General features: G+C 34.8%; 44 protein-coding genes, 1 tRNA gene and 1 rRNA gene (1 of these 46 only partly in view). 23 read left to right on the plus strand and 23 right to left on the minus strand.

The window, feature by feature from the left end:
- From WMO18_RS01710 to WMO18_RS01730, 5 genes are all read left to right on the plus strand, one after another.
- Positions 1 to 635, plus strand: partial view of an alpha-amylase family glycosyl hydrolase gene (locus tag WMO18_RS01710; RefSeq protein WP_367286249.1) — the final stretch only. The gene continues 1,594 nt to the left of window position 1, outside the view; the window shows 635 of its 2,229 coding nt (coding positions 1,595–2,229); its start codon lies off the left edge, out of view; the stop codon is at positions 633 to 635.
- Between the two features lie 396 nt (positions 636 to 1,031).
- Positions 1,032 to 3,182: a glycosyltransferase-like membrane protein gene (locus tag WMO18_RS01715; RefSeq protein WP_496196866.1), complete on the plus strand. Its 2,151-nt coding sequence runs from the start codon at positions 1,032 to 1,034 to the stop codon at positions 3,180 to 3,182.
- Positions 3,183 to 3,227: 45 nt separating this feature from the next.
- Entirely contained in the window at positions 3,228 to 5,405 is a 2,178-nt protein-coding gene (locus WMO18_RS01720) for a hypothetical protein (protein ID WP_367286251.1), read from the plus strand.
- Positions 5,406 to 5,407: 2 nt separating this feature from the next.
- Positions 5,408 to 6,337, plus strand: a complete 930-nt coding sequence (locus WMO18_RS01725; RefSeq protein WP_367286252.1) for a DMT family transporter — start codon at positions 5,408 to 5,410, stop codon at positions 6,335 to 6,337.
- Entirely contained in the window at positions 6,327 to 6,971 is a 645-nt protein-coding gene (locus WMO18_RS01730) for an HAD family hydrolase (protein ID WP_211147354.1), read from the plus strand. Before WMO18_RS01725 ends, WMO18_RS01730 begins: the two co-directional genes overlap by 11 nt.
- 52 nt (positions 6,972 to 7,023) lie before the next feature.
- Here the strand turns inward: WMO18_RS01730 and WMO18_RS01735 are convergent, their stop codons facing one another.
- Together WMO18_RS01735 and WMO18_RS01740 are read right to left on the minus strand one after the other, a co-directional pair.
- Positions 7,024 to 8,301: a peptidoglycan-binding protein gene (locus WMO18_RS01735; protein ID WP_211147355.1), complete on the minus strand. Its 1,278-nt coding sequence runs from the start codon at positions 8,299 to 8,301 to the stop codon at positions 7,024 to 7,026.
- 11 nt (positions 8,302 to 8,312) lie between these two features.
- Entirely contained in the window at positions 8,313 to 9,539 is a 1,227-nt protein-coding gene (locus WMO18_RS01740) for an ATP-binding protein (protein ID WP_138156672.1), read from the minus strand.
- Between the two features lie 205 nt (positions 9,540 to 9,744).
- Between WMO18_RS01740 and rrf the strand changes: the two genes are divergently transcribed.
- Positions 9,745 to 9,861, plus strand: a 5S ribosomal RNA gene (gene rrf / locus WMO18_RS01745).
- 194 nt (positions 9,862 to 10,055) lie between these two features.
- Here rrf and WMO18_RS01750 read toward each other — a convergent pair.
- Together WMO18_RS01750 and WMO18_RS01755 are read right to left on the minus strand one after the other, a co-directional pair.
- Positions 10,056 to 12,095 carry an Ig-like domain-containing protein gene (locus WMO18_RS01750; RefSeq protein ID WP_367286253.1) on the minus strand — a complete coding sequence of 680 codons (2,040 nt, stop codon included), beginning with the start codon at positions 12,093 to 12,095 and terminating at the stop codon, positions 10,056 to 10,058.
- A gap of 257 nt (positions 12,096 to 12,352) precedes the next feature.
- On the minus strand, positions 12,353 to 13,591 hold the full coding sequence (locus WMO18_RS01755; protein ID WP_211148114.1) for a L,D-transpeptidase family protein: 1,239 nt from the start codon (positions 13,589 to 13,591) through the stop codon (positions 12,353 to 12,355).
- A 130-nt stretch (positions 13,592 to 13,721) separates the two neighbouring features.
- On the opposite strand from WMO18_RS01755, the gene WMO18_RS01760 reads away from it, so the two are divergent.
- Complete coding sequence (locus WMO18_RS01760) at positions 13,722 to 14,255, plus strand: DUF5662 family protein (RefSeq protein WP_211148113.1); 534 nt, start codon at positions 13,722 to 13,724, stop codon at positions 14,253 to 14,255.
- Positions 14,245 to 14,727 carry an HD domain-containing protein gene (locus WMO18_RS01765; protein WP_211148112.1) on the plus strand — a complete coding sequence of 161 codons (483 nt, stop codon included), beginning with the start codon at positions 14,245 to 14,247 and terminating at the stop codon, positions 14,725 to 14,727. Before WMO18_RS01760 ends, WMO18_RS01765 begins: the two co-directional genes overlap by 11 nt.
- A gap of 87 nt (positions 14,728 to 14,814) precedes the next feature.
- On the opposite strand, the gene WMO18_RS01770 is transcribed toward WMO18_RS01765, so the two are convergent.
- From WMO18_RS01770 to WMO18_RS01785, 4 genes are all read right to left on the minus strand, one after another.
- Positions 14,815 to 14,961 (minus strand): hypothetical protein, encoded by a 147-nt coding sequence (locus WMO18_RS01770; RefSeq protein ID WP_211148111.1) that lies wholly within the window; start codon positions 14,959 to 14,961, stop codon positions 14,815 to 14,817.
- 115 nt (positions 14,962 to 15,076) lie between these two features.
- Positions 15,077 to 16,081: a helix-turn-helix transcriptional regulator gene (locus tag WMO18_RS01775; protein WP_211148110.1), complete on the minus strand. Its 1,005-nt coding sequence runs from the start codon at positions 16,079 to 16,081 to the stop codon at positions 15,077 to 15,079.
- A 12-nt stretch (positions 16,082 to 16,093) separates the two neighbouring features.
- A complete protein-coding gene (locus WMO18_RS01780; RefSeq protein WP_211148109.1) occupies positions 16,094 to 17,023 on the minus strand; it encodes an AEC family transporter in 930 nt (309 codons plus the stop codon).
- Positions 17,020 to 17,298: a hypothetical protein gene (locus tag WMO18_RS01785; protein WP_022504752.1), complete on the minus strand. Its 279-nt coding sequence runs from the start codon at positions 17,296 to 17,298 to the stop codon at positions 17,020 to 17,022. The genes WMO18_RS01780 and WMO18_RS01785 overlap by 4 nt, the downstream gene beginning before the upstream one ends.
- Positions 17,299 to 17,650: 352 nt before the next feature.
- Between WMO18_RS01785 and WMO18_RS01790 the strand changes: the two genes are divergently transcribed.
- A complete protein-coding gene (locus WMO18_RS01790; RefSeq protein ID WP_211148108.1) occupies positions 17,651 to 18,262 on the plus strand; it encodes a DUF6465 family protein in 612 nt (203 codons plus the stop codon).
- 299 nt (positions 18,263 to 18,561) lie between these two features.
- Positions 18,562 to 19,944, plus strand: a complete 1,383-nt coding sequence (mgtE, locus tag WMO18_RS01795) for a magnesium transporter (RefSeq protein WP_211148107.1) — start codon at positions 18,562 to 18,564, stop codon at positions 19,942 to 19,944.
- Between the two features lie 125 nt (positions 19,945 to 20,069).
- On the opposite strand, the gene nth is transcribed toward mgtE, so the two are convergent.
- Positions 20,070 to 20,696 (minus strand): endonuclease III, encoded by a 627-nt coding sequence (gene nth, locus WMO18_RS01800; protein ID WP_022504755.1) that lies wholly within the window; start codon positions 20,694 to 20,696, stop codon positions 20,070 to 20,072.
- A gap of 98 nt (positions 20,697 to 20,794) precedes the next feature.
- On the opposite strand from nth, the gene WMO18_RS01805 reads away from it, so the two are divergent.
- Positions 20,795 to 21,526, plus strand: a complete 732-nt coding sequence (locus WMO18_RS01805; RefSeq protein ID WP_211148106.1) for an HAD family hydrolase — start codon at positions 20,795 to 20,797, stop codon at positions 21,524 to 21,526.
- 45 nt (positions 21,527 to 21,571) lie between these two features.
- Here WMO18_RS01805 and WMO18_RS01810 read toward each other — a convergent pair whose 3' ends face one another.
- Entirely contained in the window at positions 21,572 to 21,982 is a 411-nt protein-coding gene (locus WMO18_RS01810) for a hypothetical protein (protein WP_211148105.1), read from the minus strand.
- A gap of 123 nt (positions 21,983 to 22,105) precedes the next feature.
- On the opposite strand from WMO18_RS01810, the gene WMO18_RS01815 reads away from it, so the two are divergent.
- On the plus strand, positions 22,106 to 22,804 hold the full coding sequence (locus tag WMO18_RS01815; protein ID WP_329980217.1) for a transporter substrate-binding domain-containing protein: 699 nt from the start codon (positions 22,106 to 22,108) through the stop codon (positions 22,802 to 22,804).
- Between the two features lie 99 nt (positions 22,805 to 22,903).
- Here the strand turns inward: WMO18_RS01815 and WMO18_RS01820 are convergent, their stop codons facing one another.
- Together WMO18_RS01820 and WMO18_RS01825 are read right to left on the minus strand one after the other, a co-directional pair.
- Positions 22,904 to 23,632: a DUF6591 domain-containing protein gene (locus tag WMO18_RS01820; RefSeq protein WP_367286254.1), complete on the minus strand. Its 729-nt coding sequence runs from the start codon at positions 23,630 to 23,632 to the stop codon at positions 22,904 to 22,906.
- 125 nt (positions 23,633 to 23,757) lie between these two features.
- On the minus strand, positions 23,758 to 24,798 hold the full coding sequence (locus WMO18_RS01825) for a serine/threonine-protein kinase (RefSeq protein ID WP_211148317.1): 1,041 nt from the start codon (positions 24,796 to 24,798) through the stop codon (positions 23,758 to 23,760).
- 68 nt (positions 24,799 to 24,866) lie between these two features.
- Between WMO18_RS01825 and WMO18_RS01830 the strand changes: the two genes are divergently transcribed.
- The gene (locus tag WMO18_RS01830) at positions 24,867 to 25,289 is read left to right on the plus strand and encodes a hypothetical protein (protein WP_022504762.1); all 423 of its coding nucleotides are present in this window, start codon (positions 24,867 to 24,869) and stop codon (positions 25,287 to 25,289) included.
- 89 nt (positions 25,290 to 25,378) lie between these two features.
- On the opposite strand, the gene WMO18_RS01835 is transcribed toward WMO18_RS01830, so the two are convergent.
- The gene (locus WMO18_RS01835; RefSeq protein WP_211148318.1) at positions 25,379 to 26,143 is read right to left on the minus strand and encodes a TatD family hydrolase; all 765 of its coding nucleotides are present in this window, start codon (positions 26,141 to 26,143) and stop codon (positions 25,379 to 25,381) included.
- A 54-nt stretch (positions 26,144 to 26,197) separates the two neighbouring features.
- Positions 26,198 to 28,147 carry a methionine--tRNA ligase gene (gene metG / locus WMO18_RS01840; RefSeq protein ID WP_211148319.1) on the minus strand — a complete coding sequence of 650 codons (1,950 nt, stop codon included), beginning with the start codon at positions 28,145 to 28,147 and terminating at the stop codon, positions 26,198 to 26,200.
- A gap of 363 nt (positions 28,148 to 28,510) precedes the next feature.
- Here metG and WMO18_RS01845 point away from each other — a divergent pair.
- Positions 28,511 to 28,587 (plus strand) — tRNA-Met (locus tag WMO18_RS01845).
- A 91-nt stretch (positions 28,588 to 28,678) separates the two neighbouring features.
- Here the strand turns inward: WMO18_RS01845 and WMO18_RS01850 are convergent.
- Together WMO18_RS01850 and WMO18_RS01855 are read right to left on the minus strand one after the other, a co-directional pair.
- A complete protein-coding gene (locus WMO18_RS01850; protein WP_367286255.1) occupies positions 28,679 to 29,386 on the minus strand; it encodes an HIRAN domain-containing protein in 708 nt (235 codons plus the stop codon).
- Positions 29,379 to 30,284, minus strand: coding sequence for a HipA domain-containing protein (locus tag WMO18_RS01855; protein WP_367286256.1), 906 nt, complete (start codon positions 30,282 to 30,284; stop codon positions 29,379 to 29,381). The genes WMO18_RS01850 and WMO18_RS01855 overlap by 8 nt, the downstream gene beginning before the upstream one ends.
- 251 nt (positions 30,285 to 30,535) lie before the next feature.
- Between WMO18_RS01855 and fliB the strand changes: the two genes are divergently transcribed.
- The gene (gene fliB / locus WMO18_RS01860; RefSeq protein ID WP_294670944.1) at positions 30,536 to 31,534 is read left to right on the plus strand and encodes a flagellin lysine-N-methylase; all 999 of its coding nucleotides are present in this window, start codon (positions 30,536 to 30,538) and stop codon (positions 31,532 to 31,534) included.
- Positions 31,535 to 31,580: 46 nt separating this feature from the next.
- Positions 31,581 to 31,934 (plus strand): hypothetical protein, encoded by a 354-nt coding sequence (locus tag WMO18_RS01865; RefSeq protein ID WP_367286257.1) that lies wholly within the window; start codon positions 31,581 to 31,583, stop codon positions 31,932 to 31,934.
- Positions 31,935 to 31,992: 58 nt separating this feature from the next.
- On the opposite strand, the gene dnaJ is transcribed toward WMO18_RS01865, so the two are convergent.
- From dnaJ to hrcA, 4 genes are all read right to left on the minus strand, one after another.
- Positions 31,993 to 33,144, minus strand: a complete 1,152-nt coding sequence (dnaJ, locus tag WMO18_RS01870) for a molecular chaperone DnaJ (RefSeq protein WP_138156693.1) — start codon at positions 33,142 to 33,144, stop codon at positions 31,993 to 31,995.
- Positions 33,145 to 33,300: 156 nt separating this feature from the next.
- Complete coding sequence (gene dnaK, locus WMO18_RS01875) at positions 33,301 to 35,145, minus strand: molecular chaperone DnaK (RefSeq protein WP_022505144.1); 1,845 nt, start codon at positions 35,143 to 35,145, stop codon at positions 33,301 to 33,303.
- Positions 35,146 to 35,208: 63 nt separating this feature from the next.
- Positions 35,209 to 35,760 (minus strand): nucleotide exchange factor GrpE, encoded by a 552-nt coding sequence (locus WMO18_RS01880; RefSeq protein ID WP_211147623.1) that lies wholly within the window; start codon positions 35,758 to 35,760, stop codon positions 35,209 to 35,211.
- A gap of 11 nt (positions 35,761 to 35,771) precedes the next feature.
- Positions 35,772 to 36,800, minus strand: a complete 1,029-nt coding sequence (gene hrcA, locus WMO18_RS01885; protein WP_211147624.1) for a heat-inducible transcriptional repressor HrcA — start codon at positions 36,798 to 36,800, stop codon at positions 35,772 to 35,774.
- Between the two features lie 192 nt (positions 36,801 to 36,992).
- On the opposite strand from hrcA, the gene WMO18_RS01890 reads away from it, so the two are divergent.
- The 6 genes from WMO18_RS01890 to WMO18_RS01915 all read left to right on the plus strand — a co-directional run bounded on the left by WMO18_RS01890 (position 36,993) and on the right by WMO18_RS01915 (position 40,478).
- Positions 36,993 to 37,268, plus strand: a complete 276-nt coding sequence (locus WMO18_RS01890; protein ID WP_211147625.1) for a hypothetical protein — start codon at positions 36,993 to 36,995, stop codon at positions 37,266 to 37,268.
- Positions 37,269 to 37,439: 171 nt separating this feature from the next.
- Positions 37,440 to 37,694 (plus strand): 30S ribosomal protein S20, encoded by a 255-nt coding sequence (rpsT, locus tag WMO18_RS01895; protein WP_022505148.1) that lies wholly within the window; start codon positions 37,440 to 37,442, stop codon positions 37,692 to 37,694.
- Between the two features lie 149 nt (positions 37,695 to 37,843).
- Positions 37,844 to 38,002, plus strand: a complete 159-nt coding sequence (locus tag WMO18_RS01900; RefSeq protein ID WP_022505149.1) for a hypothetical protein — start codon at positions 37,844 to 37,846, stop codon at positions 38,000 to 38,002.
- A gap of 117 nt (positions 38,003 to 38,119) precedes the next feature.
- Positions 38,120 to 39,037 carry a 50S ribosomal protein L11 methyltransferase gene (gene prmA, locus WMO18_RS01905; protein ID WP_211147626.1) on the plus strand — a complete coding sequence of 306 codons (918 nt, stop codon included), beginning with the start codon at positions 38,120 to 38,122 and terminating at the stop codon, positions 39,035 to 39,037.
- A 71-nt stretch (positions 39,038 to 39,108) separates the two neighbouring features.
- On the plus strand, positions 39,109 to 39,633 hold the full coding sequence (locus WMO18_RS01910) for a hypothetical protein (RefSeq protein WP_211147627.1): 525 nt from the start codon (positions 39,109 to 39,111) through the stop codon (positions 39,631 to 39,633).
- A gap of 14 nt (positions 39,634 to 39,647) precedes the next feature.
- Positions 39,648 to 40,478, plus strand: coding sequence for an Mrp/NBP35 family ATP-binding protein (locus WMO18_RS01915; RefSeq protein WP_211147628.1), 831 nt, complete (start codon positions 39,648 to 39,650; stop codon positions 40,476 to 40,478).
- Positions 40,479 to 40,573: 95 nt separating this feature from the next.
- Here WMO18_RS01915 and WMO18_RS01920 read toward each other — a convergent pair whose 3' ends face one another.
- From WMO18_RS01920 to WMO18_RS01930, 3 genes are all read right to left on the minus strand, one after another.
- Positions 40,574 to 44,110, minus strand: coding sequence for a fibronectin type III domain-containing protein (locus WMO18_RS01920; RefSeq protein ID WP_211147629.1), 3,537 nt, complete (start codon positions 44,108 to 44,110; stop codon positions 40,574 to 40,576).
- A 203-nt stretch (positions 44,111 to 44,313) separates the two neighbouring features.
- A complete protein-coding gene (locus tag WMO18_RS01925) occupies positions 44,314 to 46,941 on the minus strand; it encodes a valine--tRNA ligase (protein WP_367286258.1) in 2,628 nt (875 codons plus the stop codon).
- Positions 46,942 to 47,052: 111 nt separating this feature from the next.
- On the minus strand, positions 47,053 to 47,748 hold the full coding sequence (locus WMO18_RS01930) for a CpXC domain-containing protein (protein WP_022505155.1): 696 nt from the start codon (positions 47,746 to 47,748) through the stop codon (positions 47,053 to 47,055).
- A gap of 373 nt (positions 47,749 to 48,121) precedes the next feature.
- Here WMO18_RS01930 and WMO18_RS01935 point away from each other — a divergent pair, with 373 nt between their 5' ends.
- Positions 48,122 to 51,166 (plus strand): SrtB-anchored collagen-binding adhesin, encoded by a 3,045-nt coding sequence (locus WMO18_RS01935; RefSeq protein ID WP_367286260.1) that lies wholly within the window; start codon positions 48,122 to 48,124, stop codon positions 51,164 to 51,166.
- The last annotated feature ends 142 nt before the right edge of the window (positions 51,167 to 51,308 follow it).

Raw genomic sequence — 51,308 nt, forward strand, 5'->3', positions numbered from 1 at the left:
GTCCTGACGGTCAGGAAAAGACTCGTTACCAAGGTGGTGCTTCTGCTTGGGCAGAAAATATGGACTTAATGTTCACATTCCGTGGTATCCCATGTATCTACTATGGTTCAGAAATTGAATTCAAGAAAGATGTTCCAATTGATGTTGGTCCTAACGAGCCACTAGACAAGACAGGTCGTGCTTACTTCGGTGACCACCTAGAAGGTTCAGTTACAGCAAGCGACTACGGTAAATATACAGCTTCCGGTACAGTAGCTTCTACATTAGATGCTCCTCTTTCAAAGCACCTAGAAAAGCTAAATCAGATTAGAAGAGCAGTTCCTGCCCTACAAAAAGGTCAGTACACAACTGATAGCAATTATGTAGATGGCAATATGGCTTACATCAGAAGATATACAAATTCTAGCGTTGATTCACTTGCTTGTGTAACAATCAGTGGCGACGCAACATTTAAGGGTCTACCAAATGGCACATATATTGATGCAGTTACAGGTGACAAGAAAGTTGTTACAGGTGGCACACTTTCAACAAGTGGTGCAAGTGGCCAGGGTAACATGAGAGTTTATGTTCTACAAAACTCAAGCAGTGAAGTTAACGGTGCAATTGGTGACACAGATCTAACTTACTTAAAATAATTTTACAATTACAATCTCCTAAGTTTTGAAAAAGCCTTCCCGAACGGGAAGGCTTTTTCTACTATATTTAGAAATCAAAAATTATTTTATTGCTTGAAAAATAAAATAATTTTTAATAAAATAATTTTTTGTGAAATGTATCCAACCTATGGACTAAACTTTTCGCTTCTCTTAGCTAATACTCTAAACTTCAAAATTAATGCAACTTTTAGCCTATCTAAATCGTGTTATATATGGGGATAGAGCAAAATTTTTATTTCCCTATAATTCACCTATTTACTTCAGTACAGTTGATTTTTCACTTAAAAAGGTGTATAGTAATGTTGTTTTTTGACAAAAAAGATAGGAAGTTAAAAAATGAAGAAATTTTAAAATTACTTAAGCAAAGTATTTGCTATTCTTATGGGAATACTTATTTGCATCACCATTTCAGGAATCATTATCTCTTATCCGGAATACGGAAACTACTTTTCATCAACAAGTCAAAACGGTAAAGAGTTGTTCTGGTTATTTACCTCAATTGCAGTAGGTGGTGTGATTATCACATGCACAATACTGGGATTGTTTAGACTTATTAACAAGCTATCAAAAAAGGGACTTCTGATTTTCACAATAGCATTGTTTGTAATTTACGGTATATCTACTGTAGCTATTACCTACCTTTTCCCTACAATTCCAATGACCGACAGCTTTTATGTACACGACCAAGCAGTGGGTATGGCTCATGGTACTAAGGATATAATCAATGGCAATTCAGCGTACTTTAGAAAATACAGTAACAACAATCCACTGATTATTCTGCTATATTTTATATATAAAATAGCTTGTTCACTTGGAATTACCGACCTACTTCAGGTTGGCAGATTGTTTAATGCATCTTGTATTACGGGTAGCTTGGTACTGTTCTACTTTGCAATACAGAAACTATCAAAAAGAGAAACCACCGGTGCAAAATTTGTTTTGCTAAACCTACTGTTTGTACCAATAATTTTTATGACTTCTTGGGTATATACTGCCACTATCTGCTTACCTTTTATAGGTGGTATAATGTTATGTGGTGCAAACCTTATTAAGAATCAATCAAAAAAATCAATTATCATTAATTCAGCAATAATCGGTGTTTTGAGTATTGTTGGTTACAACATCAGACCGGTTGTACTTATCCTATCTATTGCCGGTTTTATATGCTTAGTCCTATGGACAGTTAAAGACAAAAAGCGTTTTGTAAAGTCAGCTATAATGGTTGGTGTTTGTGCAGTTTTTGCTTTAGGTTCATTTGTAACTACTAAGGCACTTAACAACCACTACTATACAGGTAGTAACGGCAACTTTCCTCTTACTCACTGGGTAGCTATGGGTCTTACTAAAAACGGTATGTATGACCCACAGTTGGTAAAAGAGAATATGAGGCTTTCTAACACAGACGAAATGAAAGCTAATGTAAATAAACATATCAAAGAAAGACTAAGCAATTACAATGCCGGTTCATTTATCAGCCATCTATATATTAAGAATGGCAGTATATGGGCAGTAGGTTCACTGGAATATCAATCTCGATTAATCGGTTCTGCTGAAAAATACACACCACTAAGCAAATGGTTATATGGCTCAAAAAGTGACTTAATGTGTCTATATACTCAGATGTTGTGGCTATCTCTCCACATACTTACACTAATTTACATAATAAGATTTATCTTTAACAAAGAAAGTAAATACGGACTACTACAGATTCTTACTTTGCTAGGTGGTTATGGTTTCTATATGATATGGGAAGTAAAAATTGCCTATGCAGTACCATTTGTATTCTTTATTATAGGTATGGCTACTTTAGGTGGTGAAAGTGTTGAAAATGCTTTTGCTATGTCAAATGCTAAGGTTAAGAACATTGGTAGAATTTCTTATTCTGCTGTAGCAATTTTCTCAATTGTACTTATGTTTATCGGTGCACCTTTCTTTACTGACAATGTTATGAAAGTCAGTGACAAGAAACTAACGGTTAAGTCAACTCACAACTGTTTAATCAAAAAGATTGCAACAAGAAAGAGAACAGTTACTCAAGAGTTTTACACCAAAGAAAAATTCAACAGAGTTTACCTAAATGTAGCTTGTAGAAGTAACCTTTCTACCAGCAACAGTAAGTACAAGATAACTTTGAAGAATGGCAAAAACAAAACTATTGCCACAAAGCTGGTTGACAGTAAAGACTACACAAAGCGTATTTCCGATATAAAACTGAAATTACCTAAAAAGTACACACCATCAGGTGAAGAAAAGTTTAAGATAACAGTTAAGGGTATTTCCGGTACCAAAGAAGCATTTAACTTTGGTTATAGCCATGGTGATGACATTGACCCTATAAGGGGTAACCTAAGAACTAACGGTAAACTTGTAAAAGGTGACCTAAGGCTTACTGTTTCTGAAATTCATAAAGGTTCACTTCTTTCACCAAAAAGATACTGTGCTTTTTGTGTAGGAATTGTCTTGATAGAAGTTATAACGGCATTTCTTTATTTGGGCTTTTCTAAGAAAAAGCAGTATAATGATTAATAACCTTTTATATAAGGATTTATAGTTTTTATAGGAGGAATTTCAATGACGAAGTTTACAAACTTTTTTGCTAAACTAATTTCTATTGTTTTAGGCATTCTGATTTTACTTAACATTTCGTCTATTATAGCTAATGACAAAATAGCATTACTTTTAACTAAAAATCCTAACAATACAACTTCACAATTATTAGTTTACTCATTAATTGCTCTTGGTGGTATATTGATGGTAGTCGGCATTATGGCACTTTTCAAGTTAATCAATAAACTTTCCGATAAAGGGTTAACAATTCTTGCAATTGTGCTAATAGCAATTTACAGTATAACAACTATAGCAAATATATTTTTATTTCCGACCATTCCTAGCTCTGACTCATTCTATGTTCAGGATTATGCAATTAAAATGGCTAGAGGAGATATTAACATAATAGATGGAAATGATAGCTACTTCGGAAAATATAGCAACAACAATGCAGTTGTTCTTATTCTATATTATCTATTTAAAGCATTTTTCTTTGTAGGACAGGACAATCTCCTTTGGGTTGGCAGAATTTTTAATTCACTATGTATTGTAGGAGCAACTGTTCTTTTCTACTTTGCTATTGTTAAATTTACAGGCAAAAAAGTAACAGCTACTAAGTTCCTACTACTAAGTGTACTGCTACCATCTGTTCAATTCTCATCCTCATGGGTATATACTGCAACAATATGTATGCCTTTTATCGGTGGTATCTTCCTATGTGGAGCAAACCTAATCAAAGCTACAACACGGAAATCTATAATCATTAATTCAGCTATTATAGGTGTGCTAAGTGTTGTAGGTTACAAGGTTAGACCGGTTGTTATCTTTATTTCTTTAGCCGGTATTATCTGTATGTTCTTCTGGGCATTTAAAGACAAAAAGAAATTGCTAAAATCAGCCTTTTCACTTGCAATTTGTGCAGTAGTAGCCTGTACATCATTCCTTGTTTGTAAAGGAATTGACAACCACTATTACACAGGTAGCAACAAGCAATTCCCTATTACTCACTGGATTGCTATGAGTCTTAAGGGTAATGGTGCTTATGACTTACAGTACAAAAATAAGCATGAAGCAATGAACTCCACAGAAGAAATCAACAGGGACTCTATTAAGGATATTAAGAATACTCTTAATAGCTACACACCACTAACTTTGTTTAAACATCAATACGAGAAAAGCAGCCTTATGTGGAGTGAAGGTTCTGTAGGTTACTATACAAGACAGAAAGGCAGTAATACATATAGAAGTTTAAATGACTATATTTATGGTCCGAAGAAACATATGCTGATGATGTATTGTCAGATGTTATGGTTAGCCTTTAACATTCTTATTATAGTTTATTTATATAAGCTACTTAGAAACAAATCCTCAAAGAAAGATTTACTACTTGCAATTACTTTACTGGGTGCATTGGTTTTCTATATGATATGGGAAGTAAAGATTAATTACGCATTGCCTTTCGTATCGATTATTATTGCAATGGCTACTATGGGTGGAATTTCAATTGAAAACAAATTCACTGTACCTGAACTAACCACAAAAAAATGTTACAAGACAGCCTACATAACAGTTGCAACTTTGTTTATTGCTTTATTACTTTCAAACATTTATTATGTTTCATATAGTCAAATGATAAGAGGAACTCCAAAGATTGAGAACTTTGCTTCCGTAAGTAATGAAATTGATAATGTTTCCGAACACAACAAGGTGCTTAAACAAACATTCTATGCTGACAGTGACTTTAATAAATTATCATTTTTCAGTATTGCTCATCCTAACAATCCTTCTTCTAAATATAAAATTACACTAAAAAATAGTAAAAAGAAGGTTATTGCAGAAAAGACTTATTCCAGCTATTATACATTTGAAAAGACAAAGAATGTTATATTAAAGCTACCTAAAACATACTCACCTACTCATAACGAGAAATTCACCTTAACAATTAAAGGTTTAGGAGCTGACTCTGATTATCAAGAGTTCAACTACTCAGACAGTTCACAGATTGACTGCTTGCCGGGTGAATTAAAAATTAACGGTAAGCCTATTAACGGTGACCTAAAATTCGGTTTGTTTTATACCGAAAGAACATCATTAATGAGTTTACCTGCTTACCTAACACTAATTGCTATTATTGCATTAGCAGAAGTTTTAGTATATATTTCATTATTCAAAAAGAAAAATTACAACTTAGCAAAGAGATAATTATGAATTCAAAAAAATTTTTCAGTAACAAAATAATAGCACCTTTAATCGCCCTACTATGTGTAACATTGTGGGGCACTGCTTTTCCCGTAATTAAAAAGTGCTATGAAATATTTTCAATTCCAACAAGTGACTACCCATCCAAGGTACTTTTTGCCGGATATAGGTTCTTTATTGCCGGTGTAATGGTACTTTTTGTGGCAATTATATTGCAAAAGAGATTTGTAAAGCCCAGCAGAAAAGATATTCTTCCAATATCAATTATGGGTTTCCTACAGATATTCTTGCAATATCTATTTTCATACATAGGACTTTCCAACACCACCGGTACAAAAACCTCAGTAATCACTTCCCTAGGTTCATTTATCGGTGTGCTGATTTCACCAATCTTTTTCACATCGGACAAGCTAAATGTTAAAAAGATTTTAGGTTGCATTATCGGTTTTATAGGTGTTATTGTCATCAACCTTGATGGACTTACTACCGGTGGGTTTACTCTTTTAGGAGAAGGCTTTGTGGTATTCTCCACAATTGCAGCAACCGGTGGCAATATTTATTGCAAAAAAATCAGCAAAGGCAGAGACCCTATGACTGTTTCAGCCTATCACCTACTTATTGGTGGTGGTGGACTTATTATTGTAGGTGCATTGTTTGGTGGTTATCTTGACTTTTCAAACATTACAATATATCTGCTACTGATTTACTTAGGTATTGTTTCTGCTGCCTCATTTACCCTGTGGACAGCTTTATTAAAATACAACCCTGTATCCAAGATTCTTATTTTCAACCTGCTAATCCCAATTTTCGGCACAATATGGAGTGGTATTCTGTTAGGTGAAGATATTATTAACCTTTACAACATTGTGTCTGTTGTGTTAATATCAATAGGTATTATTCTTGTTAATTTAAGGAGTAAGAAAGATGAAAATTAAAGGTGCAATTTTTGATATGGATGGTGTACTGCTAAACTCAGAAATTCTTTATCAGCGTTTTTGGTTAGAGGCACTACACTACTTTAACTATCCGGCAACAGAAAGCCATGTACTTGCTTTACGCTCATTAACCGGTAAAAAGGCTGAAGCAAAGCTAAAGTCATTTTTTGGTGAAAGTTTTGATTATCCCACAGTTAAGGCAAAGAGAATTGAACTAATGGATAACTTTGTAAATGAAAATGGTGTTGAAATGAAGAAAGGTGCTGACATACTTTTACCTTATCTAAAGGAAAAGGGTATAAAAATAGCCCTTGCAACATCTTCACCTTTAGAAAGGGCAAAAGACCATTTATCAAGGGTTAATTTGTTTCAGTATTTTGATACTTGTGTATGTGGTCCAATGGTTAAAAATTCAAAACCTGCACCGGATATTTACCTATTAGCAAGTGAAAAGCTGGGGCTTAAACCGGACGAATGTATTGCAGTAGAGGACTCACCAAACGGTGCATTGTCTGCAATTAATGCAAATTGCAAAACTATTGTTGTACCTGACCTAACACCTTGTGATGAAAGTATAAAGCCAAAGTTATTTGCACTTTGTGATTCACTTTTAGATATTAAAAATTATGTATAAGAGAAATGCTCAAGTAGGATAAAACTTACTTGAGCATTTTTTATAAAACTTATTAAACTTTCTTAGCTGAAGAACTAAACATTACTTGTAATGTTTTGCTGTCAACAGTACCGGTAGCACTTAGGCCGTTATTCTTTTGGAATGTTTCAAGTGCTTTCTTTGTCATATCACCAAAGTAACCTGTAGCATTGCCACTTGCAAGATAACCTAAATCAGTAAGTCTTTCTTGCATAGCCTTGTTGTAGTTGTTCTGTGACTGTAATGTCATTGTTTTGATAGCACTATCGGTAAACTTAACCTTGTACTTTGACTGTAGTGGATACTTTTCTTTAGGCTTAGTTGTTGGTACAGTTGTAGTTGTTACTGTTGTGTTTGCTTTACTTACAGTTGTAGAGGTAGTACCCTTAGTAGTCTTTTCTACAGTAGTTGTAGGAGTAGACTTTATCTTTTCAAAGGTACTCTTATCAATAGTCTGCAAGATTTTTTCCACATTTTCTATGGCAGTTTTGCCTTGTAACTTTAGCTTGTCCTTTTCAATAATAATATGACCGTTAGACTTGTTAAAATCACACTTTTTAAGTGTACCTTTATTCTCTAAACTCTTATATGTATCATTATTACAAACCAGGTACTTAGGGTTTAGACTATCTATCATATTAACATCATAAGTTGAATTATTAACATCCTTAGTAACAACATCAGTACCGGTAAAGGCAAGTAGCTTACCGTACCAACTTTCCTTAATTACAGAAACATATGGACCTGTACCCTCAAGGAAAAGTAGCTTGTCCTTACTATGCTTTTTGCTAAACTCTGTTTTATAGTTCTTAAGAGTATTCATAAGCTTAGTATAAGCCTTGTTGCCCTGAGCTTTACCTGTTTCACCATTTAGAATTGCACCGACAGAAGTATATGTTGTCAGTATATCTTCACCGGTATTTCCGTAATGGAACTGTACAACCTTAACATCATTGTCTTCAAGTGTCTTTATAGCACCATCGGACATATTGTCATCAGCCAGTACAACCTCAATATCACTGTCAATAATCTTCTTTGTATCAGGTTCAATAGCAGTACCACAAGTTTTCTTATCCTTAATGCTATCTGTAATAACATCACTGCTAATTAAAGTAATATTCTTTTCCATACCAAGCTGACAAACAATATCAGCCACATTAGGGCTTAATACTGCAACTTTTTCAGGCTTAGAATTAAAGGTAGTATTTCCTATTGTAATGGGATAGGAGCTGTCACCACTGTTGCAACCAACAGTAAAAATCAATGTGCAAAGTAAAAGCAATGCACATATGGTTGTTTTCACTATTCTCATTATATTTTCCTTTATAGTAATGATTTAATAAACTGCTGAGCAGTTCTTGGAGAACGAGTTGCTCTCTGTGTAGCAAAAGACTCTGCCTGTAGGAATAACTGTTCCTGATCCATATCAATATGATGAGCCTTTGCAAGTTCTTCAACAATATGTAAAAATCTTCTCTTGTCAGGAACATAATAACCAACTGCAAGACCAAATCTATCTGATAGAGAAAGTGTTTCCTGCATATTATCTCTACGGTTAACATCGTTACAATCTCTGTCTTCAAAGTTCTCCTTAACAAGGTGTCTTCTGTTACTTGTTGCATAAATAAGAGCATTCTTTGGAAGTGCTGCAACACCACCCTCAAGAACAGCCTTTAAGCTTGTGTAACATTCATCCTGTCTTTGGAATGAAAGGTCATCAATAAAGATAATGAACTTCATTGGTACTTGAGCGATAGCATCAATAAGTAGTGGGAATTCCATTAGCTTTTCCTTAGGAATTTCAACAATTCTTAGTCCATAGCGTCTAAATTCGTTTACAGTAGCTTTTACTGTTGTACTCTTACCTGTACCCATATCACCATAAAGTAGGCAGTTATTGGCGTTTCTGCCCTCAATAAAGGCTCTTGTGTTCTCAACAACAAGGTCTCTCTGATATTCATAATCAACAAGGTCAGAAATTCTTACCTTGTCATCATTAATAATAGGTTCGATACCCTTATCTCTCCATACGAATGAACGGTATCTGGCAAACATACCACAACCCTTTTCTCTGTGGAACTTTGCAATCTTGTCTAGGTTATCGTTAAAGTCAACAAATTCTTCTGATGGAGTACCACAATGCCACTTAGGAAGGCAATCAATAATATCATCAATTTCTTCCTTATATTTATAGTCATTAATAACATCCTCAGGAGTAATCTGTGATGCAAAAAGAATTGCATCAATATCTCTGACTACTGCTTTCTTCTCATCTTCTGACATTTCACTAACCTTATCGGCAGTTGCTGTTCTTGTAAAATAGTTTTCATCAAACAAAGCAGCCTCTGTCATAGTATAGCTTAATGAGTTAGATGCGTTTCTGTCACATAGTAATCTGTAGAAGTCACCGTAAGCATTTAGGAATGTTTCAGGTTCTTCATCAACAGAAAGCAATAACTTATGAAAGGCACTTGGTACACTTCTTGTTAGCACACCTTTATAAATAGAAAGTGATGATAACATAAAAGCAGCTTTTTTTGTTTTTTTCATACAAATCCCTTACTTCCTTTTAATATGATTATATTTTACTCCAATTATACCTTGTAGTCAATCGTCTAAAAATGGCTATTTAATGGGGTTTTCAAAGTTTTTCAAAATTTTTTTAAATTTTTTTGAAAAAACACTTGCATTTTTCAGAAAAGGGTGATATAATTTATCTTGTCGTTGAGAGAGACGACAAAACAAAAAGAAAATAGTTGGTGTCGATGACGCTGAGGGTCCACCTGTTCCCATCCCGAACACAGAAGTTAAGCTCAGTAGTGCCGAAGATAGTTGGCTGGAAGCGGCCTGTGAAAATAGGAAGACGCCAACATCAACAAGTGTCTATCCAATAGGGTAGGCATTTTTCTTTTGTCAAATTTATTTATCCGATTATTATATCAATAATTCTACTATTTGTCCAATAGTTTTTATTTATTTATTTATAAATTCCACTTTATTCATTTTAATTATTTTCACCATACAAAAAGACATAACAAAACCCCACTTTTAAGTGGGGTTTATTTTTTACTTTACATTAACTTTTAATGTTAGTGTTTTCACATTATTTACTTTTACCTTTAGAGTAGTTTTGCCTTTCTTTACACCCTTAATATTAAGTACACTTGCACTAATCTTTTTTGCAATGCTAGTATTTACATTTTTATTACTAACAGTCCATTTAAGTGCAATATTCTTAGCCTTGCCTAAAGCCTTAACCTTAACTGTCTTACCTACCTTAACATTTACAGTAGATTTTGAAAGTTTAGGTGCAGTAGTAACATTCACCTTGCAGTTTAACTTATTACCGTCCTTAAGAGTTACAATCATTGTTGTTTTGCCTTTGTTTAGTGCAGTAACAACACCCTTACTGTTAACCTTAGCTACCTTATTATTAGTTACCTTATAGCTTTTAACCTTACCGTTAAGAACCTTAATAGTCTTTGTAGCACCTGACTTTAGGCTAACATTAGTTGCAGAAAGTTTTTCTTGTGCTATCTTAACGACAGTAAAGTTGTAATGTAGGTTAGTTTTATTAATTAATGAATATACTGCATCCATATTAATATTTAGCTTATCATAAGCGTCTTTTAATGTATAAGCCTTACCATTACCAACAACATACAGACCTAAATCATATGGTGTATGTTGCTGATAACAATTAAACATATAATTACCCATTCTTATATTCTTATTTGAGAAATTATAATAATCTGAAATTTTATAATACAAATCGTATTTACCAACCTTGCCTAAGTTAGCAACTGATAAAATCAAATTTGGATATAGTTTATCAATTTCTTTTGGTGTATCTATTTTAACACTTTTTGCTTCTGCCTTAATAACTAATGGACCTCCTTGTAAATACTCTACAAAGATTTCATATGTACCATTTTTCTTTGTAATCTTACCAACATCTTTACCATGAATTTTTGCACTGATATTTGTAATAACATAACCAGTCTTTGGAGTAATAACAGTTCTATAATTCATCCAAGCATCATCAGTTGTATTAGATGACTCAACATTGCTTAAATTATAATTTACATGCCAACCTACACGAGCAGTAGAAAATTCTGTAGCTTTTTCTCTTGTTGCACTGGCAAAAATATTAATGTCACCATCTACATTATCAAGGTCAACAGTATAAGAACCATCTGAGTTCTTAGCAACTTCTTTTTCCTTATTATTTACAGTAACTACAACATAGTCAATTTCATAAGGTGAGTTCGGTTTAATAACTGTATTATAATGGTTGCCTACTGTTGTTTCATTATTAGAAGAAGTTGCACCCTTTAAATAGTAATATACATTATGATTTTCTGATGGTTGTGTTGTAACATCCGGAATTGACTTTCCGACAGTAAAGTTGTAATGAATTTCATTACTCTTGATTAGTGAATACACAGTATCCATATCAATTTTTAATTCATTGTATGCATCAATTAAAGTATAAGCTTTGCCATTACCAACAACATATAGACCTAAATCATAGGGACTTTGTTGTGCAAAACAATCAAACACATAGTCACCCATTGTAACATTATAATCTAAGAATTGATAATACTGAGTTACATTATAATACAAATTGTAATTGCCAACCTTGCCTAAGTTAGCAACAGTAAAATTAGTTTTTGGAGAAAGGTTTTGTATTTCTTTTGGTGTGTCAACTATCACAGGTTCTGCCTCAGCAGTAATAGTTAGTTTGCCGGTTACTTGTTCAATATTTATTGTGTAGATACCATTTTCGCTTGTAATAGCACCAACATCTTTACCGTCTATTGTAGCAGTAACCTTAGTAATAGCATAACCTAACTTTGGAGTAATTGTTGTTCTGTAACTTAACCAAGCATCATTAGTTGTGTTTGAAGAATCAACATTCTTTAGATTATATACTACTTCCCAACCCATTCTAACAGTAGTTGGTTCTGTATTGTTTTTAGTTTCTGCAACATTTTGTGATTTATCACTGTTTGATGGTGTACTGTTATCCACTGCAAAAACAGTTGAAAAAGAAATCATCAAAAGTGCTAAACACAGTGAAGTAATTGATAATAATTTTTTCATAGTTCTACCTCCTATATTTTAGTCCCTAAAACAGGTAACATATTTATAAATATATTATACACTATCTCAATTCTAAAATATAGGGTAAAATTAACTAAAATTTGGTACTTTTTTTGTCAGCCCCTCTAATTTATCTGAACACTTTTATGCAATATGCTAAATTACCATAAACAAATTTGCACAATATAGCCTACAAAAAACACCTAGCAAAATTGCTAGGTGTTTAGTTCGGTATTAACTATCTTTTTAATATTAACTTACTTTACTGTTACTACTCTATACTGAGTTGTACTTCTGCCCATATCATCGGAAACAGTATAAATAATTAGGTAATCCCCTGCTTTATCGGTATTTACCTTACCATCAACCTTAATATTACTTTTATCAATACTGCTACCACTTGTATCCTTTGCAGAAACATTCTTCATTGAGTCAAAGTATTCACCTAGCTCAACTGTAACATTATCAGCACCTATAAATGTCGGTGCTTTACTGTAATAAGGATTGTCCTTATCATTATCTGTAGGGTCCCAATAAACTGTTTTGTTTTCGTTAATCTTCATTGAATTAGGTGTGCCTAACGGACCATCTTTGTCACTTTCATAAACTCTGACAGTTGTACCAAAGTCACAGTTCTCATAAATCCACTTAGCATCGGCTACTGCAAGACGAACACAACCCATAGAAATACTTGTGCCAAGACCGTTATAGTCCTGAACTTCTACAGTTTCAGGTTGATTCATCTTTTCATATGGAACTGAATGGAACAGAATATCGTTATTAAAACCTGTTACATACTGACCGTAAACATCACCGAAAAGTGGATGCCATCTATTCTTTACAAAAATAGAGAATGTACCCTTTGGTGTATTATCACCATCACCACAAGAACAAATCATTGCCCTTACAGGAACTGTGTATTTACCGTCTTTATCGTAAGTATAGACAGTAACACAGTTTTTCTTTCTATTAACATCAATAGAATATGGATTTCTGCCACTACCGTCATTTTTATTTTTCTTTAAAGTTACTTCATTAGCAGTAAAAGCTGTGGAATAGCCCTTAGAAACTTCTGTAGGGTTGCTTGTAACCTGAACATCACAGGTTGAACTGTAATATCCGGCAGTTGCAGTAATCTTTACCTTGCCTTTTTTCAGACCGATTACTGTACCGCCTTGGTCAACAAAAGCTGTATTCTTATCGCTACTTGTCCATTTAATAGCCTTTGAGGCATTTTCATCATTGGACTTTATCTTAATTGTTTTTCGTTCATTAGATTTTACCTTGATAGACTTTGTTTCTATGCTAAAGACACAAGTACCATAATCCTGATTAGCAGTCTGTACTACATCAGCTTGGTTTCTGCCAAACCAACTGTCACCATAAAAAACATACAAAGCTCCACCAACAGATAGAGAAATCAGAAGAACAAAGAACACAACAAGAACGATAACTCCACCGTATCTGCCAAAATTATTCTTTACATATTTCTTCATAAAACTCTCCTTTATACTTATATCTATTATAATACAATAAAGTTACGGTTTTGTAAACCAATTTCAGTATTTTGTAATTATTTCATTTTGTGATATAATAAAATCATAACAATGGGAAGGAAATGAAACGATGGCACATCCACTAGGACATTTTAAGACAATAACAAAGCACAGACACAAGGTAATAAGAAATTGTTTTAAGGCAGGACTCTTTTGGCAAGGGCTAAGGCATGACCTATCAAAGTACAGTCCAACAGAGTTTATTCCCGGTGCAAAATTTTACTTAGGTACTAGAAGTCCTAACGAAAAAGAAAGGGAAGTTTATGGCTACTCAATGGCTTGGATGCACCACAAAGGCAGAAACAAGCATCATTATGAATATTGGACAGATATAAACTTAAAGACAAAAAAGGTTGAACCGGTAGAAATGCCAAAGAGATATTTAGCAGAAATGTTCTGTGACAGAGTTGCAGCCAGTAAAACATATAACGGCAAAAACTATACAAACCACCACCCTCTGGATTATTTCTTAAAAGGTCAAGCTAGGTACCATATGCACCCTCAGACTGCAAAGGACTTAGAAATAATGCTAAGACTACTTGCCGATAAAGGTGAAGATGAGGCTTTTGCCTATGTGAAAAGGATGGTTAAAAATGATAAATAAACTTTTCTTAGAAATGACAAGTTACTTTAAAGGTGACCAAAAGCGAATTAACCACTTTATTAAGGTTCATTCATTTGCAAAATTAATAGGTGAAGAAGAAAACCTAGACAAAGAAACTATGTTTATTCTTGAAGCATCAGCATTAACCCACGATATTGGCATCAAAAAAGGTGAGGAGCTTTATTCAAGAAATGACGGCAAAATTCAAGAAAAGCTAGGTCCTGATGAAGCAGAAAAAATGCTGAGAAAGCTTAACTTTACAGACAATGTAATTGATAGGGTAAAGTTCCTTATTGCTCATCACCATACATACAGTAACATTGATAGTATGGACTATCAAATACTTGTTGAGTCAGATTTTTTGGTAAATATTTGTGAGGATAATTTAAGCAAAGACTCAGCAATGAAAATTAAGGAAAAAATCTTTAAAACCCAAACCGGTAAAAAGCTACTTGAAAACTTATTTATATAGGAAAATCACCTACCCAAAGGGATAGGTGATTTTCTTTTGAAAGATTCAAATATTTATGTGCAAATAAAATTAACACCAATGTAAAAACTACTTTTCATCATATATAACTTTCACCTTGCCGTAAGGTGTATTCATTACATATTTTCTTCTGTATTTCGGTTTAGCCTTTATCATCTTGTACATTGCTCTACCGGCATATCCGAAAAATATAAATAAACATAAATTTAAAATCATTGTAATCCCCCTAAAAATGTACCTCTTTAAGACAAATATATAATAACATATTAACTGTCCCATAATTGGGACTTATCTTTTGTTTTAGGGGATTTTTTGAAAAAAATATGAAAGATTACTTATGATTATAAAGATTATTTACATCAGCAAGTTTCTTAGCATATTCATCAGCTACAAATTGTGGTGAAATAATCTTTACACTATCCCCAAAGCCAAATAGCCAACCAAAGAACTGTGGGCTTAAATCCACCTTAGTAGTTACAAAGAAACTTTCCTCATCAGCCTTCGAGATAAAAACATTCTTGCCAAATCTATCCATAACAACACCGATAAGGTCATTTCTAAACAGTAGTTTAACCTCTACTTCATCACCACCGAACATACCAAAAACCTTTTTTGCATATGTAGCAGGATCACACTTTCTCTCTATACCTTTACTATCAATTTTTTCATCAAAGACTTCTATTTGTGCCATCTTGTCAACACGATAATGCTTTATCTTTTTATCCTTACTGTCATAACCGATTAGATAATAATTTTCATCATCAATAGCTAAAAACAATGGTGAAATCTTGTACAGTTTATCTTTCTTCCTTAGAAGTGCCTTTGACTTTGTATTAAAGTCAACTACCCAATGGTAATAATTAAAAGTAATTTTTTTACCTTCATTAATAGCCTTGTAGATATTGTCTGTATTGTGGTAAATTTTCTCATTCATAGACTTTACACGATTAGCTACAACAACCTGTCTTTGAAGTTCTTTACCCTCATATTCGGAAGTCAGACTTTCTAACTTTTTAATTAGCTGAACACTTTTCTTCTCAGTAATATATTTACTGCTTTGGATAGAATCCACAAGTAGCTTTAATTCAGGCAATTCAAAGGTTCTGCCAAGTAGTTTATAGGAAACATCCTTGCTTTTATACTTATTAATATCAATGCCAAATTCTTGCAAAGTCTTTATATCCCTATAAACTGTCTTTCTCTCTACCTCAATATCATTTTTCTCTAAATAATCAATAATTTCATAAACATTCATACCATGGTCTTCATCTGTTTTTTCATAAAACATCTTAAGAAGATACAGTAGCTTTTGCCTATGATTTTCACTTCTTGCCATAGAAACATCCCCTTATGCAAACATCTGTGAAATAGCAACAATAGTTGGCATTGTTACAATAGATGCAAGTGTTGTAGCAGAAACCAAGCTAACAGAAAGTGGTACATCTCTGTCATACTTTGTAGCAAACATTGTAGTTGTAGCTGCTGATGGTGCTGAAGTTGCAATAACTGTTGCCACAAGCATATTGCCCCTTACACCAAAGAGATAAAGCAAGAATAAGGAAACTAAAGGTATTGCCACTAACCTTATACCTATACAGAGATAACTGTACTTATCGGTAAACATACTTTTTAGTGAAGTATTGGCAAGTTGACAACCAATGATAATCATAGGTATAGGAGTGTTTAACGCACCTAAATAATCAATAGGTGAATAAAGAATAGTTGGCAACTGAATATGGAAAACCCAAAGTAAAATTGCAATAACAACACCTACAATACCGGGATTGGTAATCAGCTTTTTAAGGCTAAGTTCCTTTTTGTCACCACTCATTGCAACAAGCCCATAGGTCCAAATAAATATGTTAAATACTGCAACATAAATTGCACCGTAAAACACACCGTCATTTCCTAAAATTGCCTTTTGAAGTGGCAAACTCATAAACCCACAGTTAGAAAAAATACTGCCAACCCTAAGGACAACCTTCTTTGCTTCATCTTTGTTCCTAAAAATAAGAGTACAAATCACTATACTGCCAATATGAATTATTGCAACGGACAAAATCATAACAAGCATATTAACCAACTTATCGCTTGTAAATTCGCAATTTTGGAATGACACAATAATAACACAAGGTGTTGCCACATAAAGGGCAAGATTTGTTAAACTTTTTATAGCTTTGTCACTTATCAGCGTAGCTTTTTTGCATACAAATCCAACACCGATAAGTATAAACAAAACCACTACTTGCTGACCTACAGTTAAGAAATTGCTTATCATTTCATACCCTCCAATGATGCAAAAAACATATCATAGGCATCGTCCCATCCGTCAATAGAACAAACACCACCACCATTTACGGAACGCATCTTAGAGTCATTCATTTCCTGACCGTAAGCAAAAAGTTCACCAAGATAAATTTCATATCCAAGGCTAATACAAGTGTCACAAAAACACTTCATAGGGTCCTCTGAATTTCTGGTTTCCAGCAGCCTATTTCTTAAGTTTTCATCCTTACTTGCATCTTCAAGTAACCGTTGTAGCTTTTCTTCCACTACTTCATCTCCTATATAATATCACATTCACTGTCCCAAATATGGGACTTATCTTTTACATTTCACTACTATTATATAATTTTTACAATAGATTTGCAATTTTTCGTTAAAGCCGCCTAAATTTCACCTTAAATTTGTTGCAGTATGAATAATAAATGAAAGATTTTTGTTGATAACTACTGAAATCGACAAAATCTTTTGTAACAATTGTGCAAACGAATATTTTACAAAACAACATATCTGTACAGATTTCCGAATTTTGCCACAATAAATTGACTTAACATTGTAAAAATCTTATAATTTTAACATAAGGCATATTACTGCCGTATATATTGAAAGAAGGTTTTTCATAATGGCAACAAAAAAGACTACAGCCTCTAAGGCAGTAAAGGCTACTACAACTACTGCAAAGGCTGACGCAAAAACAGAAAAGGTAGCTACAGTTGCTACTAAGGCTACTGAAAAGGTAACTGCTCCTGTTAAGGCAGAAGCTACTAAGAAAGTAGAAACAAAGACAGTTGAAACTAAGGTTGCACCAAAGGCTACAACTGCAGAAGTTAAGGCTGAACCTAAGAAAGCTGAAAAGGTAGAAGAAAAGAAAGTAGAAAAGGTTGCAGAAAAAGCACCTGCAAAGAAAACTACTGCTAAAAAGACTACTACAAAGAAAACAGCTACTAAGAAAACTACAACTAAGACACCTACAAAGAAGATTACAGAAAAGACTCCTTCAAAGAGAGTTCCTTCAGCTAAGAAGGCAGAAACTCCTGCTAAGGTAGAAACTGCTGTAAAGGTATTTGTTGAATATAACGGTGCTAAAGTTGCTCTTGAAGATGTTATCAACAATGTTAAAATTGTTAATGGTAAAGACGCAAAGGAAATCACTGTATATCTAAAGCCTGAGGATCAGAAAGCATATTTTGTTGCCGATGGCGAAGCAAAAGAAATGGATGTTTTCTTCTGCTAATTTCATATAGCTATTTACTTAAACCACTTGTATTTATGCAAGTGGTTTTTCTTTTGTTTTTAACATAATTTTTCATTGACAAGATTGTTTTATAAGGTGTACAATAATAATAGCCCTATTGGGCAAATTTTTATGTAATTGAGGTGAAATCGTGGACGCTGGAGGTAGTTTAGGCTCGGTTCCCGGGAAAAGCACAAAGATGTTCTGTGGACTTCTAGGGTTCATAGATTTCTTTTAGATTTTTTCGGGGAAAGATTCTTTACTTTGACTAAAATTTAAATAAGAAAGGAGTTTTCCCCATGGAAACAACAAGTACTGTTACTTTGCAAGATACTATTGAAACTCTGCTAAAGAGCAAGAAGTATGCAACATTGCGTGACATACTTACAACAATGAATCCTGTGGATATTGCCGCAATTTTTGAAGAACTTCAAGATGAGAAAATGCCACTTCTCTACAGACTATTGCCAAAAGATATTGCTGCCGATACTTTCGTAGAAATGGATGACGAAACCCAAAAGTTTCTTATTCATTCACTAAGTGATACTGAGCTTAAAGAAGTTTTGGACGATATGTTCCTTGATGATATGGTTGATATGATTGAAGAAATGCCTGCTAATGTAGTTAAGCGTATTCTTCGTCAAAGTTCTCCGGAAGAAAGAAAACAAATTAATATGTTGCTGAAATTTCCAGAGGATTCAGCCGGTTCAATTATGACAACTGAGCTTGTTATTTTGCGACCTAGTATGACTGCCGAAGAGGCAATCAAAAGAATCAGAAGAACAGGTGTTGATAAAGAAACTATCTACACTTGTTATGTTGCCGATAATCTAAGTAAACTTATCGGTATTATCACTATTAAAGATTTGCTACTTGCTGATGATGATACAAAGGTTTCTGAACTTATGGACACCAATGTTATCTCTGTTATGACACTAACCGACCAGGAAGAAGTAGCAAGTATTATTAAGAAATATGACTTCCTAGCAGTACCGGTAGTTGATAAAGAAAATCGTCTTGTTGGTATTATCACAGTTGATGATGCCGTTGATGTTATGCAAGAAGAGGCTACCGAGGATATTCAGAAAATGGCTGCTATCACACCTAATACCGATACACCATACCTAAAGATAGGTATTTTCGAAACATGGAAAAGCCGTATTCCTTGGCTACTGTTACTGATGATTTCTGCCACATTTACAGGTATGATTATCAGTTCATTCGAAGACGCTTTGGCTTCTTCTGTTGTACTGACTGCATTTATTCCAATGCTTATGGATACAGGTGGTAACTCAGGTAGTCAGTCCTCAGTTACAATTATTCGTGCATTGTCACTACATGAAATACAGTTTAAAGACCTTGTAAAAGTCATATGGAAAGAAGTTAGAGTTGCCCTAATGTGTGGTGTTGCTCTTTCCCTTGCTGCTTTTGCAAAGGTAATACTGGTTGACAGAATTCTCCTAGGCAACCCTGATGTTACTGTTTATGTTGCATTGGTAGTTTGTTTAACTCTTGCAATTACTGTTGTTGTAGCCAAAATCATAGGTTGTTGTTTGCCTATGTTTGCTTACAAGTTAGGATTTGACCCTGCTGTTATGGCATCACCGTTTATCACAACAATTGTTGACGCAGTGAGCCTTGTTGTTTATTTCTTAATTGCAACAAGTATTTTACACTTATAATTTAACCATTAAATCACCTTTCATTTTTACAATAGACTTCAACATTTTATTGTATTTTGAAAGGTGTTTTTTATTTTCCTCATTAATAAAAGTAACCCTTTACCGAGTGGCAAAGGGTTTTCCTTTTAAATATTCTTTTTACAAAAATCTTTCATACAACACTGTTCACACTTAGGCTTTCTTGCGTCACAAGTTTTTCTGCCGTGAAGTACAATTCTGTGGCAAAAGTCATTACTTTCTTCCGGAGGAAGTAAATCTCTAAGTATAAACTCTATTTTCTTTGGGTCTTTCTCATTATGCAAACCTAATCTTCTTGTAATACGGATACAGTGAGTATCAACAACTACTGCCGGTTTACCGAAAATATCACCCATTACAAGGTTAGCAGTTTTTCTGCCTATACCGGGAAGTTTGATTAGTTCTTCCAATGTATCAGGCACAACACCGTTGTACTGTTCTGTTAAGGCTTTACCCATTGCAACAAGGGACTTAGCCTTAGTCTTATACAGTCCACAGGACTTTATTAATTCTTCAACATCCTCTACATTTGCATTGGCAAAATCCTCAGCACATTTATACTTTTCAAATAGGGCAGGTGTTACCATATTTACTCTTGCATCGGTACATTGTGCTGCAAGTCTTGTGGCAACTAATAGTTGCAGTGGGTCTTTATATGTCAGCGAGCAGATTGCATCAGGAAATTCTTTTTTCAGTGCATCTACTGCAAGAAGTGCAATTTCTTTCTTAGTCATAGCTTTTCCTCATTAATAAAATATTTACTTCATTATATCACAGTAAATTTTCATTGCAAATATTTATTTACTATGTTAAAATCCACTTAGGTGATAATATGTTTAAAAACTACATTTTTGATTTATACGGAACACTAATCGACATTAACACAGATGAGTGGAGTGACGATTTGTGGGAAAAGATGGCACTATTTTACAGTTATAAAGGTGCTAAATACACAGGCAAAGAATTTCACAAAGAATATAATCGTCTTTGTAAGGAAGAAAAGGCAAGAATCAAGGCTGTTCATCCTGAATACAAAAATAATGTTGACATTAAGATTGAAAAGGTTTTCAAGGAACTTTTCAACCTAAAAAATGTTGAAGTAACTGATGAAGAAGTACTGAATGTATGTGCAATCTTCCGTTGCTACTCAACAAAATATGTTAAGCTGTATGACGGTGTAATTGATTTACTGGACACACTAAAGGCTAAAGGCAAAAAGATTTTCTTGCTATCAAATGCACAAAGAAGTTTCACTATGAATGAAATGAATATGCTGGGACTAACACCATATTTTGATGGTATTTTTATCAGTTCAGACAGAGAAGTAAGTAAGCCTAATCCTTGTTTCTACAACGGTCTAATCGAAGAATACGGACTTGACAAAAAGGAATGTGTAATGATTGGTAATGACTACAAGGCTGACATTAACGGCAGTAAAAGAGCAGGTATTAAGAGCCTATACATTCATCAATCAATCAGTCCTGAAATTAAAGGAAAAGTAAATACACCATACCAGATTATGGACGGTAATGTTTACAAAATTAAGGAACTAATCGTAAAATAGCAGATAGTAACAAAGCCTTATCCACAAGGATAAGGCTTTTAAAAATTATAATAATATTCTTTTTTCAAAGTATTCATTGCACTTAGGACAATGGACTTTGTGTTTACCACGCTGATACTTTACTCTAAGTTGAGCTTTACAGTAAGGGCATTTTACATATCTATGGGTTTTACGGTCATGCCACATTCTCTTTAGAAGATTAAATTTCTTACTGATGCCACTTGTAATTGAAAGGAATTTACGGTTTTCGTACATTCTTTTCTGAATATTTTTTGACAAACTTCTATACACTATTAGCACAATTACAAGTATATCTAAGATACCGATAACCCAAAATCTTGTAAACATCCAAATAATTTGAAGTACAAGCCAAAAAATCAGCAAAGCCATATTTAGCTTATCGTGACCATATCTGCCGTTCATAAATTGAGCTATTTTGTAAAAAAAGTTTCTCATTATACTCTTCCTTTGATTTTTATTTTCACATTATATCACATAGAAAATAATTATTCAAATCATTACTACTTGACAATTATATACATTTAAATGATAATTATATTACAGAAAGGTGATTATATTATGAAAAAAATTATCTCACTCTCACTTTTAATAATAATTTCTCTAGCCATATTTACCGGTTGTAAGGATACAAAAACATATAATGTTTTAATCAAGGACAACAACTCACCTTATAGCAATTTTGAAGATAACAAGGCAAAGGGCTTAGAGGTTGACTTATTAGATGCTATTAGTAAGGAAGAAAATTTCACTATTAACTATGTAAATGATTCAGAAAAGGATGATTACATTTCTGCAAGTAGTGAATTAATAAATGAGAACGGTAATTACGATTCAACAGACAGTTACTATCAAAAGGGTATTATCTTTACTACTAAAGATGACAGCAATATTAATTCTTACGAACAGTTACTTCATCAGAAAATCGGTGTTATAAAGGACAGTTACGGTGAGGATTTTGCAAACCAAATTGCACCACAGTACAACCTAACAGTTAAGGAATACACTACAGAAAAGGAAATGTATCTTGATTGCAAAAATAACAAAATTGCAGGTTTCTTTGATGATACATTAAGTGTTAAATCAGCTATTAAAAAAGGTGAAAAATTCAAAACCTTTGAAAATGAAGAAAAGACCGACTCACTTTCACTAATGGTTAATAAAGGTGAAGAAAAAGAATTTGTAAAAGCCTTTAACTCAGGTCTAAAGAAGATTATGAGTAACGGTAAATATGAAAAGATAGTTAATAAATATAAATAAACTTATCTACCATAACACAAAAGGCCGACAGTTAAGCTACTGTCGGTCTTTTTTTTAATTTTGGAAAATGAAGTTTTGAGAATTTATAAATAGCTTACTTTAGTTAGCAACTTCTGCAAGTTTCTTCGTGATACGAGCCTCTACTTCTAAATAATATGCTGCATCAGCTACAGATAAATCGTCTGTTTTTTCATCTTTAAAACTTTGCATTTTTTCAGCATATTCTTTTGTATATTTAGCATAATCAGTTGCCATTGATACAATATCAGTAGAGTTATTGTACTTCTTCATAAAGTCAACGTAGTCGTTGAAGAAATCTTCATATGTATCCATAATTTTCTTAAATTCCGGTGATATATTGTCAGATGAAGAAGTTGACTTTTTACTTGACTTTTTCTTAGAACTCTTTGTTGTTTTCTCTGCAGTTGTTTCTTGTTCAGGAGCATTTATAATAATATCCATTGTTTCTTCATCATCTTGATAATACACTGATAAATCATATCCTTTTTTATCCTTAGCAGTGTACATACCATCTACACTGGAATAATCCACATCAAAGCCTTTTTTCTTACAATCATTTACGTAACTTTTGAAATCATCAACAGACACCTCAGAAATAGTAGCTTGATAGCTATCCTCACTATCTATTGAAATTTTTCCTTTTGTTGACTTTGGTTTTGGTGCTAAACTACCAATACCGGATGTTGCCCAAGTTATTGTAGTATATTCCTCACTGTCACTTCCACAACCTGTAAACACCACACCTGATGTTCCCACAACCAATAGAGCCATAACCGTACATAAAATTTTCTTAACAGGGTTTTTCATATTAATTCCTCCTTATTTGAATTCCCTGTCTATATAGTAAATTATTATTATAGCTATTTGTTATGCTACTAGCATACAACCAATGTAAAAAAATAGGGTATAATATTATACAATTTAACATATTATTATACTTTGTCCAACAATAAAGTAAGGTTAGGGATTATCACCATAAGGGCTACACCAATAATTTTTAGAATAGTTTTCTTGCTTTGCTGAGTGCCTTTACCTAAAAATCTGCTAACATTTCCAACATCAAAGAAACATATGTATGGCACTAAAGACCAAGCAACAAAACCATTTATCAAACTCTCAACATCACCATTGATAAAAGTTACATCAATAGCACAATATAGTAAAATAAAATAAAGTACATATCCAATTATAGCAATAACCTTATGTGAAGTTTTGTTACTGCGAAAACCGGGTAGATTAAGCAAGAATTTATCGGCAAATGACAACTTTTCATTACCGTTACCCTGTAATGCAAGTTCCATTTGATACACATTGGAATATCTGTCCTCTTCCTTGATTTGGGTTGCTTTCTTAACTATTGACGCATATTTACCACTACACAATTTTTCATTAGGCATTTTACCTGTTAGCATAAAGTTAAGCAATACACCCATAGCATAAATATCTGCACCAAAACCGGTTTGGGTAAATCCAAATTGTTCGGGAGAAGCATAACCTGCTGTACCCATTACTGTAGTATCTCTGGAGGCACTTTGCTTTCTTTCTCGTGAAATATTAAAGTCAATCAGCTTAATGTTTCCCTCGTAATCTACCATAACATTGTTTGGTGTAATATCCCTATGGATAATGTTTCTGTTGTGCAAACTTTCTACACCACTACAAAGTTGCACCATCCACTTTTCAGCAATTTTAGGGTCAACTCCCATTTTGTTATAAACAATTTTATCCAAGTTATTGCCAAATACAAATTCACATAGGCAATTACAGTTTATACCGTCATCCATAACATCATATATTTCCATCAAGTTAGGGTGTTTAATTTTCATTATATCCTTCAAAACAGGAAGGTTCTGTCTTGGCAAAATTTTCAGAATCATTTGTCTTTGTAAGTAATCATTATACACAACAACAGTGTTCTTATTTATCTGACCAATCTCTCTAAATTGCCAAAGAAGTAATTTACTTTTATCCATTACATACCCCTTGATAATTTGCTAAAAATATTATAACATATAAAATATAGATATAAAAGAGGTTTACTATGAACAAGAAAACAGATGATCTTTTTAAAATCTTAGAAAACGGTGAAAATATAGGGGAGTATTTCTCTGAAAATATTGAAGAAATTTATCCCGATAGCATACCGGAAATTTTGGCTTATTTTCTGAAAGAAAAAGGCTTAACAAAAAGCCAAGTCCTAGACAATAGCCTTATTGAAAAGCACTATGGCTACCAGATTTTTTCCGGTACAAAAAAGCCCAGTAGAGATAAAGTTATTATGCTATGCTTTGGTATGGGACTTAACCTTAGGGAAACTCAGTCTTTCCTAAAGAAATGTACATATAGTGAACTTTATCCAAGGAATAGGCGAGATGCTGTTGTAATCTTTTGTTTGCAACACGATTGCTCTATTATGGAAACCAATGATATACTTTACGAATACAGTTTACCTGTTTTTATGTAAAAAAATCTGCACCTCATTTGAAGTGCAGATTTTTTCGTTATTTACAGTTTTTTCTGTATATATAAATGTGTTTTACCACTATTCATACCTTATTTAATGCCATACATTCTTTTGGCATTTTCTGTTGTAATGTTGATTAGCTCTTGTGTGTCCATATTTTTGATTTCAGCAATCTTTTCAGCAATATAGCCGATATACGAACTGTCGTTTCTTTTTCCTCTATAAGGCACAGGAGCTAAGTAAGGAGCATCTGTCTCAAGTAGTAGTCTGTCAACCGGTACTGCCTTTGCTACTTCTACCGGCACTCTGGCATTCTTAAAAGTAACAACACCACCAAGAGAAATGTACATACCCAGCTTTAGGACTTCCTTTAACATTTCTGTACTGCCACTATAACAGTGCAAAAGTCCCTTTGGCTTATACTTTTTCAGTAACTCCATACTGTCGCCATGAGCCTCTCTGTCGTGAAAGACTACCGGCATATTAAGGTCATTGGCAAGTTTAAGCTGAGATTTTACAACCTCTATCTGCTTATCCTTTGGAATATCCCAATGATAATCAAGTCCGATTTCACCAATGGCAACTATCTTCTTATTTTCAGATATTTCTGCCACTTTGTCAAGATAATTTTCTTGTAAATTTTCTAAACATTCAGGATGAATACCAACTGTACCATACACAAAGTTGTATTTACTGCAAAGGTCAAGTACAGTTTTTACATTTTCAAGGTCTGTACCGTTAGTTACAACACCACAAACACCTTTACCGGGTAAACTTTCCACAAGACTATATCTATCTTCATCAAACCATTCGTCATCATAGTGACAATGACCGTCAAAAATATTGTTATACATATATTCTCCACTATTAGAGGTTAGAAGAACTAACCTCTAATACTTTAAGTAAAATTAAGAAATTTTGTTACCTGCAGGAATTTCATTATCTAGGAAGATAACCTTTACATCATCACCGGTACTTGCAGCAAGAATCATACCGTTGCTTTCAACGCCACAAAGTTTTGCAGGTTTTAGGTTAGCAACAAGAACAATCTTCTTGCCAACAAGTTCATCAGGCTTATAATAAGGAGAAATACCTGAGGCAACTGTTCTGTCCTTTTCACCGTCAAATACTGTTAGTTTTAATAACTTCTTAGACTTCTTAATAGGTTCACAAGCCTTGATTTCACCAACACGAAGTTCTACCTTTGCAAAATCATCAATACCGATTTGTGCAAGGCCTTCAATCTTTGGTGCAGTTTTCTTTTCGTTCTTCTTTGCTTCTTCTTGCTTTGCGTGAATTTCAGCAAGTAACTTTTCAGAATCAAGTCTGTTAAATAGAGGAACTGCCTTGTTAACCTTTACACCCGGCTTTAATGTGCCAAATGAATCAAGTGTATCGTAATCCTTATTGTCACAATTTAGCTGTTCCATAATCTTGTCTGATGTTTCAGGCATAAATGGTGAAAGTAAAATTGCAATATATCTGATACCTTCAAGTAGGTTGTAAAGTACTGTACCAAGTCTTGCTTTCTTTTCTTCATCCTTAGCTAATGCCCAAGGCATTGTTTCGTCAATGTACTTGTTGCATCTCTTTGCTAAAGCTACAATAGTTTCTAGTGCATCAGCAACTCTATATGTTGTTAGTAGTTCATCAACCTTTTTAACTGTATCAGTACAAGCAGTCTTGATTTCAAAGTCAAGAACTTCTTCAGCAGTTGGTTCTTGAATAACACCGTCAAAATACTTGTTGTTCATAGCAATAGTACGGTTAACTAAGTTACCGATTGTATTAGCTAGGTCAGAGTTATATCTTTCAAAGATTGTTTCATATGTGATAGAACCATCGGATGCATAAGGCATTTCTGATAGTAGGTAATATCTAACTGCATCAACACCGATTAGCTTTACAAGGTCATCAGCATAAATAACATTACCTCTTGATTTACTCATTTTGTCCTGACCGAATAGTAGCCATGGATGAGCAAATACCTGTTTAGGTAGTGGTTCACCGAGAGCCATTAGCATAATTGGCCAATAGATTGTGTGGAATCTTAGAATATCCTTACCGATAATATGAACATCAGCAGGCCAGTACTTTCTGTACTTGTCGCTATTTTCGCCACAATCATAACCTAAAGCAGTGATATAGTTTGATAGTGCATCAATCCATACATAAATAACATGCTTAGGGTCAAAGTCAACAGGAATACCCCACTTAAATGATGTACGGCTAACACATAAATCCTGAATACCCGGTTTAATAAAGTTATTAACCATTTCCTTTTTACGGCTTTCAGGATAAATGAAGTTAGGATGTTCTTCAATAAAGTCCTCTAGTTGTTTCTGATACTTAGATAGCTTTAGGAAATATGCTTCTTCCTTAGCAGGTTTTACTTCTCTGCCACAGTCAGGACACTTACCGTCAACTAACTGGCTTTCTGTCCAGAAACTTTCGCAAGGTGTACAGTAAAGACCTTCATATTCGCCCTTATAAATATCACCTTGGTCATATAATTTCTTAAATATCTTTTGAACTGTCTTTTCGTGATGTTCGTCAGTTGTTCTAATAAAGTGATCGTAAGTTGTATTTAATAGATCACAAATTTCTTTAATTTCTCCGGCAACCTTATCAACATATTCCTTAGGAGTTACTCCGGCTGCCTCAGCATATTCTTCAATCTTCTGACCATGTTCGTCAGTACCTGTACAGAAGAATACATCGTAGCCCTGCATTCGCTTATATCTTGCAATAGCATCTGTCATAACAATTTCGTAACTGTTACCTATATGTGGTTTTCTTGAAGTGTAAGCGATAGCAGTTGTAATATAAAATTTCTCTTTATCGCACTTTTTACACATAATACTCACTCCTTGTCCCATAATATCATTATTAATTGTGTAGTAACACTTATATTTCATTATAACAAAGTGAAGATAAAAATGCAATTAATATGTATTAATTTATATTAATTCTCATATAATATATTAGTATTTTAAATTTATTCTTTAATTCTCTTCTAAATTTCACTCAAATTTTAAAAATTAAAAAACTTAAACAACAAGAAATTATCTACTCAAAAGTCATTTTAAACTTATTTAAACACCAATTTTACGATAATTTTAAAAGTTTTTTATATTTTTTATATATAGCCCTTGACAAGTATATATAGATTTGATATACTGTATTTACGCCAAAAGGAATTGGCGTGTTTTTATGAATATCGCAGGGTAGAGCAGTTTGGTAGCTCGTCGGGCTCATAACCCGGAGGTCGCTGGTTCAAATCCGGTCCCTGCATCCAACAAAGCACTAGTTTCTCAACTAGTGCTTTTTCTTTTTTCTCTATTTCATTATAATATAAAAATAAAACCTAAGCGTATAAGATAATACACTTAGGTTTTATTATTTTTGTTAATACACAATTTAATTCTAATACATTCTCTACAATTAGCGTCAGGATTAAATTCCAATACCTCACAAACTACTATATTATTTTTATTAATTCTTTCCGTTACTTGTCGAGAGTAGTATCTAGGAATATATCCTAGTTTAACACCCTCTACATTATAAATTTCAACCGCATATTCATCCTTAGAATTTTCTGGTTCTAATTTTAAAATAAGTTTATCACCATTATGAATATTAACATTACTAAAATCACAAATATTATTTTCACAAGGTAAATAATGACTTATTCCTGCTATATAAAAATACCTTAATACTATTTCTTCTTCATCAAAAATAGGATCGATAAATTCAAAAGTATCAATCGGCAATCTAGCACCACTATTTTTCAAAAGCAAATATTCATCATATTCATTCATATTGTATTTTTGTAAGATTTTCTCAATCCCACGTCTTTTCTTATCAGGTAATCTGCTACTAAACACAGGAAATAACTTTGTGCTTTTATATTTTTTATTAAAATCCTTAAATGCCTCAATTCCGGAAAAACCATTTTTTCTTGCCTCATCTATATCTTCGGCATAGGCAAATTCGAATCCACCATTTTTCGACAAAATACCAACTACATACTGTCTTCTTGATTCTGGTTGTTTCCAAATTAAAAATAAATAATCTTTACCATTTTTTCTAGACATCTATTTCACCTCTCTTTTCAAACAACACTTTTATTATCTTAACTCTTTCTAGAAGAAATTTCAAAATAAGTTTTTTACGTTTAGCTGATAATAAGTTATTCGGATACCTATTTAATATCCTATTAATATTATCTTCTGTCATTTGTTTCGCAATATTAGTTACAATATCTCCACAATAAATTCTATATGTATCTTTTCTAAAAAGATATTTTAACACTTCTGTAAACATAGGTTCTTTCTTTTTAGATTTATCAACTCTTATTCGTGATTTTGATTTTGTTGTAACTAAAGCTTTAAATCGACGCACATCTTTAAATATATTATCTATATCAGACTCTTTAATATAACAACACAACGATGAACCATTATCATATAAAGGTGAAAATTTATATCCATAATCAGCAGATTTAAGTATTGCCCAATTACTATGGTGCCTATCCGTATTGCCTATTAACGCATCAAAAATAATCATTTGAATAAATTCTCTTTCACATTCGAGATCTTTGGCAATCGGAAAAATCATTTCTAATGAATAATAAATACCATTACGAAGGTCAACCATTTTGTCTATATCATAATCTTCATATATTTCGCTAATGAAAGCTATACCTTCTCTTAACTCTTCATTCTCCTTATTTATACAGTAACTCATCGATCCATATCTATCTTCGTATTTACCAATATCAATTTTAGCACAAGGAATTTCTAAAAGAGTTGCTATATCATATGCTAATTTTTCAGATATATGTTCATATGTTATATTTCCATCTATATCCTGTTTGGGAAACTTAAATAGTCCAATCATATCATCGGAAGTAAGCCATATTTTCTCACTTCTACCGCTTCCCATCGAATTACCACTATATTCTTCCCAGCAACTAAAATCTTTAATTTCCATAGAAATAACCTTCATTATGTGTATCCTATGTATAATTTTAAAGCCAAATGTAGCCATTGTCAATAAAAAATATAAATAAACATCTTCTTATCACTCTCAGTGGGACATTTTTGGTACAGTGATTATTACAAATAATAAATTTATCTATACTGATTATTGACAAGCAAAATTTATTTTGCTATGTTTTTTATAGAAATATTTTACACTAATTAAAATAATAGTAGAAAGTCACACCTTTCTTTGGAGGAAATATGGTAACTGTAAAACCGGATTATTATGATGATTTTAGGTGCTTAATGGGAGAATGTCCCTCATCTTGTTGCACATTATGGCAGATTGATGTTGACGAGAAAGCATATGAATATTATCAAAAGTTAGACACACCATACGGTGAATACATAAGAAGTCAAATTGATAACATTGGGGATGAACATTGGATTAAGGTTTACAATGGCAGATGTGCATTTTTAAATGACGAAAATTTATGTGATATGCACTGTCAAATTGGACCTAAGCATATGGCATTTACTTGTAGGCAATATCCTGACTTTACTATTGCTTGTGATACATATGAAGTAACCGGCAGAACTTTATCTTGTCCCTATGTAGCAAACAGAATTGTCAGAGAAAAATCAAAGACGAAGTTAATTGTTGAAGGCAAATCTAATGATGAATATGAAAATGAAATTTTCCACATTGTAAATAAGTGCATAGAAATTGCACAAGATGACTCTATAAAATATCGTGATAGAGAAAAAGCCATTATTGACTATATCCGTAAAGAACAAATGTACCTTGTGGAGAAATTCAAGGTTGATGAAATCTTTATGACAGAGGATAACAAAACAATATGGGACTATTGCGACACATTAAACAGTCTAAATGTTGTAACTGAAAAGTGGCCTAAAATTCTCAGCCAACTTGAAGAACTTGAATATTCCGAAAATGACATTGTAAAATTTGAGGAGTATTTAGGTGATAGAGAAAAGGAATATGAAAATATTTTAGTCTATTTTCTATACAAACATATTATGTACGGTACTAATGACGGTAATGTATTTCAGAGAGTTAGGTTTGCTATTATTGCAACAAGAATAATCTTTATGGTTGGACTGATGAAATTCATTGAAAATGAGGAATTTACAACAGAAGATAATATTAAAGTAGCATATATTTTCAGCAAAGAAATTGAACATGATGATGAAAATATTGATACAATTTTGGAAGATATTTCTCTGGGTATGATTTAGACAATTTTCTCAGCAATTACCGGTATAATTATTACTGGTGATTAATTTGAAGAAAATATTTATATTATTATTTTGTGTTGTTTTGTTGTTGGTAACTTTCTGTGGTTGTGGCAGTAGTGATGAAGAACTTAGAAAGGTTAGTAATAACTCAACTAATGTATCTGTAAAAGTTAAAGTTCCACCATTAAATAGGAACTTAAATGCTGACACCTCAACTACCACTGCAAGTAGCAATAAAGTTAAAGAAAGTTCAACTGAATTTTCCACAATCTCAAAAGAAAATGTGGAAAAAGAAATTGAAAAATCAACCACAAAATCAAATAATTTCAAAAGTAAAAATAAAAATAACCCTACTAAAAATCAAGAAAAATCTACATTATCATTTTTTGATGAAGATTAGTAGGCAACAGAAAACCCATTTCTAAATAGAAATGGGTTTTGTTATATAATATTAAAAATCAGTCTTTAAACAAATCTTTGATTTTATCCATAAAGGACTTTCTCTTCTGATAATTCTTATCAGTAGTTACCTTTTGAAGTTCCTTGATAAGTTCCTTTTGCTTTGTATTTAGGTTCTTAGGAATTTCAACAGTAACCTTAACATATTGGTCACCACGACCTCTGCCGTTTAGGTTAGGAATACCTTTGCCCTTTAGTTTGAAAATATCATTAGGCTGGGTACCTTCATGAACAGTATATTTAACATTACCGTCAAGTGTAGGTACGGTAACTTCAGCACCTAAAGTTGCCTGTGCAAATGTAATTGGCATTTCACACCAAACATCATTGCCTCTTCTTTCAAATACTGCATGAGGACGAACATTTACAAATACATGTAGGTCACCTGCAGGACCACCGTTAACACCGTCATTACCATGACCACCAATGTTAAGAATCTGACCGTCTGCAATACCGGCAGGAATTGTAACATCAACTGACTTTGTCTTACGAATTCTGCCCTTACCGTCACAATGGTGACAAGGTTTTTCAACAATTTTACCTTGACCATGACAAGCGTCACAAGCCTTTTGAGTTTGAACCACACCGAAAGGTGTTCTTTGGTTAATTGTCACTCTACCTGAACCGTTACAAGATGTACAAGTCTTTGGACTGGTACCCTTTGCGGCACCTGTACCGTTACATTCAGGACAAGTTGAGATAACCTTGTACTGAATCTTTTTCTTAGCACCCTTAGCTGCTTCTTCAAATGATACATATACACTTGTTTCAACATCAGTACCTCTTCTTGGTGCGTTAGGGTTGGCTCTTCTGCCACCTCCACCAAAGCCACCAAAGCCTCCGAATACAGAGTTGAAAATATCACCTAAGTCAATATCCTGACCAAATGGACTGCCACCAGGGCCACCTGCACCAAAGTTAGGGTCAACACCGGCATGGCCAAATTGGTCATATCTTGCTTTCTTTTCTGAGTCAGAAAGCACTTCATATGCTTCGTTTACTTCTTTAAATTTTGCTTCAGCCTCTTTATCACCGGGATGTAAGTCAGGGTGATATTTTTTTGCTTGTTGTCTAAAGGCCTTTTTTATATCTTGTTCAGAGGCATTTTTATCAATACCAAGAACTTCATAGTAATCTCTTTTATCTGCCATTTTATAGTCACCTCGTTTTGAGAGTACATATTTCTGCAGTTAATTATAACTGTACAAATCTATACTTTCAAGTATTTTTTTAATACAGCACATATCGTTGGGTGGCAAAAGCCACCCAACGATTCTGTGTTTTGATTATGAGAAAGGAAATACGAATTAATCTACATCCTTGAAATCTGCATCATAAACATTGCCGTCATCACCGTTGTTATTGTTTGGTGCACCACCCATATCAGGAGCTGGACCAGGCTGAGGCTGACCGTTTGGAGCAGCCTGCTGATATAGTTTCTGAGAAACTGACATTAATGTTTTTTCTAGGTCTTCCTTAGCAGTCTTGATTAGGTCTGCGTCGTTCTTCTGACAAGCATCCTTAACTGCCTGAGCCTTTGTATTTAGAGCAGTCTTGTCTTCTTCTGCTAGTTTGTCGCCATTTTCGTTAACAAGTTTTTCTGCCTGATAAGCCATATTTTCAGCTTCATTCTTAGCGTCAACTGCTTCTCTTCTCTTCTTATCTTCAGCAGCGAACTGTTCAGCTTCCTTAACAGCCTTATCAATATCGTCCTTGCTCATTGATGTTGAGTTACTGATTGTAATTTTCTGTTCTGCACCTGTACCTAGGTCCTTAGCAGATACATTAACGATACCGTTAGCATCAATATCAAAAGTAACTTCAATCTGAGGAACACCACGCATTGCAGGAGCGATACCTGTTAGAGCAAATAGACCTAACTGCTTATTATCTCTTGCAAATTCTCTTTCACCCTGTAGAACATTGATTTCAACCTGTGTCTGGTTATCAGCAGCAGTTGAGAAAATCTGGCTCTTCTTTGTAGGGATTGTTGTGTTTCTGTCGATAATCTTAGTCATTACGCCACCCATTGTTTCAACACCTAGTGATAGTGGAGTAACATCTAGAAGTAGTAGGCCGTCAACTTCGCCACCAAGAACACCTGCCTGAATAGCTGCACCGATAGCAACACATTCATCAGGGTTAATGCCCTTAAATGGTTCTTTGCCGATTAAGTTCTTAACAGCTGTCTGAACTGCTGGGATTCTTGAAGAACCACCAACCATAAGAACCTTATCAATTTCGTTAATTGATAGACCTGAGTCGCTTAGAGCCTGTTTAACAGGACCCATTGTTGACTGTACCAGGTCAGCAGTTAGTTCATCAAACTTTGCTCTTGATAGAGTTAAGTCAAGGTGCTTAGGACCTGTCTGAGTAGCTGTAATAAATGGTAGGTTAATAGCAGCCTGAGTAACACCTGAAAGTTCAATCTTAGCCTTTTCAGCTGCTTCCTTTAGTCTCTGCATAGCCATCTTATCAGATGTTAAATCAACACCCTCAGCAGTCTTAAATTCCTGAACCATCCAGTTGATGATTCTCTGGTCAAAGTCATCACCACCAAGACGGTTATTACCGGCAGTAGCTAGAACTTCCTGAACACCATCGCCCATTTCGATGATACTTACATCAAATGTACCACCACCAAGGTCATAAACCATAACCTTCTGGTCGTTTTCTTTATCTACACCGTATGAAAGAGCAGCAGCTGTTGGTTCGTTGATGATTCTCTTAACATCAAGACCTGCAATCTTACCTGCATCCTTAGTTGCCTGACGCTGAGCATCTGTAAAGTAAGCAGGAACTGTAATAACAGCCTGAGTTACTGTTTCGCCTAGATAAGCTTCTGCATCTGACTTTAGCTTCTGAAGAATCATTGCTGAAACTTCCTGTGGTGTATATGATTTGTTGTCGATTGTTACTTTATAAGAAGTACCCATTTCTCTCTTAATTGATGAGATAGTCTTTTCTGGGTTTGTAATAGCCTGACGCTTTGCAACCTGACCAACCATTCTTTCGCCGTCTTTACCGAAAGCAACAACTGATGGAGTTGTTCTTGCACCTTCTGCATTAGCGATAACTACAGGTTCGCCACCTTCAATAACTGCTACACATGAGTTTGTTGTACCTAAGTCAATACCAATTGTCTTTGCCATAATAAATTACCTCCGAATATATTTACTATATAAATGTTAATTTCTAATTTATGTTAATTGTAATTAGTCACAATTAGCTACCTGAACCATTGCGTGACGGATAATCTTGTCACCAATCTTGAAACCTTTTTGATAAATCATTGAGATTTGATTTTCTCCAACTTCTTCACTTTCTACCTTAGCAATAGCATTATGAATATTTGGGTCAAATTCATCACCGATTTCACCAAAGGCCTCAACCTTTAACTTATCCATAGAAGTTTTGAACTGGTTTTGAATCATCTCAAGACCTTTCAAAAATTCCTGTGGTGCATCTTTTGCATTTTGCAAAGCCATTTGTAAAGCATCTGCCATTGGTAGTAACTGTTCAACTGCCTTTGCTGTTGCATCATCATAAATACCTAACTTTTCTTGTTGTGTACGCTTGCGATAATTATCATACTCAGCTGCAAGTCGCATATATTTTTCTTTTTCTTTTTTTAGCTCCTCTGTCAGCTTTTCTTCTGCAGTAGGCTCTTTTTCTTCTGTGGCTTCTTCGGCTTTAGTTTCTGTTTCTGTAGCTTCTACAGTTTCTTCCTGAGCCTTAGAATTTTTCTTCTTTTCTTCTTTAGCCATTATTTCATCTCCTAATCTGCCTCAAGCAGTTCACTTATTAATTCACCGGACTTTTCAGCTACATATTCTGTTGCCGAAACAATGTCCTTATAACTCATTCTTTGTGGGCCAATAACGGCAACTGCACCTGCCATTGAACCACCTAAGTTATATCTAGAAACAACAATTCCTGAATTAGAAAGCTCATATTTACCACTTTCCTCGCCAATAATAACCTTTGTACCGGTGTTCATTGTAAGTAATTCGGAAACATTGTTTTTGTCACTTAAAAACTTTAAAATATCTCTTGCTGAAAAAATATCAAAATCATTTAAGAACAACAACTTAGTCATTCCACTTTCAGCTACCGATATGTGAGAGGCTTCTTTTGCTGCGTCCCTAATTGCCAAAAGAACATTTGGCATAAAGAATGAAAGTTCACCAAAACCTAAAGCAGTGGTTTGGATAAAAGCCTTTGTAATATCTTTTAGTGGAAGTCCTGCAAAAGATTTGTTAAGCGCTTCATCAAACACTCTAAGCATATCAGGTGTTAAAACAAATTCTGTTCTAAATAACTGGCTCTTAACCATACCTGTTGAAGTTATCAGTACAACCATACCGGTATATCTGCCTGTTTGTACAAACCTTAGCTTATGGACTCTTGAATTACCCTCAGGAGGTGTTGTTGCAACTGAAGGCAAACCGGTTAACTCAGTTAATAGAGTTGACGCTGCATTCAGTACACTTTCCGGTGACTCAGCTCTTTTTCTCAAGAAAGAATCTGCATATTGGGTAAATCGTGGATTAAGTTCTGTCTTTTCCATTAGGTTATCAATATAATAGCGATAACCTTTTTGTGATGGGATTCTACCGGCTGAAGTATGAGGTTGAATTAAGTAACCTTCATTCTCAAGGGTAGCCATCTCATTTCTAATAGTAGCAGAAGAAACTTCAAAATCTAAAGCAGCTTGAAGTGTTTTTGAACCTACAGCCTCACCATCAGCAATGTAAGACTCAACAACACAGGAGAGGATTTTCTTTTTTCTGTCTGATAGACCCATTTAAATCGCCTCACCGTTTATTCTTCTTGTTTAGCACTCTACACACCCGAGTGCTAACTACAGTTATTACTTTAGCACCGAGAGTGCTAAAAGTCAATACTTTTTTAAAAAAATATCTGAAAAAATATAGTTTTTCTTTACTTTATTTAAATATGTATATATAATATAAATTGAAAGGTAGGTTTTTCGACTATGAGTGACATTTTACCTTATTTATATGCAATCCTTTGGTTCTTACTTGCCATTGGTACTTTTGCTTTTGGAAAGAAAAATAAATTAGGTGCAATTACAGTTGTTGCTTCCATTATGTTTATTTTTATGGGCATATGGTGGACTATTGACGCATTAATACCTAGTGTTAGCTTACTAAAAGGTACTTACGGAATTATTGTCAGAGTTGTTATAGCTGTATTTGTATTAATTATGCTATTTATGTATTTACGAATCAAAAAGAACGGGAAAAAGTAATTTTTCTTATTTTTTGCCTACAAATCCTTGTGTTTTACAGAATAGCACCACAATATGTTGATTTTTTAAAATATATTTGAAAAATTTGAAAAAAACACTTGCATTTTTGCAATAATAATGCTACAATAAGCCTTGCGTTATGATTTAATAATATTTTTTGGAGGTGAGACAATGCCAAACATTAAATCAGCTAAAAAGCGTGTTAAGGTTATCGCTACAAAGACAGAACAGAACAAGATGATTAAGTCTAACCTAAAGACTACAGTTAAGAAAGCTTATGAAGCAATCGAAAACAACGATGCTAACAAGGCTGAGGCAGTTAGTCTTGCTACAAAGAAGATTGACCAGGCTGCAGCTAAGAACATTATGCACAAGAACAAAGCTGCTAGAATGAAGTCATCTTTAGCTACTAAGGCAAACGCTTAATTTAATGAAATGTAAGCAGAGTTTTTAACTCTGCTTTTTTCTTTTGTAAAATTCACTTGATTTATTGACTAATTTAATTAAAAGTGATAAAATAATCTACATTAGATAGACTAATTATATCGACTTTGATATTTAGGAGGTATTTTGAGATGAAAAAGATATGTGGAATGAGCGTTAGCGTCTTTGTTGCTTTAGTTTCCTCAGTTGTTGCACTTCTTGCAACTGTAACAACCTTCTTTGTTATTAAAGAAAAGAAGAAAAAGGATGACGAAGAACTAGAACGTTACCTAGATAGTTCAATTCAGTAATTTTTAGGACTGACTTACTTGGTAGGTCAGTCTTTTTTTGTACTGATTACACCCTTGTATTTTTAGCCGAAATACAGTAAAATTAAAAGGTATTATTATTTTAGGATTGGTGATTTTATGGATTGGACAGAAATTACTGTTACAATAAACAACAAGGATGTTGACATTACTTCCGATATAGCTAATGAGGTTGTACCTTATGGTATCTATATTGAGGACTACACAAACCTTGAACAAGATGTTGAAGAAATTGCACACATTGACCTTATTGATGAGGACTTATTAAAAAAGGATAGGACTAAAGCTAAGGTTCATATGTATATTAGTTGCGAGGACAATCCTCTTGAAGCAATCAGTCAGATTTCCGAAAAGTTAAAGGAAGCTAATATTGAATTTACTATTGATTCACTTGACTGTGCCGATGAGGATTGGCTTAACAACTGGAAACAATATTTTCAGCCTACACCTATTGGCGAAAAGCTATTGATTCGCCCTACATGGAGAGAAAACTATGACCCACAAGGTAGAATTGTAATTAACCTAGATCCCGGTCTTGCCTTTGGTACAGGTACTCACGAAACAACAAGCCTATGTCTTGGTGTACTTGAAAAGGTTGTTACAGAGAATTCTACTGTACTTGATGTTGGTTGTGGCAGTGGTATCCTTGCTATTGCATCTTTATTACTGGGTGCAAAGAAGGCAGTAGGTGTTGATATTGACGGTCTTGCTGTTAAGACAGCTAAGGAAAATGCTGAACTTAACAATGTATCGGACCGTTTCACTGCTATTGAAGGTAACTTTACAGAAAAGGTTACCGGCAAATACGACATTGTTGTTGCAAACATTGTAGCAGATGCAATTATGTTCCTATCAGAAGGTGTCAAAGAGTTTATGAAAGAGAACTCTATATACATTATGAGTGGCATTATCGACACTAGAGCTGATGAAGTTATTGAGTCAGTTTCAAAGAATTTTGAAATTACAGACAAGTTGTTCTTAAACGGTTGGTACTGTTTAACTGCAAAAATTAAATAATTCATATATCTATCACATAGATACTTTATAATACTAACTAACAAAAATTTTATCCTTCGGAGGGAATAATAATGAATAAGAAAAACACAATAAACTTAATCCTATCTGCTTTTTTGGTAATTGCTTTTATCGTATGCACATACTTCTTTAGCACACTTAACCAGACATCTACAGTACAAAATGCGATTAACGCACTTGTAACAGTAGTATTTGGCTTAATTCTATTTTATGCAACAAGAGTTGGTGACGGTAAACCTGTAAAGAGATTTAGTGTTGTTACATTAATTATTATGGTACTACCATCACTTTACATTTTACTTACAAGTCTTGCACCAACACTACCACTGGGCGATACACTTGGCAACAGCTCTATTGTTGTTTGCTTAGCAGGTGTAGCTCTAGGTTATGGTATTCCATATACATTCCTAAGTGGTTTTGAAGTAGAAAGAGAAGAAGTAGAAGAAGGCAATGTTGAAGGTGGCATTATGGAAGAAATTGATGCTACTGATGAAAACGAAACTGACGAAACAGAAGAACTTGAACAGAATGAGGAAGTAACAGAAGACGATACTCCTGTTGAAGATAATCAAGAATAAAAAGAGGTAATAAAATGGGTTGTACTCACGATTGTTCCAGTTGTGGCGAAAGTTGCAACAGTAAGAAACCGGAAAATTTAATCGAAAAGCTAAATCAATACAGTTCAGTAAAAAAGGTAATCGGTGTTGTATCCGGCAAAGGTGGTGTAGGCAAGAGCCTTGTAACATCTACACTTGCCGTTACAATGAACAGAAAGGGCTATAAGACAGCAATTCTTGATGCCGATATTACCGGTCCTTCTATTCCAAAATCTTTTGGTATACACGAAAAGGCAAAGGGTAATGATGACGGTATCTTCCCTGCAAAAACTAAAGACGGCATTGACATTATGTCTATTAACCTACTGCTACCTGACGAAACAAGTCCTGTAGTATGGAGAGGTCCTGTAATTGCAGGTGCAGTTAAACAGTTTTGGACTGATGTTATTTGGAGTGATATTGACTATATGTTTGTTGATATGCCTCCGGGAACAGGTGATGTTCCTCTAACAGTATTCCAAAGTCTTCCTGTAGACGGTATAATCATCGTAACTTCACCTCAGGAACTTGTATCTATGATTGTAGAAAAAGCCGTTAATATGGCAAATATAATGAATATTCCTATCCTTGGTATTGTAGAGAATATGAGTTACTTTAAGTGTCCTGATTGTGGCAAGGAGCATAAGATTTACGGCGAAAGCCATATTGAAGAAATTGCAAAGAAAAATAACCTTGAAGTTCTTGCAAAACTTCCAATTGACCCAAGTTTAGCAAAGCTGGTTGATGCAGGTGAAGTAGAAAACTTTAGTGGTGACTTTATGGATAATGTTGCAAAGAAAGTTGAAACAACTTGTAAAATTAAATAATCAAGATAAAAAAGGACTTGCTTAACTGCAAGTCCTTTAATTTTGCCTTATTTAGATACAAAAAAGTGGTGCTGAAAAGCACCACTTAATTTTTATTATTTTACAGTAATTGTAACACCTGTTTTGTTATAACCACCTGAAATATAACCGGCAGGACAGATAATATATGCCTTTACTGTGTAAGTATATTTCTTACCACTAACAACATTCTTATCTGTATAACTCTTAACATTGCCACCCTTAACATCAGCAATTAGCTTATAACCACTGTTGCCTGTTTTGCTATATACATAGTAGCCTGTAGCACCGGGTACTGTTGACCAATTAATCTTTGCCTGACCCTTAGTAGTTGATGGTGAACCTAGCTTTACAGTCTTAGGAACAGCCTTGCCCTTTACTGCTTCACTGTCAAGGCTACCGTACTCAACCTTATTATTAATTACATAAGCAGTAACATAGTAGTAATACTCTGTACCACATTCTACTGTATCGGTAAAGCCTGTTGCAGCACCACCACTAATGTTCCTAATTAGCTTATATGTACCGTTTACAACTTTTCTGTAAACCTTATAGCCTGTAGCACCGTTACTTCTGTTCCAACTAACATTTAGCTTATTATAGTTAGATGAAGTTACCATTACAACTGGTCTGTCAGGAATAGTCATAATCTCTAAACCGTTAGAGTTGTAAGAACCAAGTACAGGTTTCTTGCTAACATTTCTGTATGCTCTGACTGTGTAATGATACTTAACACCACAAGTAACCTTTTTATCTGTATAAGAAAGTTTCTTAGAGTTGGTTGTGCCAATTGTTGACCATGTTTTGCTACCATCTGCTTTACGCATTACCTTGTAGCCGTTAGCACCACTTACTGTTTTCCACTTAACGGTTACATTAGTAGCAGTAGAAGAAGTAACAGAAACCAGCTTTGGTGCTGATGTAACAGGTTTCTTAGTAACACCTGTTTGGTTAAAGTCACCCCAGATATTCTTGCTACCGTCTTTATAGTAAGCTCTAACTGTATATGTGTAGTTAACACCTGTTGTTAATTTACGATGTTCACAACTTGTAAGTGAACCGTTCTCAAATGTTGCAAGTGTTGACCATTTCTTTGCATTATCTTTCTTAAAGTAAATTCTGTAACCTGTTGCACCGTTTACCTTTTCCCAACTAACCTTTAATGAATTGTAGCCGGTTGAAGCAACCTTTACCTTTACAACCGGTGGAACAGCCTTGCAACTTACTGCTGAGTTGTTACCACTTGTATATGTCTTGCCGTTTTCATATCTAAATGACTTGATAATATACTGATAAGTTGTACCACAAGTTACTGTTTGGTCTGTGTATTTATCTGTTTGTTCATAAAGAGTAATAAGTTCTTTATAATTTTTGTCTGATGGTAATTTTCTGTAAATCTTATATCCGTTAGCACCGTCAACCTTGTCCCACTTTAGTTCAATAGCGTTGTACTCAACACTTGTTACGGAAGTTAAGTTAGGGTTACTTGGATAAGCAGTACCGTGAATATAATTTTCATATGTACTTACTCTCTTAATACCATTTTTGTTATAGAAAGCTCTTACTGTGTATTGGTATCTAACACCGGTAACGGCCTTTTCATCCTTAAATGTTACAGTTGACTGTTTATCTACTGTACCAATCTTGCTATATGTACCGGTTGCCTTTCTATAAATATCATATCCGGTAGCACCCTCAACCTTAGTCCATTCAATTGAGATTGTGTTATAACCAAGGCTCTTTGCACTTTTTAGTGCAGGTTGTGCAGGAGTTGTCAGTCCTAAATAATCCTTGCTACCACGGCCTTCATAATTTTTGCTATCAACTGTTCTAAAGCCATTAACTCTGTAGTAGTATTTAACACCACACTTTAGGCCACTATCAGTAAATTCTACATTACCGTTGCCGTTAATAGTTTTTATTAGTTTATAGCTTTTATCATTTTCAAGTTTACGATAAACATTGTAGCCACTTGCACCGTTTACCTTGCTCCAAGTTAGCTTTAACTTGTCACTTACTGTACTAACACCACTTTTAATTGTAGGGGCTTTAGTACAAGCAGTAGCTGTGACACCCTTTGAATCATATAAACCGGCATATGGCTTACCATTACGGTTTCTGTATGCTCTTACTGTGTATTGATACTTTACACCTGTAGTAGCTGAAAGGTCAGTAGATGAGAAAGTTTTGTTTCTGTTTACTTCAGCAATCTGCTTAAAGTACTTTTCACCATCAGCTTTTCTGTAAACATAGTAGCCGGAAGCTCCATCTACCTTTTTCCAAGTAACCTTAATTGCATTAAAGTCAACACTTTCTGCAGTTTTTAGTGTTGGTTTCTTTGGTAGTGCCACGCCCTTAATACCGTTTTTATCAAATGAACCTAGCTTTGAAGTTTCACCTACATAAGCTCTGACAGTATAGTAATATTCTTGACCTACTTGAGCTGAGTCATCTTTATATGTAGTACCCTTTACAAATCCAAGTGCAGTAAAATCTTTTTCACCGGCTTTTTTACGGTAAACCTTATAGCCTGTTGCTCCTTTAACTTCTTGCCACTTAACATTAATAGTATCATAATCGGCACTTGTTGCACTTAGTAGTTTTGGAGCATCGGTTTCAACATTGATACTCTTACCTGTTTTGTTATATTTCAAATAAACTGCTTTACCGTTATTATCGTAATAATAACCTCTAACAGTATATTCATATGTATTACCCGGTGTTACTGATGTATCGGTACAACTACGAATACCCTCACCGGCTGATGAAGAGAATGTCTTGAAACTTTTACCGGACCAAGAAGTTGCACCTTCCTTTCTTTTATATACAGTGTACTTTTCACAAGCACCGTTAGGATACCAAGAAAGTGTTACTGCTGTAGACTTAGTTTCAGCAAGTGACTTTAGCTTTACAGTGTTGTTATTCTTAAATACTACGAAATAACAAGCAGTATAATTAGTTGATGAAAGTTTCTTTAGTGCTAAAGCGTTATAGTAATCATTAGCAGTATTGTATCTTGTACCACCGTCATAAATAGCAGTTGAATCGTTAATAACCAAAGTCTTTTGCTTTACAGTAGCCTGACGGTCAATCTGTACATAGTGTGATGATGTTGTTGGAGATACAACCTTTAGCAGTAGGTGATACTGAGTATTAGGGTCATTAAAGTATCTCATAGCAGTACTGTAAAAAGAACCTGATGGGTACTGCTGAAAACTTACACAACTCATACCGAACTGACCGGCTAAAGTTGACCAATAAATACCTACATCACCGATACCTTTAGATGGTGAACCGTACTTTGTCATTAGAGTTCCGGGGTTTACTGAGTTAGGGTTTGCAACACCGGCTTCTACAAACATCTTAGCCATTGCAACTGTACTACAACCGTAACGGTTCATCCAGTCACTTTCCCAAGCGTCACTGGGTTTTGTATTGTGCCAAGGGAATTGGTCTTGACTCCATGCTCTGTAATATTTGTAACCATTTGTCTTAATCATCTTAGCACCATCAAAATAGTTAACGGCACTAACTGATGTCATAGGCACAATCATTAGAAAAGCAGTAAGCAAAACTAATGTTAGTGTTATAGAAATCTTCTGTACTTTTCCCACAGTTATTCCTCCTAGAATTTCTAAGTAATTTCAAATATATTTATTCATTTGTCTTTTAAATTAAGTCCTTGTTACTATTACAACAAGGATGTTACCAATTTTCATTATAACATTTACATATATTTTTTTCAACTTATGGGGCATTTTGTAACTATTCTTGTGAAAAAGAAAAAATGCTCCCTAGTTTTAGGGAGCAAATTTGTTTATTTTAGTGCATCCATAGCAGCATGGATAAGAGCAATTTTTTCTCTTTCCTTTTCTGCTTGACCTTTAATCTTTTCAATAACCTTTTCAGGTGCTTTAGACATAAAGCCCGGATTATTAAGTTTTCCTTCATCCTGAGCAAGCATTTTTTCAACCTGCTTTAGTTCCTTATTAAGACGCTTTAGTTCAGCTTCTTTGTCAACCAGTTCTTCCATTGGAATATAGATTTTTGCATCACTTGTAACAACAGTAACTGCACCGTCAATATCAAATGAATCACTAATTTCAACTTCACTTGCTGATGCAAGTTTCTTAAAGAACTGTTCACCGTTACTAAATGTTTCAGGAATAGCAGTAGCAATAAATAGCTTTGCTTTCTTTGATGGTGGAACATTCATTTCGTTTCTCTGAGTACGAATAGCAGTAATAGCTTCCATAACCTTCATCATTTCTTCGGCTTCTGCCTTAAAGTCAAGACTAGGGTCATATTCAGGATACTTTTCGAGCATAACAGTTTTACCGTCTGTATCGTGAGGAATTGTCTGCCAGATTTCTTCTGTGATAAATGGCATAAACGGATGTAATAGCTTTAGAATTTTGTCAAGAACATAAATTAGTACCTGACGAGCATTCTGAGCAGTTTCACCTTCACTTTGAAGTCTAGCCTTACAAAGTTCAATATACCAGTCACAGTAGCTGTTCCAAATAAAGTCATAAATCTTAGAAAGTGCAATACCAAGTTCAAATCTTTCAAGATTTTCGTTAACTTCTTTAGCTACATTATTTAGTGTATGAAGAATCCACTTATCCTCTGTTTCAAGAGTAGCTGGTAGTTCATTCTTAACATCATAATCATCAATGTTCATATGAACAAATCTACTTGCATTCCATAGCTTATTAGCAAAGTTACGACATGCCTCAACTCTCTTTTCGGAATATCTCATATCGTTACCCGGTGAGTTACCTGTAGCTAGGAACATTCTTAGAGCATCAGCACCGTACTGGTCAATAACAAGTAGTGGGTCAATACCGTTACCAAGTGACTTACTCATCTTAACACCGTTTTCATCACGAACAATACCGTGAATAAATACAGTATCAAATGGCTGACTGTTCATCTGTTCAACTGAGCTGAAAATCATTCTTGCAACCCAGAAGAAAATAATGTCATAACCTGTAACAAGTGTATTAGTTGGGAAATAGTAGTCAAGTTCAGGTGTCTTATCAGGCCAACCTAAAGTTGAGAAAGGCCATAAAGCTGAGCTGAACCAAGTATCAAGTGTATCTTCATCCTGATGTAGGTGAGTACAACCACACTTAGGACACTTCTCAGGCATTTCCTTTGCAACTGTTACTTCGCCACATTCATCACAATAGTAAGCAGGAATTCTGTGACCCCACCATAACTGACGAGAAATACACCAGTCACGGATGTTTTCCATCCAGTGATAATAAATCTTATTAAATCTTTCAGGAACAAATTTAGTTTTACCACTCTTAACACATTCAATAGCAGGACCTGCTAGTTCATCCATCTTTACGAACCATTGCTTAGAAACTCTTGGTTCAACTGTGCTGTGACATCTGTAACAAGTACCAACATTGTGGTCATGCTTTTCTACTTTAACAAGGAAACCACCTTCGTCAAGATCTTTAACAATAGCTTCTCTTGCTTCGTATCTATCCATACCGGCATACTTTGGATAATCTTCAACAATCTTAGCGTCATCTGTCATTACATTAATAACAGGTAGGTTGTGTCTTAGACCAACCTGGAAGTCGTTAGGGTCGTGAGCAGGAGTAATCTTAACTACACCTGTACCAAAGTCAACATCAACATAATCATCGGCAATAATTGGAATTTCTCTGCCAACAAGTGGAAGTGTTAATGTTTTGCCTACTAAATCCTTGTATCTTTCATCACTTGGGTTAACTGCTACTGCTGTATCACCAAGTAATGTTTCAGGTCTTGTTGTAGCAAGTTCCAGGTATCCACTACCATCTGTTAGTGGGTAACGAAGATGCCAGAAATGACCTGCTTGTTCTTCAAATTCAACTTCTGCGTCAGAAATTGATGTTTTACAATGAGGACACCAGTTGATGATTCTTTCTCCTCTGTAAATTAAGCCTTTGTTGTATAGACGAACAAAAACTTCCTTAACAGCCTTAGAACAACCTTCATCCATTGTAAAGCGTTCTCTTTCCCAGTCACAAGAAGAACCCATCTTCTTTAACTGGCTAACGATTCTACCACCGTATTCTTTTTTCCACTCCCATGCTCTTTCAAGGAACTTTTCTCTGCCTAAATCTTCTTTAGTAATTCCCTCTTTACGCATTGCTTCAACAATCTTAGCTTCTGTTGCAATACTGGCATGGTCTGTACCGGGTAGCCATAGTGCAGAATAACCCTGCATTCTTCTCCAACGGATAAGAATATCCTGTAGAGTATTGTCTAGGGCATGACCCATATGTAGCTGACCTGTAATATTTGGAGGTGGCATAACAATAGTATAAGGTTTCTTGTCCTTATCTACTTCTGCGTGGAAGTAGTTGCCCTCCTGCCAAAAGTCATATATTTTGTCTTCAACCTCTTTTGGGTTGTAGGCTTTAGCCATCTCTTTTGCCATAGTTTATTCTCCTTCATAGCAAAGTTCATACAGTACTTATTATCTCATTATAAAAGAAAAAAGTCAATAATAAAAGCACCCATAATGAGTGCTTTTTTGCAATAATAATTTTTATTCTTTTTCTTTTTTGTTTTTTATTCTTTGGCGTGATCTTTTATATCTATAAAGAATATTAGTTGCCCATTCTCTGTCGATAGTTAAGAAACCCATCAAGTTCTTATCTTTTTCAGCCAATTCATCAACAATAGCAAGGCTTTTGCTATAGATTTCAAGCCTAGCTGACTGAATATAAGGTTCTTTGTCAAGACCTGTTAAGAAAGTAAATCCCATTGTGTTGCTTTCTCTGTCATACATTGATAAGTACCCTTCGGTAACTTCTCTTAGTTTTAATTTTCTGGCAACACTTTCACTAATGGCAAGTTTAGTTAGTTCAACTGCCATATCGTCAAGACCATTTTCAAAGATAAATATTTTTTCTTTAAATGTGTTAAAGTTAGGTGCTAATCTTTTTCTAATACCCTTTAGATTCTTAAATTCTTCTTCAAGCTCATTATCGGCAAGTTGGAAACGGTCAATATCCGGAATCAGATACACCATAAATCTTCTTTTCATATCGTTATATAGCAATGGATATGTAAGTCTTGCCTTGTGGCCACAAGCATGACATGTCCAATCAAAGATTTTTTCTTCAAGCACTTCATTTCTTAGGTGAGGATTGTTTGTGGCATTGATGCTTGTATATAATTTTCCCTCAGTTACTGCGTTACATTGTGGACAGATAATCTCTTTTATAACTGTTTTAGGCATATTGCCACCTCCTTATTCTATACAATATTATAATAAATGAAAAATATTCGCAAGTGAATTTTCAAAATTTTATTGATTTTATTATAAAAACACAATAAAAATCTGATTATCCGCTAAAACACAGTATCTATCAGCATTTTCAAGGAAACAAACACATCAATTTACTACTTATTTACTACTAACGAATGAGCCTTGATACGCAAGTTTTCCTAGATATGCAAAGATATTATGGTACAACACATCAGTATTGAAACAAGAAAAAATTAAATATTTTATAGACTATGGAATGCCTAACATGACGTTCCTTTTCTATTTCCAGCCGTTCTTATTGGACGGCTATTTTATTACCCAAAATGAAAGGAGCATTAGATTTATGAAAAAGATGTTAAAACGATTGTGTACGGGCTTCTTAGCTCTTGCAACTGTCGTTACTGCTTTGCCGACTACACCCGTTCATGCAGAAAGTAAGCAATACTGGACGGAGTCAAAAGAGCGTATCGGTATCGTTGAAAAAGTAATGAATGACGGTTCAATTGGTTCTACCTTTAATGAGGGACATTTGACCGTTGAGGGCGAGGACGCTTACTGTATTGACATCAACACAGACTTTAAGAATGGTTACAAGACCAGAGCTGACGTAAGCACCCGTATGAGTGCCGACCAGATAAGCGACGTTGCCTTATCTATCGAATATGTAAAACAGTACACAGACAGCCACAGCGGAATAAGCAAAAATCACGCTTATCTTTTAAGACAGCTTGTAGTCTGGCAGAGATTGAGCGTACATCTTGGCTGGCAATGTGATAACGTGCGAGCTTCTTATGATGAAATTCCAAAGGCTACGCAGGACGAAGTTTTCTCTGGTGCGAAAGCCTTTGTCAAAGAAAATAAAGGACGCTATGAATGTGGCGGTTATATCTACTCTGGCGAGGGGCAGGAATTGGGACAATTCTGGGCGAAACTGAATGTCGGAAATACGAAACTGCAAAAGGTTTCCAGTAATGCCAGCATCACAGACGGTAACGGGAATTACTCAATCGCTGGTGCAACATACGGTGTCTTTTCTGATAAAGACTGCACAAAACAGCTTGCCACCCTTACGACTGATGAAAACGGAAACACAGATATTGCAGAGGTAAAAGCAGGCACAGTCTATATCAAGGAATTATACGCACCAGCAGGATATAAAGTGGATAAAACTGTATATTCCTTAAAGGTTGAAGTTGGAAAGACAGCAATTTTGAAAGTATCAGATACGCCAAAAGTAACGGACACTTTGATTGAGCTTTTCAAGATTGATATGGAAACACAGAAAGACAATCCGCAAGGGAACGCTTCTTTAGCAGGTGCGGAATTTACATGGAAGTATTATGCTGGCTTCTACAATAAAGACAATCTCCCTGCCGAAGCTACTCGTACATGGGTTACAAAGACAACCGCTGAAACAGACAGCGACGGAACAACCCACTACATCACAAAATTAGCGGACACATACAAAGTATCTGGCGACAGCTTCTATATGCAGGACGGCAAGGCGGTTCTTCCACTTGGAACACTAACCGTAGAAGAAACAAAAGCTCCAAACGGCTACTTGTTAGAGGGTGCATATATGCAGGCTGGCGATAAGTCCGAACAGATAAAAGGCTTATATGTAACACAGATTACCGAGGACGGCGACCTTGCCGTATTATCTGGAAGTAACCAGTTTTCCGTATCAGACAAGGTTATCCGTGGCGGTGTCAAAATTCAGAAACGAGATTTAGAAACGGGCGATACAAAGCCACAAGGAAGTGCCACTTTGAAAGATACTGCCTTTGACATCATTTCCTTAAATGATAATGCAGTATTGGTTGAGGGCAAGTTATACAAGAAAAATGAAGTGGTAAAGACAATTCGTACAGATATTGAGGGTGTCGCTTCTACTTCTTCTGACCTCTTACCTTATGGAAAATTCCGTATCGTTGAGAGTGAAGCTCCCAACGGTTACTTAACTGACGGTGCAAAGCCGATTGATTTTACAATCACAGAAAATGGAAAAATCGTGGACTTAACCGAAAAAGCCCATTCTATCTATAATCAGATTAAGCGTGGAGATATTGAGGGTGTAAAAATCGGTGCAGGCACACACAAGCGTCTTGCTGATGTTCCTTTTAGGATCACAAGCAAGACAACGGGCGAAAATCACGTCGTGGTAACTGATGATAACGGGCAATTCTCCACTTCTGCTGAATGGGCTTCTCATAAGCACAATACAAACGCAGGAAAGACCAGCGAGGACGGTGTGTGGTTTGGAACTTCTGAACCAGACGACAGCAAGGGGGCATTACCTTATGATACCTACATCATTGAAGAAATGCGTTGTGATAGTAACAAAGGCTTTGAACTTATCCCACCTTTTGAAATCGTGGTATCAAGAAATAACCTTGTGATTGATTTAGGGACGCTGACTGATGAATACGAAAAAGAAATCTCTATCCATACCACAGCGACCAGCAAGGACGGCGAAAAGACTATCCTTGCAGGAAAAGAGGTTACAATCGTTGATACTGTCAAATTAGACGGACTTACAAAAGGCACAAAGTATCAGTTGAAAGGCTGGCAGATGTTAAAGGAAGAAAACGCCGAGCTTATCATTGACGGGAAACGTGTAGAAAACGATTATACCTTTGTCGCTGATGAGGAAGAAATGAAAGTGGAAATTTCCTATACGTTCAATGCGTCTGCTTTAGGTGGCAAAAACCTTGTTACCTTTGAAGAATTGTATGATTTAAGCAATCCAGACGAACCCGTAAAAGTTGCAGAACACAAAGACATTGAGGACGACGGGCAGACCGTACTTATCACAGAGCGTATCATCAAAATTCATACGACTGCTACGGATAAGGACGGCAACAAAGAGCTTGAAGCTGGAAAAGACGTTACAATCATTGATACCGTAACCTTAGAGGGCTTAGAAGTCGGTACACAGTACAAACTTGTGGGCTGGCAGATGTTGAAAGAAGAAAATGCAGAACTTCTTATCAATGGAAAGCGTGTGGAAAGTGATTATATGTTTACCGCTGACAGCGAAACTATGAAAGTGGAAGTTGCCTTTACCTTTGACGCTACTTCCCTTGACGGCAAACAGCTTGTAACTTTTGAAGAATTGTACGACTTAAGCAATCCAGACGAGCCGAAGAAAGTTACCGAACATAAGGACATTGAGGAAGAGGGACAGACGATTACTTTTAAGGAAAAGCCAGAAGAACCAGAAAAACCCGAAACACCACCGACACCAGAAAAGCCTAGCAGACCTAGCGACAGTCCCAAAACGGGCGATAACACCAACCTTTACGGACTGCTTGCACTTCTTGTGACTTCTGGTGCTGGACTGACAGGTATCTTCTTCTACAAACGCCGTAAAATGAAGAAATTATAAGGTGGTAACGGTATGAGAAAAGGAAAATCACGCTCTCCACCGAAGCTGTCAAACGGCAGACTTCCGCTTATTCTGGCTTGTCTGCCTACAACCTGCAAGAACACGGATAGTCAAGGGTGCGTAAGCATTGATTTTACCCTTT

This window comes from Ruminococcoides intestinihominis (assembly GCF_040096285.1).
Classification (GTDB): Bacteria; Bacillota; Clostridia; order Oscillospirales; family Acutalibacteraceae; genus Ruminococcoides; species Ruminococcoides intestinihominis.

Excerpts from the sequence above, each read along its gene's own strand:
- WMO18_RS01720 (WP_367286251.1), top strand. The coding sequence starts at position 3,228 with ATGACGAAGTTTACAAACTTTTTTGCTAAACTAATTTCTATTGTTTTA.
- WMO18_RS01725 (WP_367286252.1), top strand. The coding sequence starts at position 5,408 with ATGAATTCAAAAAAATTTTTCAGTAACAAAATAATAGCACCTTTAATC.
- WMO18_RS01730 (WP_211147354.1), top strand. The coding sequence starts at position 6,327 with ATGAAAATTAAAGGTGCAATTTTTGATATGGATGGTGTACTGCTAAAC.
- WMO18_RS01735 (WP_211147355.1), bottom strand. The coding sequence starts at position 8,301 with ATGAGAATAGTGAAAACAACCATATGTGCATTGCTTTTACTTTGCACA.
- WMO18_RS01740 (WP_138156672.1), bottom strand. The coding sequence starts at position 9,539 with ATGAAAAAAACAAAAAAAGCTGCTTTTATGTTATCATCACTTTCTATT.
- WMO18_RS01750 (WP_367286253.1), bottom strand. The coding sequence starts at position 12,095 with ATGAAAAAATTATTATCAATTACTTCACTGTGTTTAGCACTTTTGATG.
- WMO18_RS01755 (WP_211148114.1), bottom strand. The coding sequence starts at position 13,591 with ATGAAGAAATATGTAAAGAATAATTTTGGCAGATACGGTGGAGTTATC.
- WMO18_RS01760 (WP_211148113.1), top strand. The coding sequence starts at position 13,722 with ATGGCACATCCACTAGGACATTTTAAGACAATAACAAAGCACAGACAC.
- WMO18_RS01765 (WP_211148112.1), top strand. The coding sequence starts at position 14,245 with ATGATAAATAAACTTTTCTTAGAAATGACAAGTTACTTTAAAGGTGAC.
- WMO18_RS01770 (WP_211148111.1), bottom strand. The coding sequence starts at position 14,961 with ATGATTTTAAATTTATGTTTATTTATATTTTTCGGATATGCCGGTAGA.
- WMO18_RS01775 (WP_211148110.1), bottom strand. The coding sequence starts at position 16,081 with ATGGCAAGAAGTGAAAATCATAGGCAAAAGCTACTGTATCTTCTTAAG.
- WMO18_RS01780 (WP_211148109.1), bottom strand. The coding sequence starts at position 17,023 with ATGATAAGCAATTTCTTAACTGTAGGTCAGCAAGTAGTGGTTTTGTTT.
- WMO18_RS01790 (WP_211148108.1), top strand. The coding sequence starts at position 17,651 with ATGGCAACAAAAAAGACTACAGCCTCTAAGGCAGTAAAGGCTACTACA.
- mgtE (WP_211148107.1), top strand. The coding sequence starts at position 18,562 with ATGGAAACAACAAGTACTGTTACTTTGCAAGATACTATTGAAACTCTG.
- nth (WP_022504755.1), bottom strand. The coding sequence starts at position 20,696 with ATGACTAAGAAAGAAATTGCACTTCTTGCAGTAGATGCACTGAAAAAA.
- WMO18_RS01805 (WP_211148106.1), top strand. The coding sequence starts at position 20,795 with ATGTTTAAAAACTACATTTTTGATTTATACGGAACACTAATCGACATT.
- WMO18_RS01810 (WP_211148105.1), bottom strand. The coding sequence starts at position 21,982 with ATGAGAAACTTTTTTTACAAAATAGCTCAATTTATGAACGGCAGATAT.
- WMO18_RS01815 (WP_329980217.1), top strand. The coding sequence starts at position 22,106 with ATGAAAAAAATTATCTCACTCTCACTTTTAATAATAATTTCTCTAGCC.
- WMO18_RS01820 (WP_367286254.1), bottom strand. The coding sequence starts at position 23,632 with ATGAAAAACCCTGTTAAGAAAATTTTATGTACGGTTATGGCTCTATTG.
- WMO18_RS01825 (WP_211148317.1), bottom strand. The coding sequence starts at position 24,798 with ATGGATAAAAGTAAATTACTTCTTTGGCAATTTAGAGAGATTGGTCAG.
- WMO18_RS01830 (WP_022504762.1), top strand. The coding sequence starts at position 24,867 with ATGAACAAGAAAACAGATGATCTTTTTAAAATCTTAGAAAACGGTGAA.
- WMO18_RS01835 (WP_211148318.1), bottom strand. The coding sequence starts at position 26,143 with ATGTATAACAATATTTTTGACGGTCATTGTCACTATGATGACGAATGG.
- metG (WP_211148319.1), bottom strand. The coding sequence starts at position 28,147 with ATGTGTAAAAAGTGCGATAAAGAGAAATTTTATATTACAACTGCTATC.
- WMO18_RS01850 (WP_367286255.1), bottom strand. The coding sequence starts at position 29,386 with ATGTCTAGAAAAAATGGTAAAGATTATTTATTTTTAATTTGGAAACAA.
- WMO18_RS01855 (WP_367286256.1), bottom strand. The coding sequence starts at position 30,284 with ATGGAAATTAAAGATTTTAGTTGCTGGGAAGAATATAGTGGTAATTCG.
- fliB (WP_294670944.1), top strand. The coding sequence starts at position 30,536 with ATGGTAACTGTAAAACCGGATTATTATGATGATTTTAGGTGCTTAATG.
- dnaJ (WP_138156693.1), bottom strand. The coding sequence starts at position 33,144 with ATGGCAGATAAAAGAGATTACTATGAAGTTCTTGGTATTGATAAAAAT.
- dnaK (WP_022505144.1), bottom strand. The coding sequence starts at position 35,145 with ATGGCAAAGACAATTGGTATTGACTTAGGTACAACAAACTCATGTGTA.
- WMO18_RS01880 (WP_211147623.1), bottom strand. The coding sequence starts at position 35,760 with ATGGCTAAAGAAGAAAAGAAGAAAAATTCTAAGGCTCAGGAAGAAACT.
- hrcA (WP_211147624.1), bottom strand. The coding sequence starts at position 36,800 with ATGGGTCTATCAGACAGAAAAAAGAAAATCCTCTCCTGTGTTGTTGAG.
- WMO18_RS01890 (WP_211147625.1), top strand. The coding sequence starts at position 36,993 with ATGAGTGACATTTTACCTTATTTATATGCAATCCTTTGGTTCTTACTT.
- rpsT (WP_022505148.1), top strand. The coding sequence starts at position 37,440 with ATGCCAAACATTAAATCAGCTAAAAAGCGTGTTAAGGTTATCGCTACA.
- WMO18_RS01900 (WP_022505149.1), top strand. The coding sequence starts at position 37,844 with ATGAAAAAGATATGTGGAATGAGCGTTAGCGTCTTTGTTGCTTTAGTT.
- prmA (WP_211147626.1), top strand. The coding sequence starts at position 38,120 with ATGGATTGGACAGAAATTACTGTTACAATAAACAACAAGGATGTTGAC.
- WMO18_RS01910 (WP_211147627.1), top strand. The coding sequence starts at position 39,109 with ATGAATAAGAAAAACACAATAAACTTAATCCTATCTGCTTTTTTGGTA.
- WMO18_RS01915 (WP_211147628.1), top strand. The coding sequence starts at position 39,648 with ATGGGTTGTACTCACGATTGTTCCAGTTGTGGCGAAAGTTGCAACAGT.
- WMO18_RS01925 (WP_367286258.1), bottom strand. The coding sequence starts at position 46,941 with ATGGCAAAAGAGATGGCTAAAGCCTACAACCCAAAAGAGGTTGAAGAC.
- WMO18_RS01930 (WP_022505155.1), bottom strand. The coding sequence starts at position 47,748 with ATGCCTAAAACAGTTATAAAAGAGATTATCTGTCCACAATGTAACGCA.
- WMO18_RS01935 (WP_367286260.1), top strand. The coding sequence starts at position 48,122 with ATGAAAAAGATGTTAAAACGATTGTGTACGGGCTTCTTAGCTCTTGCA.